The following is a 56,706-nucleotide window of genomic DNA, read 5'->3' as shown; positions in this document are numbered from 1 at the left end:
GGACGTGCGCCGCCGACATATTTGCCGCTGAGGATACCGCCTGCGAGCGGCGAATAGGCGAGCAGGCCGACATCTTCGTAGTGCGACAGCTCGGCGAGATCAAGGTCGAAGTGGCGATAGAGCAGATTGTATTCATTCTGCGTGGTGGCGACGCGCGGCAGGCCCCTCTGCTCGGCGATCGTCAGGTATTTCTGGATGCCCCAGGTCGTCTCGTTGGAAAGACCGATGGCGCGGATCTTGCCGGCCTTCACCAACTCGCCCATCGTCTCCAGGATTTCGGCAATGTTGGCGACCGCTTTTTCGCGGTCCTGAGTGAAGGGGTTATAGCGCCAGTTCTGACGGAAATGGAAATGGCCGCGGTTCGGCCAATGCACCTGATAAAGATCGATATAGTCGGTTTTCAACCGCTTCAGGCTGCTGTCGATTGCCGCGCGGATATTGGCAGCATCCGCGCCCTGGCCGCCGCGCAGATAGTCGCGTCCTGGGCCTGCCACCTTGGTGGCAAGCACGACATCCCGGCGCTTGCCGGTCTTTTCGAACCAGGTGCCGATATATTTCTCAGTAAGGCCTTGGGTCTCCGCACCGACCGGCGTCGTCGGATACATTTCAGCCGTGTCGAAGAAATTGACGCCCTTGTGAAGCGCATAATCCATCTGCTCGTGCGCCTCGGCCTCGCTGTTCTGCGTGCCCCAGGTCATCGTGCCCAGGCAAATCTGCGAAACGGAAATATCGGTGCGGCCTAAATTCTTATACTTCATGGGAAAACCTTGATGCTTGCGGAAAAGGTCGTGGGGAAGGATCGTGCAAATCTAGATCGGAAATGAGCAAGCGCAAGAAGAAAATCGAGACGTCTCGCAGACGCAAAAGGCAGTGACTGCAGGGGCTGCGCTATTGACTCCACCGCAAACAATGTCATTGGGAAGCGAAACGACCCCCGAAGGAAGCTTGATATAATGACTGTTGCTTTCACATTTCCCGGCCAAGGCAGCCAGACCGTCGGCATGGGCAAGGATCTCGCCGACAATTTCGCCGAAGCGCGCGCCGTCTTCGAGGAAGTCGACGAAGCGCTCGGTGAAAAGCTTTCTGACATCATCTTCAACGGCCCGGACGACAGGCTGACGCTGACGGCGAATGCACAGCCGGCGCTGATGGCGGTGTCGATCGCCGTTCTGCGCGTTCTCCAGGCGCGCGGCTTCGATCTGAAAAGCAAAGTTTCCTATGTGGCTGGTCATTCGCTCGGCGAATATTCGGCGCTTTGTGCCGCCGGCACCTTCTCGCTCGCCGATACGGCGCGGCTGCTGCGCATTCGCGGCAATGCCATGCAGGCGGCGGTTCCAGTCGGCGTCGGCGCGATGGCGGCGATCATCGGTCTGGACCATGCCGACGTCGTCGACGTCTGCACCGAAGCTTTGGCGATCGGCGCATGTCAGATCGCCAACGACAATGGCGGCGGTCAGATCGTTATTTCCGGTGAGAAGGCCCCGGTCGAAAAGGCTGCCGAGCTTGCAACCGCCAAGGGTGCCAAGCGCGCAATTCTGCTGCCCGTATCAGCCCCCTTCCATTCGTCGCTGATGGCGCCTGCCGCCGAGGCGATGCGCGCGGCTCTGGCGGAGGTCGCAAAGTCCGATCCCGTCGTGCCTGTCGTCGCCAACGTTCGCGCCGCGCCGGTGAAGGACGCCGGCGAAATCGCCGATCTGCTGGTCGCCCAGGTGACCGGCCAGGTCCGTTGGCGCGAGACGGTGGAATGGTTCGCCGCCAACAATGTGACAACATTGTATGAAATCGGCGCTGGCAAGGTGCTGACAGGCCTTGCCCGGCGCATCGACAAATCGGTGAACGGCATCGCCGTCAACACGACGACCGATATCGACACCGCTCTCGCCAGCCTGCTTGGCTAATACAGAAATTAACGAACGAGGGACACCATATGCTCGATTTGACCGGCCGCAAGGCCCTGGTAACCGGCTCTTCCGGTGGTATCGGCGAAGAGATCGCAAGGCTGCTGCATAAGCAGGGCGCCGTCGTCGGCCTGCACGGCACGCGCGTCGAGAAGCTCGAGGCTCTGGCCGCCGAACTTGGCGACCGCGTCAAGATCTTTCCGGCCAACCTTTCCGATCGCGATGAGGTCAAGGCGCTGGGCGCCAAGGCCGAGGAAGAACTCGGCGGCGTCGACATCCTGGTCAACAATGCCGGCATCACCAAGGACGGTCTGTTCGTGCGCATGAGCGACGAGGACTGGGACAGCGTGCTGGAAGTCAATCTCACCGCCGTTTTCCGCCTGACGCGGGAGCTGACCCATCCGATGATGCGCCGCCGCTATGGCCGCATCATCAACATCACCTCCGTCGTTGGCGTCACCGGTAATCCCGGCCAGGCCAACTACTGCGCCTCCAAGGCCGGCATGATCGGCTTCACCAAGTCGCTGGCGCAGGAGATCGCAACACGCAACGTCACGGTCAACTGCGTCGCTCCCGGCTTCATCGAGAGCGCCATGACCGGCAAGCTGAACGACAAGCAGAAAGAGGCCATCATGGGCGCCATTCCCATGAAGCGCATGGGCAACGGTGCCGAGGTCGCATCAGCCGTCGCCTATCTCGCTTCCTCCGAAGCAAGCTACGTCACCGGCCAGACGATCCACGTCAACGGTGGCATGGCGATGATCTGAAAAAGGAAAAGTCTCTTGGGGGGAACTTTCCCCTCCAATAGCATGTTGAGCAACCTGGAAGCGGCGATTTTCTGGCTTTGCGACAGACTTAAACCGTGTTAAGCGGGCCATGACTGTGATCAGTCGTCCCGAAAATGCAGACGGACCGGGCCGCGTGTACGGCGGCCGGACCGGATCTGAAAGCCGGGTTGAACGGGTTTGCCAGCGGCGCCATGTAGGCGTTGCAGGCTTGAACAGGGTAGGGATGTCACACGGCATTCTGATCAGGACATAAATAAGGTCGAGGAAACCGACATGAGCGATATCGCAGAACGCGTAAAGAAAATTGTTATTGATCATCTTGGCGTCGACGCCGACAAGGTTGTTGAAAGCGCAAGCTTCATCGACGACCTGGGCGCGGACTCGCTCGACACGGTCGAACTGGTCATGGCCTTCGAAGAAGAATTTGGCGTCGAAATTCCTGACGATGCTGCCGACTCGATCCTGACGGTCGGCGATGCGGTAAAGTTCATTGAAAAGGCTCAGGCCTAATCCTTTGCGCTTTGTAACGGGCGGGCTCTCTGAGTCCGCCCTATTTCGTCCGGCGGGGTCGGACGGATCATATTCATACGCATGGCATTATAAAAAGACGGGGGTCTGCGGGCGATGAGACGTGTCGTTATCACGGGTACCGGCATGGTATCTCCTTTGGGCTGTGGCACGGAAGTGTCCTGGTCGCGCTTGATTGCCGGGCACAACGGCGCGCGTCTTGTGACAGAATTCGAAGTCGAGGATCTCGCCGCGAAAATCGCGTGCCGTGTTCCGGTCGGTGATGGCAGCGACGGCACATTCAACGCCGACGACTGGATGGAGCCGAAGGAGCAGCGAAAGGTCGATCCTTTCATCATCTACGGCATGGCAGCGGCCGATATGGCGCTGAACGATGCCGGCTGGCATCCGACCTCCGATGAAGACCAGATCGCAACCGGCGTCATGATCGGCTCCGGTATTGGCGGTCTCGAAGGCATCGTCGAGGCCGGCTATACGTTGCGCGACAAGGGTCCGCGCCGCATCTCGCCTTTCTTCATTCCGGGACGTCTCATCAATCTCGTTTCCGGCCAGGTCTCGATCCGCCACAAGCTGCGCGGTCCGAACCATGCCGTCGTGACGGCGTGCTCCACCGGCGCACATGCCATCGGCGACGCGGCCCGCTTGATCATGCTCGGCGATGCCGACGTCATGGTGGCCGGCGGTGCAGAAGCTCCGGTCTGCCGTATCGCGCTTGCCGGCTTTGCGGCCTGCAAGGCGCTGTCGACACAGCACAACGATGATCCGCAAAAGGCGTCGCGTCCCTATGATCGCGACCGCGACGGCTTCGTCATGGGCGAGGGCGCAGGTATCGTCGTATTGGAAGAACTGGAGCACGCCAAGGCGCGCGGCGCCAAGATCTATGCAGAAGTGGTCGGCTATGGCCTCTCGGGCGACGCCTACCACATCACCGCGCCCTCCGAAGACGGCGAGGGCGCGTTTCGCTGCATGACGTCGGCTTTGAAGCGCGCCGGCCTGACGCCTGCGGACGTGGACTACATCAACGCGCATGGTACCTCGACCATGGCCGACACGATCGAGCTTGGCGCTGTCGAGCGGCTGGTCGGCAACGCAGCCTCCAAGATCTCGATGTCGTCGACCAAGTCGGCGACCGGACATCTCCTGGGAGCCGCCGGCGCGATCGAGGCGATCTTTGCAACGCTTGCCATTCGCGACAATATCGCCCCGCCGACGCTGAATCTCGACAATCCGGAGCGGGAGACAGCCATCGATCTCGTCCCGCATAAGGCCCGCAAGCGGGACATCAATGTTGCGCTGTCGAACTCCTTCGGATTCGGCGGTACCAACGCATCACTTGTCCTGCGTCGCTTTGAGGCATAAAAACAGCGCGTAGTTCCGGAAAGCAGAAGTGCTTTTCGGCAAAACTATGCGCCATCCTTGAATGTCGCTGTGCTCCTTGCGTGTCCACGGATGCGCCTGAGCAATGTCTGATCGGTCGAAAGCGGATCTTCACCAGGCTCCGCTTTATCTTCTGAACCTGTTTTTTGCCGCATTGCTTGGTCAAAGAGCAGGCAATGACAAATGAAGGGATTGCCGGTGAGCGATACGAACCAGAACAACGGAACTCCGAACGGGCAGAAGGGGCCGATCATCCCGAAATCGGCCAATGAAGCTCTGCGTCCGGAGCGTGTTCCGGATCCGCCGAAGCGCTCCCGCAAAGCCCGCAGTCAGATGGTGATCTTCCTGAACTTTCTGATGACGCTGGTCGTCTTCGTGATCGTTCTCGCGCTCGTCGGCACCTATTACGCCATCTCCGCCTATCAGAGCCCTGGGCCGCTGACGACGAACACCAACTTCATCGTGCGCAGCGGCGCGGGCCTTGCAGAGATTTCGAGCCGGCTCGAAGCCAGCAACATCATCTCCGATGCCCGCATCTTCCGCTATCTGACGGCAACCCATCTGCACAATGGCGAATCGTTGCGATCCGGCGAATATGAGATCAAAGCCGGCGCCTCCATGAAGGACATCATGGAGTTGCTGAAATCCGGCAAATCGATCCTCTATTCGGTGACCTTGCCGGAAGGCCTGACCGTGCGGCAAATATTCAACAAGCTGCAGGCCGACCCGGTGTTGGAGGGCGATCTGCCGTCGACCTTGCCGCCGGAGGGCAGCCTGGAGCCCAATACCTATAAATTCACGCGCGGCGCCAAGCGTACCGAAATCATCGATCAGATGAAGGCCGCGCAGGAAAAGCTGGTCGACGAGATATGGGACAAGCGCGATCCGTCGCTGCCGCTGACGAACAAGCAGGATCTGGTCACGCTGGCCTCGATCGTCGAAAAGGAAACGGGGCTTGCCGATGAGCGCGCTCACGTGGCGTCCGTCTTCCTCAACCGCCTCGGCAAGGGCATGCGCCTGCAATCCGACCCGACCGTCATCTATGGGCTCTTCGGCGGCGACGGCAAACCGGCCGATCGCACGATCTTCCAATCGGACCTCAAAAAAGAAACGTCCTACAATACCTACATCATCAAGGGCCTGCCGCCGACGCCGATCGCCAATCCCGGCAAGGATGCGCTCGATGCCGTTGCCAACCCCTGGAAGACGCAGGATCTCTATTTCGTTGCCGATGGCTCGGGCGGCCACGTCTTCGCCGCGACGCTGGAAGACCACAATGCCAACGTCAAGCGCTGGCGCAAGCTCGTCGCGGAAAAAGGCGAGGACCCCAGCGCGATTGCCGTCGATGGTCAGCCGGACGACGGCGGCGCTACGGCCGGTGCGACCACGCCGCAGAAAAAGAAGACGAACTAATCTCTGCTGCGCCGTGCTTTCGAACGGCCGCACGGCGTGGTCTCACCTTTGCATTGGTCCATGATCGCCTAGGGATCGCGGACGAAAATTATCGGAGGCTTGCATGGCATTGCAGTCCATGACCGGTTTTGCCCGGCGTGAGGGAACGAGTGGGCGCTCTCGTTGGGCATGGGAATTGCGATCGGTCAACGGCAAGGGCCTCGATTTGCGCCTGCGCCTGCCTCCAGGTTTGGAACGGCTGGAAACCGATATACGCAAGCTCATCACCGACAGGTTTTCGCGCGGCAATCTGCAGGTCGGCCTCTCCTTATCCGTCGATGAGAGCCGCGTCGAAGCGGTCGTCAATCAGGACGCGCTGGCGACCGTGCTGGCGCTCCGCGGTCAGCTCGTCGGCGTCATCGATCCTGCGCCGTTGCGGCTGGACACGCTGCTTGCCATCCGCGGCATTGTCGAGTTCAAGGAAGCTGAGGAGAGCGAAGAAGCGCTTGCCGCGCGTGATGACGAGATCATGGCGGGTCTCGAAGCCGCGCTTGGCGACCTCAGCGATATGCGCCGTCGGGAAGGGCAGGCACTCGGAAAAATTCTGCTCGGCCATGTCGGCGTCATCGAGACGCTGACGGCGATGGTGGAAAACGATCCGTCCCGCTCGCCGCAGGAAATCGCCGCGAGGCTGGCGGCGCAGGTTGCCATGCTTCTGGACGGCACTTCCGGTCTTGATCGCGATCGGCTGCATGCCGAGGCCGCTCTCATCGCCACCAGGGCCGATCTGCGCGAGGAGATCGACCGGCTGAAGGCGCATGTGACGGCGGCCCGCGACCTGATCGCCAAAGGCGGACCCATCGGACGCAAGCTTGATTTCCTTGCACAGGAATTTAACCGGGAATCGAATACTATCTGTTCGAAGTCGAATGCCGCAGCGGTCACCGCCGCCGGCATCGAGTTGAAGGTGGTCATCGACCAGTTCCGCGAACAGGTCCAGAATTTGGAGTAAGCCATGAAGCCGGCGACATCCACATCCATTTCGATTGCTCGCCGGGGGCTGATGCTCGCCATTTCCTCGCCGTCAGGCGCGGGGAAATCGACGATCGCGCGCACCTTGCTGGAAACAGACAAGCAGATCGGTCTTTCGGTCAGCGTCACGACGCGGCAACGGCGGCCGAGCGAGATTGCCGGCGTGCATTATCATTTTGTCTCGCCGCGGGAGTTCGAGCGGCTTCGTGATTCCGACTCCTTGCTCGAATGGGCGGAGGTACACGGCAATTTCTATGGCACGCCGCGCGAGCCGGTGGAGACGGCGATGGCCGACGGCCGCGATATGCTCTTCGATATCGACTGGCAGGGCGCGCAGCAACTGCAGGAAAAGATGCCCGCCGATGTGGTGTCGATCTTCGTGCTGCCGCCGACCATGACGGAGCTGCAATCGCGTCTGCACCGTCGCGCCGAGGATTCCGAAGAGGTGATCGCCACGCGGCTTGCCAATTCCAGAGCCGAGATCGCCCATTGGCGCGAATATGACTATGTCATCATCAACGATGATTTGAACGCCGCCTTCGACGCGGTTCAGTCGATCGTCAAGGCCGAGCGCCTGCGCCGCGACCGCCGGCACGGCATGTTCGACTTCGTTCGTGGCCTGCTGGAAGAAACGCCGAAGCTGTGAACAGCGATCAAAGAGAATTCGCCAGCCGGCAGAACTCTTCCACGGAAAGTGTTTCGGCGCGCCGCTGAGGGTCGATATCGGCTTTCCGCAATAGCGCCTCGCCGCCAAGGGGTTTCAAGCTTTGGCGCAGCATCTTGCGCCGTTGGCCGAAGGCAGCCTGCGTCACCTTTTCCAGATTGTCGACGGAGCAGGGGATCGGGTTTTCCTTCGGCGTCAGATGCACGACTGTCGATGTCACCTTGGGTGGCGGTGTAAATGCCTGCGGCGGCACGTCGAAGGCCATGTGCGCATTCGTGCGCCAGCCGCAGAGAACACCGAGGCGGCCATAGTGATCGTCATCTTCGTCGGCAACGATCCGCTGGCCGACTTCTTTTTGGAACATCAGCGCCAGGGATTGCCAAAAGGGTGGCCAATGGCCCGGCAACAGCCAGTTCACCAATAACTGTGTGCCGACATTATAGGGCAGGTTGGCAATGATCTTGACCGGCCCTTCCGGCGCCAGCGCCGCAAAATCCGTTTTCAGCGCATCGCCTTCGATGACGTCCAGCCGGCCGGGATAGTGATCGGCGATCTCGGCAAGCGCTGGCAGACAGCGCGCATCGCGCTCGACGGCGATAACCTTGGCGGCACCAAGCGCAAGGATGGCACGCGTCAGCCCGCCTGGTCCCGGGCCGACTTCGAAGACAGTGACGCCGTCCAGCGAGCCGGCAGTGCGGGCAACCTTTTGCGTCAGATTAAGATCGAGCAGGAAGTTTTGGCCAAGTGCCTTGCGTGCGTCGAGACCGTGACGCTGGATGACGTCGCGAAGCGGCGGCAGACCGTCGAGTGCAGCCATCAGCGATTGCTTCCCGCCGCGCGGCTGATCTCGCTCGCCAGCTTGAGCGCCGCCACGAGACTGTCCTCCTTGGCAATACCCTTGCCGGCGATGCCGAAGGCCGTGCCATGGTCCGGCGAGGTGCGGACAAAGGGTAGGCCAAGCGTGACATTGACGGACTCATCGAAGCCGAGGGCCTTGGCCGGGATCAAAGCCTGATCGTGATACATGCAGACGGCGACATCGTAGCGACGGCGCGCATCCTCATGGAACATTGTGTCGGCGGGCAGGGGGCCGAAGGCGTCGATGCCTTCGTTGCGCAGCACATCGATTGCCGGACGGATGATTTCTTCATCCTCCTTACCGATCGCGCCACTCTCGCCGGCATGCGGATTGAGGCCGGCGACCGCAAGCCGCGGCGCTGCAATGCCGAAACGAGCCCTGAGGTCGTGGTCGGTAATCCGGCAGGTCTCGACAATCAGATCCGAGGTCAGCGCCTGCGGTACATCCTTCAGCGGAATATGGATGGTGACGGGTATCGCCCGCAGCTTCGGCCCGGCAAGCAGCATCACGGGCATCACCGGCTTGCCCGTCGCGCGCGTCGCCAAATCGGCAAGAAACTCGGTATGGCCGGGAAAGCCGAAGCCGGCGTCGTAAAGGACCGACTTGGCGATCGGATTGGTCACGACCGCGGAGGTCTCTCCCTTCATGCTGAGCGACACCGCCATTTCGATAGCAGCAATCGTCGCCTTGGCCGTCACCACATGCGGTTCGCCGGCAACCACATCCATGCCGGCGGCGATAGGCATTATTGGCAAAGCATCGCGAAAGATGCCGAAAGCAGTCGACGCATCGGCTTCCCGAAGCGGCACGGTCAGATTCAACTGACGCGCTCGCGCCGAAAGGACGTGTGGGTCGCCGAAAAACAGGAACGGAGATAAGCCGAGCTCGCCGCGGCGAAGCCAAGCGGCGAGCGTGATGTCAGGTCCGATACCTGCTGGATCCCCCTGCGTGAGTGCAAGGGGGCGGGAAGGGCGCGAGGGCATCGGGAACGATCAGCGATAGAGGATCTGCGCCTTGGAGCGCAGTTCGTCCATGTACTTCTTGTCGTTGGCGCTAACGCCCTGCGCGTTTGCCTTGCCGAGGTCTTCGGCGCGGAACACGGCCGCGGCGGCGACGTCGTCATTCACCTGACGCTGCGAGCAGATGGCGACATATTCGACACCGCGATCGGTGACGATCGCATCCGTAGTATTGCCCTTCGCCTTCTCCAGCAGCGGCTTCCAGGCATCCGGAAGATCGGGAGCAAGCACGCGGCCGAGGTCTTGGACGGAGACGTCATGCATCGTCGCGGCAAAGACTTTCGCCTGGTCGCAACCGGGGAACTTGGCCCGCGATGCTTCCGCCTCGGCCTTGCGTTTGCCGAGAATTGAGTTGCGCTTCGCAGCCGGTACAACGAAGACCACCTGTTTCAGGAAATATTCCGTCGTGACCGGCTTCGTCTTGTTTTCCGTCATGCGCGTCACGAGGTCGTCATTCGACATGCGGTTGCCGCCGTTCGAGCCGAAGCGGGCGTTGACGACGCGCGGCCAGCTCATGGAAATGGCGATATAGGATTTGAAGTGATCGGTGGTGACGCCCATCTTGTCCAGGATCTGTCCAAGCTGCTGCGGCGACATTTTGTTGCTGGCGGCGAAGCGGGCAAATGCATTGTCGACGTCCGTCGTCGATACCGACATACGCACGCGGGCGATTTCCGCACGCTTCAGCGTCTCGTCGACGAGCTGCTGTTGCGCCAGCTTGTTGAGGTCGCCTTTCGCATGCTGCAATTTCAGGAAGTTGACGCGCTTGGCGATATCGCCCGATGTAATCACCGTGTTGTTGACGACGACCTTCACCTCACTCGCTGCGAAGGCAACATCGCTGCTTGGCAAAGCAAAAGAGGCCATAACCAACGCTACGGCGCCGAACAGCGCAGCGCGCATCGGTGTCTTTCCAGAGAACATCAACTACCCCTTCCCAAAGGTCTTTGTCCGCACTGCGTCACATTGGGACGCCATTGGCGCAATACGGCAATTTCGCGCCAATATCTACAACAAGCACGATGAATTGCAAAATCCTTGCGGCGAAACAATGACAAGGAGGGGAATGGCGGTCCCATACAAAGCAAAGGGCCGGTTTCAGAGCCGGCCCTTTTGCAGTTGAATGATCAGAACGTCGCGTCCTGAACGTTGCCGAGATTGACGTCTCCGAGCGTACGGAACGTTATGCGGGCGCCGATCGACCAGTCGCTTCCCGATTGGTTCGTCGAATCCTTCTTATCCAGGAAGGAGACGCTGAAGATCGTGCATTCGTCCTCATAGGACAGGCCGATGCCCTGGCGGGTGATCTCGCTGTCGTTGAGGTCGTAGCTGACCGTGCCGAAGACAGACCAATAGTTCTTGAATTTGATCTGTGCGCGGGTCTGGATTTCGTCCTGATCCGAGGTGAAGCCATATTGCGGCTGAGCGGCGATATGGGTGTAGGTCACCGAGGTCTGGAAGTCGTCGTTTGCAAAGCCGACCTGGGTATCGCCGCGACGGAACGCGAAATCCTTTTCGTCAAAGCGATAGGACTGCGAAAGCGAGATGCCCTGCGGCGTCGAGAGGCCAAACATCGTGACATAGTCGGAGCGGGTGGTTTCAAGCCCCGAATCCGAACCGGCACCTACCAGATCGTCGGTTGCAAACGAGTTCCGTCCGGCAAGCTGGTACGATTGGCCGAAGATATGCTGCAACTTATAGCCACTGTCGAAGCTGCCCGTATAGCGCCAGCCCACGTTGGCACGCGTGCCGCCTTCTATACGGTCGAAGCCGGAGAACTTGTCGCGATCGAACAGGTTGGTCGCATCGAAAACAAAGCTCTGGGCGTCTTCATTCGGCAGCCGTCCCGCAAGTTGCTCATCAGGGCGCACATAGACCTGCGCGATCGGCTCGAACACATGGGTGCTGTTGCTGGTGGTGATGAGGAACGGGTACTTGGCTTCAAGGCCGGCCGTCACCATGCCGCGCGTCGCGTAATCGCTGGTGTCGTAGTTGCCGGAATAATCGCCGACGGGCGAATCCATACCGAGGCCATAGACGTCGCCGCGAGCGGCCGCAAGCGGTGTCAGGACCAGACCCTGATCGGTGGTGAAGGTACGCTGCCACTGCAGTTCGGTGCTAAGACGCGTATAGCTTCCGGAAAGACCGAGGAAGCGGTCGTTCAGGCTGGAGTCGCCGAGATTGTTGACGTTGTCTAGTGTGGAAGCCTTGTCACGCGACAAATGCGTGAAGTTCATCGTCGCGGACAACTCGCCGCCATAGACAGAGTTCGGATCCACATAGTGATAGTCGACGCTCGGATAGACGACTGCTTGCTGCTTTTCGGCGGTGCTGTTGTCGTCGGCGTCCTGAATATCGTAATAGAAGGCGCGCATATCGAAATAATTGCGCTTGCCGAGACCCGTCAAATAGATGTCGTTCGTGTGCGTGCTTTGGCTGAGACCTTGCAAGCCATAGGTGCGCGAAAAGTTATTGTCGCTTTGCGCCATGACATCCCAGCCGAATGTCCAGCGAGGATTGATTCTGAAATCGGCCTTCGACGAAACGACGCCGCGAGTTTTATGTTCGGCGTCACTTGTATTGGCGGTGAACTGGTCCGGACTCATCTGATTGATACCGGCGACGCGCAGAATGTGCGTGCCGTTTTCAAAGCGCTGCCGGAATTCACCTTCGAGCAGCAAGCCTTGGCTTGTATAGCCGGTGGCGCTGATCGTTGCGTCCATGCTGGGCGAGATAACGTAGTAGTAGGGAACCTTCACGCCGAAGCCGAGGTTCTCCGCGTAGCTCATCGACGGAAACAGGAAGCCTGACTTGCGCTTCACCGTATTGTCCGGAACTTCGATCCATGGAACGTAAGCGATCGGCTGGCCGAACAGTTCGAAGCGGGCATGCTCGAGACGGACGGTATGCGTCACGCCGTTCTGCACCACGCGCTGAGCCTTGACCTGCCATAGCGGCGCGCGGCCCTGCTCGGAGCACGGCAAACAGGCGGTGTAGACGCCCTTCGTCAGGATCAACTGGTTTCCGCCGACACGTTCGCCCTTTTCGGCGGCCATGCGCGTATTGTCTGGCATTTCGATGCGCAGAGCGTTGACGAAACCGTCCGAGAAGCTGTCGGTGACATCCATTTTGTCACCATACATGCGGTTGCCGTCCGGGCTGATCAGCTCGACATTGCCGATCGCCGTCATCCGCCCGCTTTTCTGATTATATTCAACCTTCTGCGCGACCATCTTGTAGCCGCCATAGTTGATCTGCACGGCACCGCTGGCGGTGACGATTTGTGTATCCTTATTATAGACCAATTCGTTCGACGAAAGGATCAGCTTGGAGCCTTCCGGCACCTTGACCTTAACGGGAGAGGTCGCAGCGCCAGCGCCGCCGTTATTATTGTTGTCCTGGGCGTAAGCTACGACCGGGCTCATGACAAATGCATACGCGGCCGCGCCCATGACGAGGGCAGCGACAAATTTCCTGATACTCTTGCGGTTGCCTGCCGCCACTTAGCCGTCCTCCTGATGAAGCAGGATCGTTGCTCCGAATGCCAATGCGACGATCACGGGTATCCATGTCGCCACGAAAGGAGGAACCACTCCGCTGCTCCCGAATGCCTTTACCAGCACGGTGACAACATAAAGCACGAAGCCTGAGAGGATTCCACCCAGAATCACGGAGCGCGATTGGTTGAATCTACTGAATTTTAACGAGACGGTGGCTGCGATCAGAGTCATCGCCACCAACAGGAATGGCTGCGATAGCAGAGAGTGAAATTGGGTCTCAAGAGCTTTGGTCGAGATGCCAAAAGACTTTGCTATCTTAATTCGATTAGAAAGATCATAAAAAGCAATGGTTTCAGGCTGCGCCAAACGCTCTGACACGAAATCCTGTTTCAGATTCGTACGAACCTGTGTCGTGCCTTTATGAACGGGAATTTCGCCCGGGCTGCGCTCGACGACACTGTTAAGAAGCCAGTAACCATCTTCCAACTTTGCCGACTGCGCGTCCTGTCTGAGAACGATATTCCCCTGTGAATCGAAGTGGATAAACACAACGTTCATCAGCGTCGTGCCGTTGTCGAGAACAGCTTTTGCGCCAATGATCACGTCGTCCTTGCCGTTCGATTGGCGCAGCCACGGGATCGAAAGTGTGTTGTGATAGGACGGGTCGCCGCGCAGGTCGGCTTCCATCGTTTCCGCCTGCTTTTGTCCCCATGCCGCCACCGGATTGAGAGCGAACATCGTGAGCAGGCCGACGAAGAAGGCGCCGATCACGAAGGGCGTCATGAACTGCCAGACGGAGATGCCGGCCGCACGGGCAATCACGAGTTCGCGACGCCGGTTGAGCGCGATCAGCACCGTCATGCCGACGAAAAGTGCGATGAACGGTACCGTCTGCTGCAGGATGAACGGCAGTCTGACGGCCGTCATCAGCAAGCCGGTTCTGACCGTATATCCGGGAAGACCGGCGAGCCGGCCGGCGGTCTCGCTGAAATCGACGAGATAAACGATCGAGACCACGCCGAGGAAAAACCAAAAGGTCGTCACGACGTAACGGATGAAGAAGTAGCGGCCGAGCGTATTGAAGATCATGCTCCGCCCCCATTGGAGCTGCCGGGAGCCGGCATGCGATCCTGGATCTTCTGCCGCCAGTTGCTGAAGCGGTTGCGGATTGACGTCGGCACCGACATCTTGCGGTTCCTGAACAGCAGGGCAATCGCAATCAGGGCTGCGCCGATGTTGGCCGCATAGAGGACGCCGATGAAATAAGGGGCATTCTCGATCTGGTTTGCCGCATAGAAATCCGCCCAGCGCAAAGCGAAAGCAATGGTAAGCGCCGACACCATCGGATGCAGCCGCGCTTCGCGATGGGATCGTGCATCGCCGGCAATGACCAGGGATATTAGAGCAAAGATTGCCGGCAAGGCCCAGTCGGTGAGGCGCCGGTGTAGCTCCGAGCGGTAACCTCCTGGTTTTGCTTTATAATCCGCATCGTTCGGATCCGGGTGGAGTAGAAAGCCCAGATCGCGGTCGCCGGCGCGCAGCGTTGCCTGGCCACGGCTCTGCGTCATGTCGGAAAGGTCGAAGGAATAAGAATCGAATTTGATGACGGAGACGTTGCCGTCGGGGGTCTTGCGGTGAACTTCGCCGTCCTTCATCAGCAGCGATGTGCCGCTCGCATCGACCGCGCCTTCCTTGGCATAATAGATGAGATCGAAGCCGGGGTCGCGCGAATCCACCACGAACAGCCCCTTCAGGATTCGTCCCGACATGCGCTGGGAAATCTGCACATAGAGCCCGTCTTCGATACGCCGGAAATTCTTCTCTTCGATAACGGTCGAGAGCAGGTCGGCATAGGCTTCGGCAACCATCTCGCGGGCGGCGACACGCGCCTTCGGCTCGACCATATTGTCGACGACGAATGAGAAAACGCTGATAGCTATCGCGAGAATCATGATCGGGCGGATGATGATGCTGCGTCGTGCGCCTGCCGCCTCCATGACGGTCAGCTCCGAATCGCTATTCATCGCCGTCAGCGTCTGCGTGATGCCGATCACCAGCGCGAAGGGCAGCACCACGGGAATGATCGTCGGCAGGATGAGAGTCGCCAGCTTGGCAAATGAGCCAATCGACTGGCCGCTGTCGGTCACCAGATTGATGCGCTGCAGCACCTGGGTCGTCCAAATGATGGCGAGCACCGGCAGCAGCGCTACCAGGAACATCATGCCGACACGCCGTACGATATATGTTTCGAATAATTTCATGCCGGCCCTTAAACGCAACACTCCGCCGTGCGAGCCGGCAGAGATTCATCCTCCTCTACGCTGTTTGCGTTTTTTTGGCGACAACCCACTCGCAAAAAATTCGTTAATTTTCTGAATTTCTTCTGCTGTGTGTCGTTTGGGATAACGCCATGAGTGCCGACAATATGACAAGCGAGGAAAGCCAGCCCAGAACGGCGTCCGAGAGGTAGTGACCGCCGAAAGCCACCCTTAGGGCCGGAATGAGAATCGAAACGGCTGCGATCGGCAAGGCGAAAGCTGTCCGCGCCGGCTGCGGGATGATGAAGATCAGGCAGAACAACCAGCCGGCAGCCGCTGCTTCGCCTGAAATGAAGGAACAGTTGCTGGCGCATTTTCCGGCAAAGGAACCCGCATGAACGAAATCGAGCATGCCGCCGAAGAGATCGGTCTGCCGCGGCCGGGGGCGGCCCGAAAAGGTCTTGAGCCAGAGATTGACGATCAGCACTGGGCCGAGCAGCAGCGAGCCAAGCGCGATTTTCAGATTGCGGGCTCTCAACGTTTTGAAGGTTGCGCCGTGCTGCTGCCAGCACAGGAACAGCATGCAGCATAGAGCGATCGCGACGATATAGGGTATCTGAAAGAAAATCTCTCTGAGCAGGCGCATATGCGGATCGTCATTATAAGGGAAAATGCCGCAGATCTGGCCGGGCTTGACGGGAAGAACGCATTGCTCGGGCAGGAAAAACATATCGGCGACGGCAAGATCGACCTGTGGGAGAATCGAAAACAGCCCGAGCAATACCCACCAGAGACAAAAGAGAACGACGAAAGCATCGCCTGCCGTGCGCGGTCGCAGGATTTCGGGAAAACGATCCCGGCGATCGAAGCTGGTGGAGTCTATGATCAAGGCGGAGTTCCGATAGAAGATCGCGCCGCGCAAGCGGCGATACCCAATACATGCGCGCAAGCTAGTGGAGGTAGATGACAAGGATTTGAAGGTCCCGAAGGTGTTTCTTGGCGGAATGTTTCGCCCAAAGCTTGTATTTGATAGCAAAACCTTAAATGATCCGGCGTGTATAATTCTATTTTGCACGACGCGTTTACCGGAGCAGAAATGTCTGTGAAATTCGAGATTTCCTTTGCCAAATCGGCTCGGCTGAGCGGCGGCCTGGCCATTCTTCTGAAAGACACGGACAGCGAATTGCCGGCAGGCGCCGAAAGCGCCGATCCGGCCAATGTGTTCGCCAAGGCCGCCCGGATCGCCCGCTTCACCGCCAAGGGCCTGAGCAGTCTCGATATCGTCGCACCCGAAGGCTCGCCGGTCGACCGGATCATTGTCATCGGCACGGGTAAGGCGAAGGAGCTCAGTGCGCATGATTGGCTGAAGCTCGGCGGCGGCGCTGCTGCGAAAATCCGCAGCGTGGAAAAGGTTGCAATCTTCATCGATGTACTTGGCGGCGAGACCGAGGCCAAGGCGGCTGCCGATTTCGCCCTCGGCATGTTATTGCGTGCCTATAGCTTCGATACCTACAAGACCAAGAAGAGCGACGACGAGGACAAGAACGGCACGCAGAAGCTCGTCAAGGTGACGATCGTCACCGCGAATGCGGTTGCCGCCAAGAAGCTCTTTGCCTCATCAGAGGCGATTGCCGACGGCGTGATTCTGGCGCGCAATCTCGTCAACGAGCCTCCGAATGTTCTCGGCCCGGCCGAGTTTGCCGCCAAAGCCAAGGAACTGGAAAAGCTTGGCGTCGAAGTGGAGATCCTGACCGAACGGGAAATGCGCCGGCTCGGCATGGGCGCGCTGCTTGGCGTGGCGCAGGGTTCGGTGCGTCCGCCGCGTCTGGTGATCATGCAGTGGAAGGGCGGCAAGCCGAAGGACAAACCGGTTGCCTTCATCGGCAAAGGCGTGGTGTTCGACACAGGCGGCATTTCCATCAAGCCGGCTGCCGGCATGGAGGATATGAAGGGCGATATGGGCGGGGCCGCCGCCGTTACGGGCCTGATGCACGCGCTCGCCGCCCGCGGCGCCAAGGTCAACGCCATCGGCGTGATCGGTCTGGTCGAAAACATGCCTGACGGCAATGCCCAGCGTCCCGGCGATATCGTCACCTCCATGTCGGGCCAGACGATCGAAGTGATCAACACCGACGCAGAAGGCCGGCTCGTGCTCTGCGATGCGCTCTGGTACACCAACGACCGCTTCAAGCCGCAGTTCATGATCAATCTCGCGACGCTGACCGGCGCGATTCTCGTCGCGCTCGGCAATCTGCATGCCGGCCTGTTCAGCAACGACGATAAGTTGGCGAATGAACTGACCGCCGCCGGCCTTGCCACCAATGAGCGCCTATGGCGCATGCCGCTCGGCAAGGACTACGACAAGATGATCGACAGCAAGTTCGCCGACATGAAAAACACCGGCGGACGCCATGCCGGTTCGATCACGGCCGCACAGTTCCTCAAGCGTTTCGTCCAGGAAACGCCCTGGGCGCATCTCGACATTGCCGGCACCGCCATGGGCTCGATCCAGGACGAGATCAATCAATCCTGGGGCTCGGGTTTCGGCGTGCGCCTGCTCGATGAGCTGGTCCGTCAGAACTACGAATCGTGACCTTCGAAGGTGTTTGAGATAGAAGGAGCGGCATGACCGACGTTCTCTTCTATCACCTGACCGAATCCAAGCTGGAAGATGCCCTTCCGCCGCTGATCGACAAAAGTGTCGAGCGCGGCTGGCAGGTTGCCATCCAAACGCGCGAACCAGCGCGGCGGGATGCCCTCGACGCGCACCTGTGGACCTATCGCGAGGACAGTTTCCTGCCGCATGGCACGGATGATGGAGAAATGCCGGACAAACAGCCGGTGCTGCTCACTGTCTCGCCCGGCAACCCGAACAACGCTACGGTCCGCTTTTTCATCGATGGTGCCGAAGCCTCGGATGTCGGGAATTACCAGCGCGTGGTCTTCATGTTCGATGGTTACGATCAAGAGCAGTTGGAGGGTGCCCGGGCGCAGTGGAAGAAGCTGAAAGGCGAGGGGCACAACCTCACCTATTGGCAGCAGACTCAGGATGGGCGCTGGGAGAAGAAAGCGTGACGATTCTCGTTCTCCCCGTTGGGGAGAAGATAAGGATCAATCGCTTCGCGCAACGATCTCATCGATAAAGGCTCTCTTAGCCTCCGTATAGGCAGCGCGGTCGTCGGCATACTCCTCGGCAAGCCGGATCTTCAGTGATTCGTAGGCTCTGGCGAGAGGGGTGTTTGCTCGGAGCTTGTCGCGAAACCGGATAAACCGGGTCCAGTGGGCGCCGCCATATTCGATAATATGAACGAGATGCGTGCGCGTCTCGCCTTTGATTCCGCGCCCGAAAATATGATCGTTGGGAACGATGTCGTTGCCGGCATACTCATAACCGATCTGTTCCATCGGCTCGATGCAAAGAAAACCGTCGTCGAAACGCCTAACACCCACGGCGATATCGATGATCCGCTTGGCCCTGATCGCCGGTATCGACGTACTGCCGAAATGCTGGATATCGAGAGGGAGATCGCCGAGCGCCTTCCGGATGGCGGCTTCTTCCTGCGTATAGGCTTGCTGCCATCGGGCATTCGGCTCGGCGAGTGTGACGAGCTTGTGCCTCACACCCAGCCCGAAGCTTTCCTCGCTTCCCGACGCCATCGCAATCTCCCTGATCAATGAAGATGCGCCACTTTAGCATTCCGCGCGGCGCATCTCATCGGTCAATGGAGTTTAGTCGTGGAAAGCCTCAACAAACTTGCGTTTGCCGAGCATGAAGGCGTCGGCGACATGGCGAAGAGGGGCCAGGTCCACATCAGACGTGCCGGCTTTGACGATCTCGGCGAAGCGGCGATAGAGCGAAGGATATTCCGCCTCTGGAGCAGTGAACTTCAATTCGCCGTTCACCGAGAGCTTCGAGCCACCCTCGGAGAGCACCATCTGGCCGGCCTCGGTTTCGGCGACGATATCCCAGCTCTGCTTGCCGGTCTGGCGCCAGTCGAATTCCGCATGGACGGCAAGCCCTTGGCCGCTCTTGAACTGCAGATCGGCAGCAATCGGCGAATCGCGGTTTTCGGGGAATTCCAGCACTGCGCCGGTCAGGAACAGTGGCGGCAGGATGTGGGTGACGATCGACAGAGCATTGATGCCTGGATCGAAGACGCCGAGACCGCCGGCCTGCCAGATCCATTCCTGATTCGGATGCCAGTGGCGCACGTCCTCCTTCCAGATGACATGGACGCTCTTGATCGTCGTTCCCGCGAGAAAAGCCTTCGCGGCTTCGACTGCGGGTGCATAACGCGAATGCCAGCTTGCGAAGAGTGAAACGCCCTTTGCCTTGGCAAGCGCCTCGAGATCTGCGACTTCGCTCAGCGTGGCGCCCGGCGGCTTTTCCAGGAAAACATGCTTGCCAGCCTCGAGAGCCTTGTAGGCAGCCTCGTAGCGATATTGCGGCGGCATGCAAAGCGAGACGGCATCGATCCCGGGAACGGCGTCTAGCATGGTTTCGATGCTTGTGAAGGCCGGAATACCGTCAACCGTGCCGTGGCGACTTGCCGTGGCGATCAGTTTGAAATCCGGATTGTTCGCGATGGAAGGAAGGTGCTGGTCGCGGACGATCTTGCCGACGCCGACGATGGCGAGGTTGATGGGGGACATGGGTGTCTCTCGATTAGTATGATTATTTGCATGATCTTTTATCAGAATGCAGCGGGTGGGCAAGGCCGGCAAGCGTAATTGCAAGCAATCAGCCGGACGCCCTGCCTTTCCTGCGGCTATGCCGTCACATTTGGATAACCAGCTTACGCTCTTGATTCACAGCGTGAAATCGGCACTCTGCCTATGCGCGGCAAGAAGATCTTGGGGAAGACCGCTGCGGGGGAGAAAATGATGAGAGCATTGCTCGGCCTCAGCCGGCTCATAGATGCTGTGACGGAAATCATTGGCAAGTCGGTTTCCTGGCTCATTCTGGTCGCCGTGCTGGTCAGCGCCGGAAACGCCATCGTCCGCAAGGTATTCAACACCTCGTCCAACGCCTGGCTGGAAGCGCAATGGTATCTGTTCGGCGCCGCCTTCATGCTCGCGGCCGCCTATACTCTCAGGCAGAACGAGCACATCCGCATCGATATCGTCTACGGCGCCTTGCCGAGGCGCGTTCAGCACTGGATCGATCTGCTCGGTCATTGCCTGTTCCTCATGCCCTTCGTGCTTTTGATGGTCTATGACCTTGTGCCCTATGTGCGTATGTCCTTCATGTCCGGCGAGGTTTCGTCCAGTGCCGGGGGGCTGATCATCTGGCCGGGCAAGGCGTTGTTGCTGGCAGGCTTTTTTGTGCTGGCGGTGCAGGGTGTTTCCGAAATCATCAAGAAGATCGCCATCATGCGCGGGGATATGGAGGACCCGACGCCATATGTGCCGACGCATGCGCCCCTTGATGCCGAAACGCCGGCCGGGGAGGCGCGCTGATGATTGAATTCATTGCCGTGAACATGGCCCCGATCATGTTCGCTTCGCTGGTCATCTTCCTGCTGATTGGATATCCCGTTGCCTTTGCGCTGGCCGCTAACGGACTGCTGTTCTTCTGGATCGGCGTCGAACTGGCGCCTTATTCGGGCGGCTCCATTAACCTCTCCTGGCCTTTGCTCAATGCGCTGCCGGACCGGTTCTGGGGCGTGATGTCCAACGACACGCTGCTGGCGATCCCGTTTTTCACCTTCATGGGCATCGTGCTGGAACGCTCAGGCATGGCGGAGGATCTGCTCGACACCGTCGGCCAGCTCTTCGGCCCGATCCGCGGCGGCCTTGCCTATGCGGTGATCTTCGTCGGCGCGCTGCTCGCCGCCACCACCGGCGTCGTCGCGGCATCGGTCATCGCCATGGGGCTGATCTCGCTGCCGATCATGCTGCGCTATGGCTATGACCGCAGTCTGGCGTCCGGCGTTATCGCCGCGTCCGGCACGCTCGCGCAGATCATTCCACCGTCGCTGGTGCTGATCGTGCTGGCGGACCAGCTCGGCCGTTCGGTCGGCGACATGTATGCCGGCGCGCTGATTCCAGGACTGGTGCTGACCGGCATCTACATGCTCTATGTGCTGGTCATGTCGATCGTCCGGCCGAACTCGATGCCGGCGCTGCCGAAAGAGGCGCGCTCGCTCGGCTCCGGTGTGACCTCGCTTTTCATCGCGCTCCTGGTCTGTGCCGGCGTTGCCTATGCCGCCCACGTCTACCTGACGCCAAGCTACGGCGAAAATGCCGATATTCTCGGCGCAACCGTCGGCATCGCTTTCATCTATGTCGTCGCCGTCATCGACAAGACGATGAAGTTCAACCTGATGTCGCGGCTCGCCCAACAGGTGATCATCGTGCTGATCCCGCCGTTGGCGCTCATCTTTCTCGTGCTCGGCACCATCTTCCTCGGCATCGCAACACCGACGGAGGGCGGCGCGATGGGCGCGACCGGCGCGCTGGTGATGGCGGCGGCGAAGGGACGATTGAGCATGGATGTCGTGCGCTCAGCACTCGCGTCGACGACACGGCTCTCCTCTTTCGTGCTGTTCATCCTGATCGGCTCGCGCGTGTTTTCGCTGACCTTCTACGGCGTCAACGGCCATGTCTGGGTGGAGCATCTGCTGGTCTCGCTGCCAGGCGGGCAGGTCGGTTTCCTGATCGTCGTCAACCTTCTGGTTTTCGTGCTGGCCTTCTTCCTCGATTTCTTCGAGCTCGCCTTCATCATCGTGCCGCTGCTGGCGCCTGCTGCCGACAAGCTCGGTATCGACCTCATCTGGTTCGGCGTACTGCTCGGCGTCAACATGCAGACGAGCTTCATGCACCCGCCATTCGGCTTTGCATTGTTCTACCTGCGCTCGGTGGCTGCAAAGGTGCCTTACCTCGACAAGGTCACGGGTAAGAAGACGGCGCCGGTGACGACCGGCCAGATCTATTGGGGCGCGGTGCCTTTCGTCGGCATTCAGATCCTGATGGTGACACTGACGATCATGTTCCCGCAGATGGTGATGCACTACAAGGGAGCCGGCGCCGGCATCGATCCCAACACGATCAAGATCGAAGTGCCGGGCTTTGGTGCGCCCGGCCAGGATAATGGCGGCGGTCTCGGTTTGCCGGGCGGCCTGCAGTTTCCGGGCGCCAATCCGCTGGACAACAAGCCGGCGGATCAGGGCGGAGGAAAGAATAATCCGCCTGCGAACGATCTCAGTCAGCCGCCGTCATTCAATTGAGCAGGAGAGAGATCGCTGCGACATTCCAAAGAGAAACCCCGGAGCGGCGGCACCGCTCCGGGGTTTTCTCATTTCCAAATCCAAGGATCAAAGCTTCCCGGCGCGCTGCTGCGTCATCATGTACACGTCGTAGCTGTATTCTGCGACCTGGGCATAGAGATAGTGGCCGCCGCGGAACGCCTTGATCGATTCCCAGATCTTTTTGAAGGTCGGGTTCGATGCTTCCATTTCGGCATAGACTTCGTTCGACTTGTCGAAGCAGGCGTTCAGGATGTCGGTGCTGAACGGACGCAGCTTCGCGCCTTCGGCCACGACACGCTTGATGGCCGCCGGATTGAGGTAGTCGTATTTCTGCAGCATGTCGGCATCGGCTGCCTGGGCGGCGGTGCGCAACAGCGACTGATAGGCCTTCGGCAGGCCTTCATAGGCCGCCTTGTTGAACATGACGTGTACGGTCGGACCGCCCTCCCACCAGCCGGGATAGTAGTAATAGGGCGCGACCTTGTAGAAACCGAGCTTTTCGTCGTCATATGGGCCTACCCATTCGGCCGCATCGATCGTGCCTTTTTCGAGCGCCGGATAGATATCGCCGCCGGCGATCTGCTGCGGCACGACGCCGAGGCGCTCCACCACTTTGCCGGCAAAGCCGCCGATCCGCATCTTCAGACCCTTGAGGTCGGCTACCGTGTTGATTTCCTTGCGGAACCATCCACCCATCTGCACGCCGGTATTGCCGCTCGGAAAGCCGATCAGCCCCTGCGTCGCCAGGAATTCGTTGAACATGTCGATCCCGCCGCCATGATACTGCCAGGCGTTCATGCCGCGGGCATTGAGCGCGAAAGGAACGGCGGCACCCAGCGCCCACACCGGATCCTTGCCCCAATAATAATAGGAGACCGTGTGGCAGGCTTCGACCGTGCCCGCCGAGGTCGCGTCTGCAGCCTGGAGGCCCGGCACGATTTCGCCGGCGGCGAACACCTGGAGGGTGAAGTTGCCGTCGGTCGCTTCCGAGACGAATTTCGACAGCACCTCGGCGCCGCCATAGATCGTGTCGAGCGACTTCGGGAACGACGAGGTCAGCCGCCAGTTGATTTTCGGATTGCTCTGAGCAATAGCCGGAGCCGCAAGCGCCGCGGCGGCAACCGAGCCTGCGCCGGCAACGCCGGCTTTCCTCAGAAATGAACGACGATCCATCTATGTACTCCCCCCAGAGGTGAGCGGGCGGACTGGCCCGCTATTCGTGATCACGACGCAACTAATCATGTCATTAGACGCGTTTCAAGCGCGTCGAACAATCTTGCAACTGCTGATTTTTGTTTGACGTTTAAAGGGCTGATCTCAACTTTCACGTGGCTTCGCGATCGTCTCCCGAAGGAAACTGTAACCCAGCGCGATTCGCGCCGCGAGTTCCGTCGATGCGCCGTCGCCGCCGTGGCCGCCCGAATGGAATTCGTGGAACAGCGGCTGATGGCCGAGTTCCTCCATACGTGCTGCAAACCGGCGTGCATGCGAGGGATGGACGCGGTCGTCATTGCTGGAACTCTCGATATAGATCGGCGGATAGGTGATTTCCGAAGCCGGCTTGAGATTGTGCAGCGGCGAATAGGAAAGCAGATACTCCCGGTCAGCCTGGTGGTCTGGATTGCCATATTCGTTGATCCAGGCCTTGCCCGCCGGGAAGACATGGAAGCGGCTCATGTCGAGCACCGGCACCTGACACCAGATCGCGCCGAAGTCGCGCGGATAGCGCGTCAGCATCACGCCAGTCAGCAGTCCGCCATTGCTACCGCCATTGGCGGCTATGCGTGACGGTTTGGTATAGCCGCGAGCGACGAGATCACGGGCGACGGCGACAAAATCGGCAAAGGCTCTATGGCGGCCACGGCCCTTGGCCGAGCGATGCCAATTCGGACCGAGCTCGCCGCCGCCGCGGATATAGGCTTGCACATAGGCGCCACCCTGTTCCAGCCAGCGGCCGATGACGGCGGAATATTGCGGACGGACCGAGAAATCGAAGCCGCCATAGCCATACATCAGCACCGGCAGCTCGCCTTGCGTCCATGTCTTCGGCAATACCAGCCGGTAGGGCACCCTCGTGCCGTCTTCGGAAAAAGCTTCGAGCAATTCGGAGGTCATGCCGTCAGTATCGAAGTAGGCCGGGGAGCTTGCCGTGTGAATGAGCTCAAGCGGCTTCTTGCGGTTGGCAAGTTCCAGGCGATAGCAGGAGGGCGGCTGCAGGAAACCTTCGCCGTAGACCTGCAGCGTATCGTCGCCGAGGTGGAGGTCGGAATAGAGCGGCCAGACGGTTACCGTCTGGACATCTGCCGGCAGCGCGATTTCCTGGATCGCCGCGTCCGCCTTGGTTAGGTCGAAGACGAAAAGCCGAGGTTGCAGATTGTCGGAAACGACGAAGACGCACCATTCGCGCATCAGCAGGAATTGCGACACCGACTGCCGCTCGCCGGGCGAAAACAACACGCGCATCGCTTCGGCGCCGGGATCGGTGGCCTGCCGTGGCAAGGGTTGCACCGCCAGGCTGCCCGCCGGTATCCGCTCGTCGGTCTTGGCGAGCCAGAGACAATAGGAATAGTTGAGCTGGACGTCGATGTCCTTCGGCAGATCGATCCGCCGCAGCGAAAAATCCTGCTCCTTGATGAAAACACTGGAATTGCCGATTTCATGGCCGGTGATGAACAGCCGGATCGGCTTGGCCGTACCTTTCTTTGCAATGCCGGCAAGCACGGGATCGAAGACCAGGCAGGAGCCGTAGACGTCGGTATCGGCGGTGGCGTAGAGCAGGGGGGCCTTTGCTGGCGCCTGGCCACGTTTCAGTCGGCGGCCGACGCGTGGCCAGCCGGAGCGCGTCGAGGAGAGGCGGTCGATCGAGCCGAAATAGGCGATCTCGTCGCGGCTCAGCCAAGTGGCGTGACAACGCGTCGGCGGCGTGTCGAATCCGCCTTCGACGATGCTCTTGGTTTCGCAATCGAACTCCAAGAGACGTCCAAGATCCGAGCCGCCATCGGAGAGGCAAAGCAATACCCGCGTTGGCTCCCAAGGACAGGTGATTGCGCCGCGCCAGAGCCAAAGCTTGTTCTCCGAAGCGCAGAAAGCGTCGAGATCGAAGATCGGTTCCCACGGCGCGTCGGGCGATGGCGCAACATTGGCGGGCAATCGGAACCACATGCCGAGGGGGTGATCTGCGCTGCGGTGGAAGTCGAACAGCCACTTGCCGCGGCGCACCACCTGAATCAGCCGGTCTTTACGCTCGATCAGAGCCTTGATCGCCGCCCGGTCCGCCTCGAACTCAGGCGTCATCAGAGCCTGTTCAGACTGTGCATCCCTTTCAGCGACGAATTGCAGTGTCAGTGGATCGTCGTCATGCTCGAGATGGAGATTCATAAGGGACCTGATATGCGATTGATGCGGTGACTCATATATAATCAAATCAAAATACATGCGGGGAAGCAACAGTGCTTCCCCGAATCTGTCCCATCATGCAGTTTTCTGACGTTTATACCGTCCTCAGCGCAGAACCCTGACGCGGGCCTGTGCGATCAGGTTATTTGCAGGCGCAGGGGTGCCTTTGTACTTCAGAGTCACGACCTTGTAGCCCTCTCTTTCGAGGCGCGCCAGAAGGGTCGGCAGCATGATGGCAGTGCGCTGGTGGATATCGTGCATCAGGATGATGCCGCGGCCGCGCTGGTGCAACTGGTTCATGGTGCGGGTTACGACGACGGAAGGCGTCGAGTTGAAATAGTCCTTGCTGTCGATATCCACATCCATGACGACGAGATCACGCATGGCGACGGCAGTACGCAGGCGCTTGGAATCGGCGAGATAGGGGAAGCGGAAGAAGGAAACATCCGTCCCGATGACCTTGGCGACAGCGTGTTCGCCGCGGGCGATCTCGGCCATTGCCATGTCGAAGCTCATCTTGTCGAGATCGGGATGGCGGAAGGTGTGGCTGCCGATGGTGTCTCCGTCGGCAAAGACCCTGCGGGCGGTGGCCGGATGCGCTTCCGCCATTTCGCCAACCATCATGAAGGTCGCCTTGACGCCGAATTTGTCGAGCGTGGAGAGGATGCGCTCCGTCTTTCCTGGCGCCGGCCCGTCGTCGAAGCTGAGAATGACTTCCTTATCGTCCAGCTTGAGATCGTGCAGCGAGGACACTTCCAAGGTGCGCCCGACCAGGTGATGCGGACCGCCAGTATCGCCCGTTTCTCTGGTTTCAAGCTCCGCGCCAGCCCATTTGGTCGGCTCCATGTCGATTGGGTCGCTAGCCTTCAACGGCTTATGATGCGGCTCCTCCGCTGCAAAACTCGTCTTAAGCGAGGCATCATTGCCCGGTTTGGTTGCGCAGCCAGCAAGGGATAAGGACACGGCAAGGCCGGCCAGGAGAAGGCGGAAGGTCATCGAAATCGCTCAACAATACATTAATGAAATGTTGGGCGCATATTTTCCGATTATGGTTAATGATCGGTTAGTCCTGACGCACGAATGCCTCAGGAATTAACCATTTTTAGAGCGCTGCAAGTTCATCCAAACGAGCAAAGGTTGCTCTAAGGTTTTGAAATCGGGGCATGTTGCCGCTTTCAGGCAGTTCGATCTCAAAGCTGGATGCTTAACCGGCCATCCCGCTTTCATATTCGGACGAAAGCTCAAGCCATTGCTCTTCGGCCGCGGCAAGCTTTTCCGCAGCATCGGAGCGCTGTCTGGCCTTCTCGGCCGCCTTGGCGGGCGCCTTCTCATAGAGGGCGGGATCTGCAAGTTCCGCATCAAGCGTTTGAATCAGTTTCTCCAGCTTGCCGGTCAAGGATTCGATTTCGTTGATCTTTTTCTTGAGCGGTGCGAGCGAGGCGCGGCGGTCGGCGTTGAGCTTGCGCTGGTCCGCCTTCGAGACGGAATCGTCGGCGCCGTTTGTCTTGACCTTGTCATCCCTCGGCTTCGGGCTGGCGACGATGAGACTGCGATAGTCTTCCAGATCGCCGTCGAAAGTGGAAACCGTGCCGTCGCGCACCAGCCACAGCCGGTCGACCGTCGCCTCGATGAGATGGCGGTCGTGCGAGATCAGGATGACCGCGCCGGAATAGTCGTTCAGCGCCTGGATCAGCGCATTGCGGCTGTCGATGTCGAGATGGTTGGTCGGTTCGTCGAGGATCAGAAGATTCGGTGCATCGAAAGCAGCGAGCCCCATCAGCAGCCGCGCCTTTTCGCCGCCGGAGAGATCCTTGACCTGCGTATCCATCTTCTCCGTCGCAAGCCCCATCTGGGCGACGCGGGCGCGTACCTTCGCCTCCGGTGCGTCGGGCATACGGCGGCGTACATGCTCGACGGCGGTTTGGTTGGGCACGAGATCGTCGAGCTGATGCTGCGCAAAGAAGCCGATCTTCAGGTTCGGCGCCAGCTTCACATCGCCGCTTTCGGCATCGAGGCGGCCGGAGACGAATTTGGCAAAGGTGGATTTGCCGTTGCCGTTGGAGCCGAGCAGGGCGATGCGGTCATCGGCGTCGATGCGCAGGTTGAGGCGCTTCAGGATCGGCTTGCCGGGCTCATAGCCCACCGCGCCGCCGTTGACGGCGATGATCGGCGATGCCGCCTGCTTTTCCGGCTCGGGAAAGCTGAAACCCATCACATGATCTTCGATGACCGCGGCAACCGTGCCCATGCGCTCCAGGGCCTTGACGCGCGATTGCGCCTGCCGGGCCTTCGTCGCCTTCGCTTTGAAGCGATCGATGAAACTCTGCAGGTGCTTACGCGCTGCCTCGTTCTTGGCCTTCGCCTTCATCTGCAGCTCGTCGGCCTCCGCCTTCTGCCGCTCGAACTGGTCGTAGGAGCCGCGATAGAAGGTGAGCTTCTTCTGGTCGAGATGGACGATGGAATTGATGGCCGTGTTCAACAGGTCGCGGTCGTGCGAGATGATGATGACCGTGTGCGGGTAGCGGCGGATGTAATCTTCCAGCCAGAGCGTGCCTTCGAGGTCGAGATAGTTGGTCGGCTCGTCGAGCAGCAGCAGGTCGGGCTCGGAAAACAGCACAGCCGCGAGCGCCACGCGCATGCGCCAGCCGCCGGAAAAGGAGGAGGCGGGTCGGTGCTGTGCCTCGTGGTCGAAACCGAGGCCGGCAAGAATGCTGGCGGCGCGCGCTTCGGCCGAATGGGCGCCGATGTCGGCAAGTCGCGTCTGGATGTCGGCGATGCGATGCGGATCGGTCGCCGTTTCGGCTTCCGCAAGCAAGGCGGTGCGTTCCTTGTCCGCCTTCAGAACGATTTCGATCAGCGGCTCCTCGGTCCCCGGCGCTTCCTGCGCCACTTGGCCGATGCGGGCATTGCGCGGAATGGAGACCGAGCCGCTTTCGGCGGCGAGATCGCCGGTGATCACGCGGAACAATGTCGACTTGCCGGCGCCGTTTTTGCCGACAAGCCCCGCCTTCGTGCCCGCCGGAAGCGTCACGCTGGCGTGGTCGATGAGGAGGCGGCCGGCAATGCGGGCGGAAAGGTCGGAAATCGAAATCATGGCGCGGTTTTGGCCGAACTCCGCGCCGAAGGCAAGAGCTTGAGAGCTTAGAGGCGGCTGCCGCCCGCTCGCCGCGGCGGGCTGGCGCAGTCTCTCAGCCTCTCCGTCAGTTCGGTTTCATAGAGCAGCAGATTGCTCAGCGAGGCATTAAGACTGTCCATGGCGGCGGCGACATGGGGCGCCGTTTCGATCTCGCGGGCGAAGCTTTGTTTCTTCATCAATCCCTCGGCCAGTTGTTCGGCCACTTCGCGCAGCATCTCGGCCGCATCGGCCTCGGACTTGCGGGCGACAAGGCTGCAATGGCTGACGAGGCGATGCTTCAAGCCGATATCATCGAGGCTGGCTTGCGAAGGGGAAGGGCCGAGCGATGCGATCTCGCTGGCGATCCGGCGATCCGAGCCGTGGAGCGCTTCATGAAAGAGCTGGTAGTTGCGCGGCAAGGCCTTGACCTTCAGCTTGGCCATATAGCGACCGATCATCTCAAGGTCCGTGGTTGCATCGCTGTCGTCATTGCCGATGGGATACGCCGAAACACCTGCCTGCGAACTCTTCATGCCTACTCTCTGATCACCCGCCAACTGATATATTCTGCGAATTTGCAGGGGCGGAGGTTAAGGCAACATGAACGGAGCGTTCATAATGGCGCCATCTCGCAGCAAAATCGGACGGTCGAACAACGCCAAACTGTATCGGCGAATCCTGGCTCGCGCTGCGCTTCACATCCAGCGCTTTCCGTCCGTGCGCAGGAAATAAATCAGGTCGAGAGCAAGCGACGGTTTGCCCATCGCTGTGAGGATCATGTGGCATTGGCCGCGATGATGGGTCTGATGGTTGAAGAAATGCGCCAGCGCCGCCATCAAGGGATGGGTGATGCTTCCCGGTCGGGTCATTGGCGAATAGGTGATGTCGACGACGAGCGCGTCGTTGTCGAGCGTGTCTATCCAGTCGATGATGCGCCGGTCTTCAGCCTCGCGGGCGGCACGCAGATCTTTGAGAGTGTCGTGCAGTGTGACATCTAAGGCTGCCGGCATGTCTCCCGTGCCGGTAAAGCGATGCATCCAGGCGCGATCGCCGACCAGAATATGGTTGAGCGTGCCATGCAGCGAGCCGAAAAATGCGCCGCGGTTCTCGCGATACTCGGCGTCGCTGAGTTGAGCGGCAGCATCGTAAACCAGGGCGTTGGCCCAGCGGTTGTAATCGGCGAACATTCTGTAATGTCTCAGCATCCTGACGTTCCTCCAAGAGCAATGAAGCAAGCTTAGAATGGAAAGGAGTAAATGGGGCTGATGGCGCCCACGAAATTTGCTGATGGATGGTCAACCGGCCGTCAACCACCCTCCGAATCGGACATCCAGACTGTGACAGCAGCGTGAAATTGGCGCATACCCCTTGTTTTCAGGCTGTGGGGCGGGTAAACACCGCCCACTTTTTCTCTGACGACAAGGAATTGACCCATGGCGATTGAACGCACTTTTTCGATGATCAAGCCGGACGCAACCAAGCGTAACCTGACCGGTGCCATCACCAAGATTTTCGAGGACAATGGCCTGCGCGTCATCGCTTCCAAGCGCGTTTGGATGAGCAAGCGTGAAGCCGAAGGCTTCTACGCCGTTCACAAGGACCGTCCTTTCTTCGGCGAGCTTGTCGAAGGCATGACCTCCGGCCCGACCGTCGTTCAGGTCCTGGAAGGCGAAAACGCCATTCTGAAGAACCGCGAAATCATGGGCGCGACCAACCCGGCCAACGCTGCCGAAGGCACGATCCGTAAGATCCACGCCCTCTCGATTGGCGAAAACTCCGTTCACGGCTCGGACGCTCCGGAAACCGCCGCAATCGAAATCGCCTACTGGTTCTCCGAAACCGAAATCGTCGGCTGAATCAGTCACTCAGCCTTCGCGCGGAAGACATTGAATTGATAAATGAAAGCCGGGGTCTCGCGCCCTGGCTTTTTCATGCCGGGCAGGCCTCGTCGCGCCCATAGTCAACACTGCCATCGGTTTTGAAGATATCCGGGTTCTTCGTATAGCTCGGACCGACCACGAGCGGCCTTGTCGGCAACACGGTCTGGTCGAGATCGGATTTCACCTCGGTCTTGATGGTCTGGATCGTCTTGTCGCTGCCATCGACCAGCCTGATCGAAACGGAATAGGGGCGGTCCTTGCGCACGCAGCGCAGATCCGGGCTTTCGAGCGTGATCTTGTCCCAGAACGTATAGATCTTTTCCCGCACCACCAGGGGATCGCCGCCCATCGGGTTTTCGAATTCCGCGACCGCCGTCGTGCCTTCCGGGATCGGTGCGATCTTCTTCAGCGTAATCATGTAGGTCGCGCTTGCGACACGATAGTTGAAGACGAAGAGCCGGCCGCTGAGTTCGGTCGGACCGTTTTCGCTCTGCCGCTGGCAGCCGGCAAGCGCAAGGCTGGCAATTGCGGCCGTCAAAACGATCGCATGGGTTCTCATGGTGCACTCTCCTCCTTCTTGCGGCGATAGTGCCGGTTCGCCTTGGCGCGGTTGCCGCAGACCGCCATGTCGCACCAGGCCCGGCTTTTGTTCTTGCTGCGGTCGATGAACAGCCAGCCGCAGTTGCGGCAGATTTTCATGCGGTCCGGGTCGGGCATGGCAATGAGCCGCAGCGTCGAATGCACCGTTGCAGCATCGAGCCCATCGGGCGAGGCGGCCCGCCGCAGCACTTTCGACAATGCCTCCAACAGATCGGCCAGCAGCGCATCGGCACCACGGTCGAGAACGCGGGCGCGAAAATAGCGGTCGATCGCCTCGCGCAGATCGACAAAGCCGGATTTATTCTCCTGCCGCACCGGCAGGATATCGCGGAACAAAGCCCGCTCGGCACAGAAATTCACTGCTGCTTTCGGGAAACTTTCCATCTGTCCCTGCGCCTCGAAACGGTCGATGCGCCGCTCGTCGTCATGGCGCATGATGACGCTGTTGGCGACGTCCAGCGCCAGCGCGCCGCCGGAAAACCGATGTGGGGTCCACGAAAAGCTCATGGTCAAAATTATAACTGGTAAAATGGATTTTACTAGTTACTATTCGTCTACATTCGGAGGTTTCATGGCCTATCTCCTGCAGCAGTTGGCGAATGCCGTTCCGCTCGCCGCACTCTATGCGGCGCTGGCTTTCGGCTATGCCGTTGCCTTTGGCGTAATGAAGCGGGCCGATATCACCTATGGTGCACTTTTCGCCTTTTCCGGCCAGATGCTGGTGCTGTTCACCGATGTCGGCTACACACGGATGTTTCTCATTCTGCCGGCCGCACTCGCCTTCGGCGGCGCCATTGCGATCACCTATACGCTGGGGACAAGCTTTCTCATCGGCCGTTCGGTCATGCTGCCACTGTCGCGCAAATCGCCCAACACGATCATTGTCGCGGCGCTTGGGATGATGATCATCTTGATGGAAACGGCGCGCTTGGCCTCCAATACGCGCGGCATCTGGCTGCCGCCTTTCCTGAATGAAATGATCGTCTTCTGGGATAGCGGCGATTTCCGGGTCACATTGACCGAGATCCAGCTCCTCAATACGGCGCTGATGGTTCTGGTGATCCTCGGCGGGGCCTATGTGCTGAGATATACCGGATGGGGCCGTATCTGGCGGGCGGTGACGGATGATGCGCTGGCGGCAGAGCTTTGCGGCACAAGCGCCAATCGCGTCTTCCTCTTGGCCTATGTCGCCTCGGCATTGGTCGCAACCGCCTGTGGCCTGTTGGCGACCTGCTACTACGGCACGATGGATTTCGGCGCCGGGCTGATGTTTGGGCTGAAGGTGCTGATGATCGCCGCTGTCGGCGGCTATTCCGATCCGCTGAAATCGGCTGGTGGAGCGGCATTGCTCGGCCTGTTCGAAACCATGTGGGGCGCCTATGGGCCGTTCCTGTGGCGCGATTTCGTGATCTTCTCGCTGCTCGTCCTGCTGCTGGTGTTGAGCCGGCGAGAGCGTGTGGTTCCCTAGAGCAATACCAGGAAAAGTGCGAAGCGGTTTTCCGTCTGGAATTGCGCTCTCAAAGCCTAGCCGTTATCGGCCCATTTGCCCCGTGCGGCATCGTCCGCATCCTTGGCCGAAACCCAATCGCCTTCCTTGCCGTCTTTCGCATGTTCCTTCTTCCAGAAGGGCGCCGATGTCTTCAGGAAATCCATCAGGAAATTGGCGCCGTCGAAAGCGGGTTGCCGATGCGAGGCGGCGGCGATGACGAGGACGATGTTTTCTCCGGGTGCAATTTTGCCGTAGCGGTGAATGGCGGTCAGGCCCAGAAGCTCGAAGCGCTCGATGGCGAGCGTCGCGATGCGGGTGATCTCCGCTTCCGCCATTCCGGGATAATGTTCGAGTTCCAATGCGCCGAGCGCTCCGCCCTCGTCGCGGCAGAGGCCGGAAAAGGTGACCACCGCGCCGATATCATGACGACCTTCCGTCATGCGGTCGACCTCGGCCTGAAGGTCGAAATCGTCGCGCTGGACTTTGACGAATGGTGCAATCATTGGCAATTTCCTATCGCCCTCTGAAAGAGTTTGCGGAGACTCCCGGCCCTTCGCTAGGGCTCAGGGCGTTGGTCGCTGCAATCGATTCACTGGATCGATTGCTCGGGCTTCGCCCGACCGCTCCTCACCCACCCGTCATCGGCGGAAACAGTCCGATCTCGCGAGCTCCGGCGATCGGCTCGTCATGGTCGGCATGTTCCATATTGATGGCGACGCGGATCGCCTCGGGAAACTGAAGTGCCGTCTCGTATTCCTCGCCCAAGGTCTTCAAATGATTCAGGAGATCGCCCACGGTAATCACTTCGGCGGGAAGCGAAATCTCTTCCTCTCCCTTGCCGATCCGCTCACGTACCCAGGCGAAATAGACGAGTTTCGTCATCATTCCTCATCCACGACATGCTTCAAACCGGCGCGGAAATAGTCGTAGCCGGTGTAGATGGTCAGCAGCGCTGCGACCCAGAGCAGGACAATGCCGGTCTCCGTCGTATAGGGTAGCACCTTGTCGCCTGCCGGCCCAGCCAGCAGGAAAGCGATGGCGACGAGCTGCGCAGTCGTCTTCCATTTGGCAATGCGCGTCACGGGCACGCTGACCTTCAGCGCCGCCAGGTACTCACGCAGACCCGAGACGAGGATTTCGCGGCAAAGGATGATGATCGCGGCCCAGAGCGACCAGCCGGCAATCGTGCCGTCGGCGGCGACCAGCAGCAGGATCGCGGAGACCAGCAGCTTGTCGGCGATCGGATCGAGCATGCGGCCGATATTCGATGTCTGATTCCAGATGCGCGCAAGATAGCCATCCAGAAAGTCGGTGATCGAGGCGATGATGAAGATCCAGAGCGCGATCCAGCGCGCAAAGTCGGACCCTTCCAGTTTGCCTTCGATGAAGAAGCACAGGACGATCAATGGCACGCAGAGAATGCGGCCATAAGTGAGCAGATTGGGAATGCTATATGCGCGCGAAGCCATGGAAATCGTTTCGTTTCAGTTGTTTCACTGGACCAAAATAGCCTTCCCCAAGACGTCATCTCTTTCCAGCTATTTGATTTAGCATGATCTTATCCAAAAACCGTCCCGCGCCTCTTGGATCATGCCCTAGATGGCGGTTCGAGGAGCTTGCCGTCAATATTGTTTCTGTTTTTTCATCGTCATTGCGTGGAATTTGCGACCAGCTTCTTTTATTTCGCGGCGTCCTCGTGAAAATGGTTGTAGACCTGCCGCGCCACGGTTTCCGATATGCCTTCGACCGCCATCAGGTCGGATAGCGCCGCGCGCGACACGGCCTTGGCGGTGCCGAAGTGTTGCAGCAGCGCCCGTTTGCGCGAAGGGCCGATGCCGCCGATTTCGTCCAGCGGGTTTTTCACCATTTCCTTCTTGCGTCGTGCCCGGTGCGAGCCGATGGCGAAACGATGCGCCTCGTCGCGCAGGCGCTGGATGAAGTAGAGCACGGGATCGCGCGGCGGTAGGGTGAAGCTATCGCGGGCGGGCGCAAAGAAGCGCTCGCGCCCGGCATCGCGGTCGACACCCTTGGCAACGCCGATGGCAATGACGCTATCGGTAATTCCAAGCTCTTCGAGAATGGCGCGCACCGCCGTCATCTGCCCCTGGCCACCGTCGATGAGGATTACGTCCGGCCAGGCGGGGAAAGGCTGATCCGCCGCGTCGACGGCTGCAGCTTCCGCATCCGCGCTGCGGTCCGGCTTGCCCTCTTCCTTCAGCAGGCGAGAGAAGCGACGGGTCATGACTTCGCGCATCATGCCGAAGTCGTCGCCGGGCGTGATGTCGGTCGATTTGATGTTGAACTTACGGTATTGGCCTTTGACGAATCCTTCCGGTCCGGCCACGACCATGCCGCCGACCGCATTCGTGCCCATGATGTGCGAGTTGTCGTAGATCTCGATGCGCTGGGGCACGTAGGGAAGCTGGAATGTCTCCTTGAAGCCTTCGAGCAGCCGCGATTGCGAGGCGGTCTCGGCAAGCTTGCGGCCATGCGCCTCGCGGGCATTGGCGACGACATGATCGACGAGGTCGCGTTTTTCGCCGCGCTGCGGCACCAGGATCGTCACCTTGTGCCCTGCCTTTTCGCTGAGCGCGGCGGCCAGCAACTCGATCTCCTCGATCGTCTCCGACAGCAGGATCTGCCTCGGCACAGGCTTGTCGTCGTAGAATTGCGCGAGGAATGCATTCAGCACCTCGGCGCCAGAAAGCGAAGGGTCGGCTTTCGGGAAATAGGCGCGATTGCCCCAGTTCTGCCCGGTGCGGAAGAAAAAGACCTGGATGCAGGAGATGCCGCCTTCGTGATGAATGGCGAAGACATCGGCCTCTTCGACGCCGGCGGGATTGATGCCCTGATGGCTCTGCACATGCGACAGCGCCGCCAGCCGGTCGCGATAGACGGCGGCGCGCTCGAAATCGAGGTCCTCGGCGGCCGCATTCATCTCTTCCGCCATATGCGCCTTGACGTTCTGGCTCTTGCCGGAGAGGAAGTCCTTCGCCTCCCGCACCAGCTCCGCATAGCCTTCATCGCTGATCTCGCGGGTGCAAGGCCCCGAGCAGCGCTTGATTTGATAGAGCAAGCAGGGCCGGGTGCGGGTCTCGAAAACGCTGTCGGTGCAGGTGCGGATCAGGAAGGCGCGCTGCAGCGAGTTGATCGTGCGGCCAACGGCGCCAGCCGAAGCGAAGGGGCCGAAATACTCGCCCTTGCGGGCACGCGCGCCGCGGTGCTTGAAGATCGCCGGTGCCCGATGGTCGCCGGTGATGAGAATATAAGGAAAGGACTTGTCGTCCCGCAGTAACACGTTGAAGCGCGGCCGTAAGCGCTTGATCAGATTCGCTTCCAGCAGCAGCGCTTCGGTCTCGGTGCGGGTGGTGACGAACTCCATATTGGCGGTTTCGCGCACCATGCGGGCGATGCGATTGGAATGCACGCGGCCCATCGCATAGTTGGCGACGCGCTTCTTCAGGCTGCGCGCCTTACCGACATAGAGCACATCGCCGGCTTCGTTGAACATGCGATAAACACCGGGATTGTTCGGCAGCCGCTTGACGAATTCAGCGATCAGTTCCGCGCCCCGAAGGCCGGTCTCGTTCTTGCCGCCTTCGTTCCAGTCGACGGGCACGACAGGGGAGGCGCCGGCATCGCCTTCCACCTCGACATCGTCTTCAATGTCCTCTGATTCGTCATAGAGAATGCCGCCGTCGGGCAGCTTTCGTCCGTTCATTCCATGCTCTCCGACACATCGGGCGTTTCCCAGGCAAGATGCTGGCCACCATCGAGCGCTATCATTTGGCCCGTGATCGAAGGCGTGTCAAAAAGAAAGCGGACGGTGCGGCCGAATTCATCGAGCCCGGGCGCTGCCCTCAATATGAGACCATCAATCTGCGCCTGGAAGTCCTCTTCCGTCTGCCGAACGCTGCGTACCGTCGGGCCGGGACCGATGGCATTGACACGGATTCGCGGTGCAAAGCTCTGCGCCATCGTCTGGGTAGCCGTCCACAGGGCGGCCTTCGACAGCGTATAGGAATAGAAGCGCGGGTTCAGCGCCCAGACGCGCTGGTCGACGATGTTGACGATCAGTCCGGGAACATCCTTCGGAAGCTGCCGCACGAAATCCGCAGCGAGGATGGAGGGCGCGCGGACATGCACGGCAAAATGCGCGTCGAACGCTTCTGCGTCGAAACGGTCGGCAGAATCGCTTTGAAAAACGGAGGCGTTGTTGACCAGAAGATCCAGCGGTCCGAGCTGCGAAACAGCCCTTTCGATCAGGGTCGATGTCTCCGCCGAATTTTGCAGGTCAGCCTTGATCGCGACCGCCTTTCTGCCCTGTTGCCGCAATTTCGCCACGACTTCGGCTGCCTCGTCCAGCGACTGATTGGCATGCAGCGCCACCGCAAAGCCGTTAGCCGACAAATCCTCTGCAATCGCCCTGCCTATTCTTTTGGATGCACCTGATATCAGCGCGGTCCGTAGTTTTTCCTGGCTCAACCTTCTCGCCTTTTCGTCGCCATTACCCAACTGGCACTCATATAGGGCTTCGATACACCACATGAAAAGATGCTTCTGCATCGCGGTGGGCAGCAACAACTTATGTAAAGCTTCAGTTATATTTCGATTAAAATAAGTATACCTGCTTTAACCAATCATTATGGTTAACAATTCCTCTGTTGCGTTGAAGCAACATCGAAATTCAGCCACCTCTGTGCCACAATGATATCATATTTTAGCTCTTCGAATTCCTCAATTGCATTCCAATTTCAGTCCCGATCCGGGAGGGACATCTTGTAATTGCTCGTGGTGCTTCGAGGTCAACAGTAGACGAAGAACACGGGACTGAAAGGAGAAAAGTATGCGTACTCTCATCACGACCCTCATGGTCTCTGGTTTCGCTCTCGGCGGCTTCACCGCGGCTCATGCAGCCGATGCTGTGGAGCAGGTTCCGCAGCCGCCCGTCGCCCAGGAAGCTACGCCGGTGGTCAACAACTGGGCCGGTTTCTACATCGGTGGCGCTGGCGACTGGAATGCTGGTCACTTCAACCATAATGGCAATTCGTACGCCTTCGGCGGCGAAGCCTTCACCGGTTACAACTGGCAGCAGGGTCAGATCGTATACGGCGTTGAAGGTGACCTCGGCTACGCCGACTCCGACTCGACCCGCAACGGCCTCACCGCCAAGAACGGCGTAAACGGCTCGGTTCGTGGCCGTATCGGTTACGACTTCAACCCGTTCATGCTGTACGGCACGGCCGGTCTGGCAATCGGCCAGAACAAGCTCGAGGACGCCACTTCGTCCGAAAGCAAGACGGCTGTTGGCTACACGGTCGGTGCAGGTGCTGAAACCTTCATCACCAACAACATCACGGCTCGCCTCGAATACCGTTACACCGACTACGGCAAGAAGGACTTCAACCTCGACTCCGGCAGCTTCTCGCGCGGCTATGACGAGCAGAGCGTCAAGGTTGGTATCGGCGTCAAGTTCTAATAATTTGATGATATAATCTGACGAAAGCCGGGGTTCGCGCCCCGGCTTTTCCGTTTCATGGCCCCGAATATTCAAGCAACGCCCTTCGGGAAGTCCGTCGAGGCTGAAAGTTCACGCCAGTCGGCGAGTTCCGTGGCAACATACGCATTCTTCGTCTCGATCGCGCCGATCGTATCTGTGCCGAACGGCATGCGCAGCGGCGGGTTGGCCGAATGTGCAAGCGTGATCATCGACTTCGCAAGCCGTGCGGGATCGCCAGGCTGGCCGTGATTGTGACCGGCGGCAAAATCGCGCATTGCACCGACAGGCGTGTCCTTATAGTCGGCAATCGAACTCGGGCTGACGGCGAGGGAGCTTTCGTCGAGGAAGTCGGTCCGGAAGAAGCCGGGTTCGACGACGGTAACCTTGATGCCGAGCGGCTGCAGTTCCGCCGCCATCGCTTCGGAGAGTCCTTCGACTGCAAACTTCGTCGAGCAATAGACACCCCAACCGGCAAAGCTCTGGTAGCCACCGATGGAGGACATATTGATGACATGGCCGGAACGCTGCCGGCGCATATGCGGCAGCACGGCGCGCGTGACCTTCAGCAGGCCGAAGACGTTCGTGGCATAGAGCTTCTCGATTTCTTCAGGCGTTGCCTCTTCGACGGCACCCAACAGGCCGTAGCCGGCATTGTTGAGAAGGATGTCGATCCTGCCGAAGCGCTTGACGGCTTCCGCGGCGGCTTCATGGGCCTGCGCCTCGTTCGAAACGTCGAGCGTGACGGGCAGGAGGTTCGGATGATTGCCGAATTTTTCCGCCAGTCCGGCGGGATTGCGGGCCGTGACAACGACGGCGTCGCCGGCGGTGAGGGCTTCCTGGGCAATGAGGGCGCCGAAGCCACGGGATGCACCCGTAATGAACCAAACGCGCATGAACTTTCTCCTTGGTGGGTTTGCAATTCGTGGGTGGAATTCGCTTGCAGAAGAAAGGTAGCTTGATGGCACCGTTGAGATAATCTACTTTCCTCTCCATGAAGTGCTGAGAAAATCTCATCAATGCGACGCATCCGTTCAACCGATCTGGCGATCTTTTTGGCGATTGCAGAACACCGCAGTTTTCGCAAAGCTGCGGTAGAGCTCGGCGTGACGCCTTCCGCGCTCAGCCATTCGCTGCGGGCGATCGAGGAGAGGCTGGATGTGCGGCTGGTCAATCGAACCACCCGCGGCGTCGGATTGACGGAGGCCGGCGAGCGCCTGTTCGACCGCATTCGCCCGGCTTTCCTCGACATCGACGACGCGCTGGAGGATCTCGATAAATTCCGTGGCCAGCCTTACGGCAAGCTGCGCATCAATGCCCCGCGCCCCGCTGTCAAGATGGTGCTGCTGCCCATCGTGTCACGATTTCTGAGGGCTTACCCTGCCGTCGAAATGGAGATCGTGGTGGACGATGCGCTGGTGGACACTGTCTCGGGCGGTTTCGACGCTGGCATACGCTTCGGCGAAAGCATCGCCGCGGACATGATTGCCATCGCTATTGGCCCCCGCCAGCGGACGGCGATCGTCGGCTCGCCCGAACATTTTCAGCGTTTCCCCAAACCGGTCACGCCGCATGATCTGAAAGATCACCCCTGCATCCGCTACCGTTTTCCGAGCGGTGCGTATTATCGCTGGGAGTTCGAACGCGGCGGCATCGAGTTGGAGATCGAGGTACAGGGACCATTGACCCTCGGCGACCTCGACATGATGCTAGACGCGGCCGTCACGGGCTCCGGTCTGGCCTTCCTGTTTGAGGATCACGCGCTGCCGGCTTTGCAGGATGGCCGATTGATCCGCGTGCTGGAGGACTGGTGTCCGTACTACCCCGGCTTCTTCCTCTATTATCCAAGCCGCCGGCAGTTGCCGACGGCCTTGCGCGCCTTTGTCGATTTCGTGAAGGCCGACGTTGCCCGCAAGAGCTAAGCCTGCCTGGGTTTCATTGCCTGATAATCAGGAAAATGCTTCTCGAACTTGCGTGCCCAATCGATGAGGTCGGCGTGGTCCGCTTCCCACTGTGCCTCGAAGCGCAGTTGCAGATAGCCCAGCAAGGAGGCGAGTGCGAAATGCCCGCCATGGAGCTTCTTGCCGATCTTCGGCGGTTCGGCGTTGAGATGGGCAAGCGCGCGGCTCGCTTTCGTCCACTGCCGGTCGATCCAAGGTTGGTGCTGCTTCTCCTGATCGCGCAGGCGCCGCTCGTAGACAATCGACAGGAGGCATTCGTTGGTGCCATCGCAAAGCGCTTCCAGCACTTCGGCCTCGATGCGCTTGCTATCCCTGGCAGGATAAAGCGTCTTGCCCTTCAGCCGATGGAAATGATGCATGATCGCGCGGCTGTCGAAGATCGCGACCCCGTCTTCCGTCAGCAGCGTCGGGATCTTGCCGAGCGGATTGTTGTCGACCAGCACGGCCGGGCCGGCATTGGTCTCGACGTGGACTTCATCGAGTTCAATGCCGAGATGCCGGGCGGCCATCCGCACCTTGCTGGAGAAGGGGGAAGGGGGCGAGCAGAGAAGCTTCATGGGATCACCTGTGCGATGTGCAAAACAATTATCAGTGTTCGCCGCGGAGCCAGAAGGCGCGCTGCCAAGCGAAGCGGTCCTGCGCCAGCATATCCTTCAGGGCTGGCAGCAATGCATGCAGCTCGTCCTTCAGCGTAAATGGCGGATTGACGATAATCAGGCCGGAGCCGGTCAGTCCGGTGAAGCCGCGATCGCTTTTGACCGTCAGCTCGGCGCAGAGCATCTTAGGGATCTCCAACGCCTGCAAGGACTCATGAAACGCCTTGATCGGCGCATCCTTCTTCAGCGGGTACCAGAGGCAGTAGGTGCCGCCGGGAAAGCGGCGCCACGCCTTCGCAAGGCCGTCCGCCAGCCGCTCATATTCGCCGTCTTCCTCGAAAGGCGGATCGACCAGCACGATACCGCGCTTCTCCTTCGGCGGCAGATGCGCGCCGAGCGCAAGCCAGCCATCGAGTTCGGTGATGCGCGCATGGTGATCGCCCTCGAACAACCGATGCAGCCGCTGGAAGTCTTCTGGATGCAGCTCCATCGCCGATAGCCGATCCTGCGGGCGGAAAAGCATACGGGCAAGTTTGGGCGAGCCGGGGTAGAACCGCATGCCGCCCTCGGGATTGAGTTCCCGGACAGCGGTCAGATAGGGCTCAAGCAGGTCGGCCACTTGCGGCACAAGTTCGGCTTTCAGAATCCGGCCGATACCATCCTGCCATTCGCCGGTTTTCTGCGCCTCTTCCGAAGAAAGATCATAGAGGCCGATGCCGGCGTGAGTATCCAGAACACGGAAGGCCTTATCCTTGTTCTGCAGATAGCGGACGAGACGGGCAAGCACGGCGTGCTTCAGCACATCGGCGAAATTGCCCGCGTGGTAGATATGCCGATAGTTCATTGTCGGTGAAGTCCGCATGAATTGTTGCGATGGGCCAGATTATGCCTTTTGGCCGGACAAGGCATGAAATATACAAACGCTATGAACATTGCGACCCCTATTCACGCCAAATCGCGGATCGGTCACACCGCCTGTCCGCACGACTGTCCCTCCACCTGCGCGCTGGAGGTCGATCTGACCGAGGACGGAAAAATCGGCCGGGTTCGTGGCGCCAATGACCATTCCTATACGTCTGGTGTCATCTGCGCCAAGGTCGCGCGCTATGCCGAGCGGCTTTACCATCCGGACCGGCTGATGAAGCCTTTGCGCCGCGCCGGCGCCAAGGGAGAGGGCCGCTGGCGGGAGATCTCTTGGGACGATGCGCTGGACGAAATTGCCAACGCCTTCGTCAAGGCCGAGGCAAAAGACGGCAGCGAGGCGATCTGGCCCTATTACTACGCCGGCACCATGGGCTGGGTTCAGCGCGATTCCATCAACCGGCTGCGTCACGCCAAGCGCTATTCCGGTTTCTTTTCCTCGATCTGCACAAACCCCGCCTGGACAGGCTTCACCATGGCGACAGGTACGCTGCGCGGTCCCGACCCGCGCGAAATGGGGCGCACCGATTGCGTAGTCATCTGGGGCACCAACGCGGTCGCGACCCAGGTCAATGTGATGACCCATGCGGTGAAGTCGCGCAAGGAGCGCGGCGCCAAGATCGTCGTCATCGATATCTACGACAATCCGACAATGAAGCAGGCCGATATGGCGCTGATCGTCAAGCCGGGTACGGATGCAGCGCTCGCCTGCGCCGTCATGCACATCGCCTTCCGAGACGGCTATGCCGATCGTGCTTATATGGCGAAATATGCAGACGATCCGGCCGGTCTCGAAGCGCATCTCAAGACCAAGACGCCGGAATGGGCGGCAGCGATCACCGGCCTGTCCGTCGATGAAATCGAAGCCTTCGCCAAGCTCGTCGGCACGACGAAGAAGACCTATTTCCGCCTCGGCTACGGCTTCACCCGCCAGCGCAACGGTGCGGTCGCGATGCACGCGGCAGCTTCGATCGCCACCGTGCTCGGCTCCTGGCAATATGAGGGCGGCGGTGCTTTCCATTCCAACAGCGATATCTTCCGCATGGATGCGAGCGAGCTGACCGGCCGCTCTATGATGGACCCGGACATCCGCATGATCGACCAGTCGCAGATCGGCCGGGCGCTGACCGGCGATGCGGTCGCTTTGCGCCATCGTGGGCCCGTGACGGCCATGCTCATCCAGAACACCAATCCAGTGAACATCGCGCCGGAACAGCGGCTGGTGAAACGCGGCTTTGCCCGCAACGATCTCTTCGTGGCCGTGCACGAACAATTCATGACCGATACCGCCGAGATGGCCGATATCGTCATCCCCGCCACCATGTTCGTCGAGCATGATGACATCTACCGCGCCGGCGGGCAGAACCATATCCTGCTTGGCCCCAAGCTGGTCGAGCCGCCGCCGACGGTGCGCAGCAATCTCTTCGTCATCGAGGAACTGGCCAAGCGCCTCGGCGTCGCCGATCGTCCCGGTTTCGGGTTTTCAGCCCGCGAGATGATCGACCGCATTCTGGAGCGAAGCGGCCTGCCGGATTACGATCATTTCCTTGAGCATAAATGGTTCGATCGCCAGCCGGCCTTCGAGGACGCGCATTTCCTCAACGGTTTTGCCCATCCCGACGGCAAATTCCGCTTCCGTCCGGATTGGGTCAACCAGCCGGCTCCGAACCGGCCGCCGGAAGCTGTCGGTCTGCTCGGCCCCCATGTCGAGCTGCCACAGTTTCCCGATCAGGTCGACGTCATCGAAGTTGCCGATACCGATCATCCGTTCCGGCTTGCCACATCGCCGTCGCGCAATTTCTTGAATTCGAGCTTTTCGGAAACGAAGACCTCTCGCCAGAAGGAAGGCCGCCCGGAAGTGATGGTCAATCCGGCGGATGCTGCAGCCTTTGGCATATCTGATGGCGACCTCGTTCAGCTCGGCAACCTCAGAGGCGATATCCGCATCCATGCCCGCATCACGACCGAGGTGAAGCCGGGTGTGCTGATCGCCGAAGGTCTGTGGCCGAACAAGGCGCATGTGGACGGCGAGGGGATCAATGTTCTGACCGGCGCCGATCCTGTTGCTCCCTATGGCGGCGCGGCCGTCCACGACAACAAAGTCTGGCTGCGTAAGGGTGGAGCATGAACAAGTTCGAGATGGCAAAGGTCGAGATCGTCAGCGAGAAGACGCTTTCCGATCAATGGACGCGGCTCAGCACCTTCGACATCGACTACACGGATTCGACCGGCGAGACGCATCGGGTGAAGCGGGAAATCTATCACCGCACGCCGGCCGCCTGCATCCTGCTCTATGATCCCAAGCGCGAACAAGTGATCCTCGTGCGGCAGTTCCGTCTGCCGGCCCATCTCACCGGCTTTCCCGCCTGGATGATCGAAGTACCCGCCGGCTTGCTCGACGGCGATCACCCGGAAGAGGCGATCCGCCGCGAGGCGATAGAAGAAACCGGCTTTCGCGTCCGCGATGTCCGCTTTCTGTTCAAGGCGTTCACCTCGCCGGGCGCCATCACCGAAATCATCCATTTCTTTGCCGCCATGGTCGATACGGCCGACCGCATCGGCGATGGCGGCGGCCTCGCCCAGGAACATGAGGATATCGAGGTGCTAGAGGTGCCGCTCGCCAAAGCGATGGCGATGATCGAAGCCGGTGAGATCTACGATGCCAAGACGATCATGCTGCTGCAGTGGGCAATGTTGAACGAGGCCAGCCTGAAATATTGATCACTCCCACGAACGCTGATCTTTCGGTAGGCGGCCCGTCGGATCGATCACCACCACGCAATGAGGTGGTTTGTCTGACCACGTCCATAACCCCAGATTGCTGATCGCCGGCTCGGCGCGGTGGGCAAACGATGGCACGAGCACGCCGGCATGCTTTGCGTGCAGCCTGTCGTAGATGCCCCAGGATTCTGGGCGCTGGCCTTCCGACAAGGTGGTGGCCCAGGCTGAACTCATGCTCTCGAGGGAAATACCCAATGCCTCGCGATCCGTGGGGTTGGTCAGGTCGGCAACCCCTTCGCAATCTATTTCATATGAGCAGATTGTCAGCGGATGGATTTTGTGGCCAAAACCTTGGCTCGCCTCCGTGATTGCGCCTTCGATGGAGGTAGAGAGATAAAGTGCTGCGACGCCCTTGGGGTTGAAGCGTGCTCCGCGGAGCGCCGCTCCGTCACCGGAACTCGGGCTCATCGCCCATCGCGGATCGTGGGCGCGATAACAGACGCCGGTAAACCTCAAGCAAAGCCGCCGAGCGCAAGATGATCAAGATAGTCGCGCAGCGCAGCCGCCTTTCCGTTCTTAACGATGCTTTCTGCGGTCCGGCCACCAAAGGCGGGAATGGGTTCGGCACGATACCAGGCAAGGGCTTGCCGCTCGCTGCCGGCCCATTCGGAAACACGATGAATGATCTCCGCCATCTCGCCGATACGGGCCGTGACGGCAGGGCCTTGCGCCCGCGTCTTGCGGTGCAGAGTCGATGTCGCCAGTCCTGCGGTTTCGGCCAATTCACGCTTGGAAATTCCAAGCCGTTCCGAAACTGCATCGATTCCTAACGCCGGCCATGCCGCCATGCTCTTCTGCCTTTGCATTCGTCAGCTTTCTGTACAGAGAGTATGTGCAGTATATATGACTTCGGCTTTGTATTGTCCATGCGCGGAGCAGATCGCAGGTCGCCAATATCTGCGCGAAACAATTTAGTCATGGTCATACCCATGTCACGAATCGCGACTACCGAGGGGCGCTCGCCGGACAGGTCCGGCCACCACCTTCTCTTCAAAATGATCGATGCTATTTCAGGAGAAAGCCGATGTGGCTCAGCAATTTCACGCTTGTTCTTCCCGATGAAGTCGTCGATCAGGGGTCTGTCCGCATCGAGGATGGTGTGATCGCGGAGATCCGGCCCGAGTTGGTGGAGGCTGCGACATTCGATGGTGGCGGGCGGCTGCTGATGCCGGGCTTCGTCGATCTGCACGGCGACATGATCGAGCGCGAAATCGCGCCGCGGCCGAATGCGACGATGCCGATTGATTTCGGTATCCATGAACTCGACAAGAAACTCGCCGCAGCCGGTGTCACCACCGCCTATGCCGCGGTCTCCTTCGCCACCGAAAGCGTCTACGGCCACGTGCGTTCGCTGGAGACCACCTCCGCAGTGATCAAGGGCATCAACAGCCTGCGAGACCATCTGCTGATCGACCATCGCGTCCACGCCCGCTACGAGATCACCAATGTCGGCGCGGCGCCGACGCTGGAGCGGCTGCTGGAAGATGGTTTCGTCGATATGGTGTCCCTGACGGACCATACGCCGGGGCAGGGGCAATACAACAATATCGAAGCCTACCTTCTCAGCATGTCGGAGCGCCGCGGCATCACCCGCGAAGCTGCCGAGGAGGTGCTGGCCCGGCGTATCGCCTTGCGGCACGACCCGGATATCGAACACAAGCTCCGCCATATCATTGGCCTATCCTTGAAGCACAAGCTGTCGCTCGCCTCGCATGACGATGACAGCCCTGAAAAGGTGGCCGAGATGTTCGATCTCGGTGTGACGATCAGCGAATTCCCGGTAACGCTGCCGGCCGCCGAAGAGGCGCGTCGCCGTGGTCTCTGGACGCTGATGGGCGCGCCGAATGCCTTGCGCGGCCAGTCCATGTCCGGGAATCTGAGCGCGCTCGATGCCGCCGGCGCCGGCCTGCTCGGCATCATTGCCGCCGATTATCACCCGGCCGCCTTCGTGCCGGCGATTTTCAAGATTGCTGAGGTTGCCAAGGGTGGTCTCCCGGCAGCCGTGGCCATGGCGACGGCTGGTGCCGCGCGCGCGGCGGGGCTCACGGATCGCGGCGAGATCGCCGTCGGTCAGCAGGCCGATCTGGTGGCCGTCGAGCATGGCGCTGTTCACCGCATCCGCGCAACCTTCCGCAACGGTCGCGTTGTCTACAGCGACGGCACGCTGCATCCGTTGATGGCAATGGCGGCTTGAGGAAAGACAATTGAAAGGGGCAAATTGAGGCAATCCGCGGCCCCCTCATCCGCCCTTTCGGGCACCTTCTCCCCGAGGGGAGAAGGGGTTTTGCTAGACGCGCAATCCCGACAAAATGCCTCACAGAGAGGATGAAGTTTCCGCCTTTGAACGATATGGGACTCTCGTCGAAACGGGAGCATCGGAAGCGCTCCCTCCTTCTCCCCTCGGGGAGAAGGTGCCCGAAGGGCGGATGAGGGGGGTGCCGTCGAGCGACGTAATTGCCCTACTTAACCCACATCGCCAAGCAGTGACAAAATCTGCCGTCCATGCGTGGCGGGCGCGCTGCCAAAGCTTATGGCTTTGCCGTCCTCCATCCTGACTTTGCCCTCTGCCAGCAACCGCAGCGACTGCGGATAAAGCTGATGTTCGATCGTCAGCACGCGGGCAGCAAGGCTTTCGGCCGTGTCGTCCGTCAGCACCGGCACGGCAGCCTGGCCGATCGCCGGTCCTTCGTCCATGCCTTCAGTCACGAAATGCACTGTGCAGCCGGCAATCCGCTGGCCGGCGTCGATGGCGCGCTGATGCGTGTGCAGGCCGGGGAAAAGCGGCAGCAGCGACGGATGGATATTGATGATCCGGCCTTCATAGCGCTGGATGAAACGGCCGGAGAGCAGACGCATATAGCCGGCAAGGCAGATGATGTCGGGTGACAGTGCATCGAGTTGCGCGAGGATCGCCTCCTCATGCGCGTCCTTGCTAACAAAATCCTTGCGAACGAAGGCGAAGGTAGCGATGCCCTCGGCAGCCGCTTTCGCCAGACCGCCGGCATCCGCTTTGTCGGAGATCACACCGACGATCTCGGCCGGATAATCCGAAGCTGCCGCAGCCTTGACCAGCGCCATCATGTTGGAACCGCTGCCCGAGATGAAAACGACGACGCGTTTGCGGGGCGAACTCATATCGCCAGCGTGCCCTTATAGACGGTGCCGGCCGCGCCTTCATCGCGGGCGATCATGCGGCCCAGCGTGACGATGCTCTCGCCTTCGGCCTCAAGCGCTGCCTTGACAGTTCCGACATTCTCGGCCGCGACGACGGCGATCATGCCGACGCCGCAGTTGAAGGTGCGCAGCATTTCCTTGGCTTCGACGCCGCCCGTCTTGGCAAGCCAGGAGAAGACCGGCGGCACCTTGACGGCGGCAAGATCTATCTCGGCGGCAAGATGCTTCGGCAGCACCCGCGGTATATTCTCCGGGAAGCCGCCGCCGGTGATATGGGCGAGCGCCTTGACGGCATGCGTCTCGCGGATCGCCTTCAAAAGCGGCTTCACATAAATACGCGTCGGCGTCAGCAGGGCTTCGCCGAGCGCCTTGCCATCGGCAAAGGGAGCCGGCGCGTCCCAATCAAGGCCGGAGAGGGCGACGATCTTGCGAACCAGCGAGAAACCGTTGGAATGCACGCCGGAGGAGGCGAGACCTAAAATGACGTCGCCTTCGGCAATGTCGCCGGAGGGCAGAAGTTGTCCGCGCTCGGCCGCACCCACGGCAAAGCCCGCCAGATCGTAGTCGCCATCGGAATACATGCCCGGCATTTCCGCCGTCTCGCCGCCGATCAGCGCGCAACCCGCCTCGCGGCACCCGGCCGCAATGCCGCCGACGATGGCGGCACCCTGGTCGGGATCGAGCTTGCCGGTGGCAAAATAGTCGAGGAAGAACAGCGGCTCGGCGCCTTGAACGACGAGATCGTTGACGCACATGGCGACAAGGTCGATGCCGACGGTGTCGTGATAATTCGCGTCGATGGCGATCTTCAGCTTGGTGCCGACACCGTCATTGGCGGCAACCAGCACCGGATCGGTGAAGCCGGCGGCCTTCAGGTCGAAGAGGCCGCCGAAGCCGCCGATTTCGCCGTCGGCGCCGGGGCGGCGGGTCGACCGAACCGCCGGCTTGATCTTTTCGACCAGCAGATTGCCGGCATCGATATCGACGCCCGCGTCGCTATAGGTCAGACCGTTTTTTCCAGACTGGCTCATGCTTTCGCCTCCGGTGGCCATCGTTCCAGTTGGAACAATTTTAATCGGGTCGCCATTGCATGACAGCAGCCTTTATGCAAGGCGCCAGCGCAGGCAAACCCTCGATTTTCCCCGCTTCACAGCGCTCCAAACCCGATTTCCGGCCGCAGGCTTGACCATAATTGCGGCGTCATCCTATGTCCTAAGCGAGCGGCAGTAGGCGGCGAAGAGTGGGAAAGTCGATGGAGCAGCAAGTCAGCGGGGCGAGCCTCAAGCGCCAGGTCATCTTCTGGGTGATCGTGCTCGTCGTCTTCATTGTTTTTCTCTATCTCTTCAGCTCGATCCTCTTGCCCTTTATCGCCGGCATGTCGGTCGCCTATTTCCTCGATCCGGTCGCCGACCGGCTGGAAAGGATCGGTCTCAGCCGCTTCATGGCGACGGTGGTGATCCTTGTTGCCTTCGTGCTGGTCTTTGCGCTGGCACTGACGATCTTCATTCCGATCATCATCAATCAGTTCAATGATTTTATTCAACATATACCGGGCTATGTGCAGCAATTCCAGAAGTTCATCGCCCATACGCAGACGACGATGCTGCCGGCTTGGATTCGCGATCAGCTCGGTGCCATCAAGGATAATTTCTCCAACATACTGTCTGAGGGCCTGAGTTTCGTCGGCGGTCTGTTCGCGCAGATCTGGAGTTCCGGCAAAGCATTGGTCAACATCATTTCGCTGATGATCGTCACTCCGGTCGTCGCTTTCTATATATTGCTCGACTGGGATCGCATGATCGCCAAGGTCGATGCCTGGATACCGCGCGATCATGTCTCGACCGTGCGCCAGATCGCCCGGGAAGTGGACCAGGCGATCGCCGGCTTCATCCGCGGCCAGGGCTCGCTCTGCATCATCCTCGGTGTCTATTACGGCGTCGGCCTGTCGCTGGTGGGTTTGAACTTCGGCCTGTTGATCGGCCTCTTCGCCGGCATGATCAGCTTCATTCCTTATGTCGGATCGCTCGTCGGCCTGTTTCTGGCGCTGAGCGTCGCCCTGGTGCAGTTCTGGCCGGACTATCTCTGGGTCGGCCTCACGCTCGCCGTCTTCTTCACTGGCCAGTTCCTGGAGGGCAATGTGCTGCAGCCGAAGCTGGTCGGCGAAAGCGTCGGCCTGCATCCGGTCTGGCTGATGTTCGCCCTTTTTGCCTTCGGCGCGCTCTTCGGTTTTGTCGGCCTGCTGATCGCCGTTCCGGCTGCAGCCGCCTGCGGCGTCCTTGTCCGGTTCGCCCTTTCGCGCTACCTTCAAAGCGACCTCTATTATGGACGCTCGGAAGCCGGCAAGGCGCGCAGAACCAAGGCCGGCAATCCTGAGAACAAATAGCATGACCGATGCAAAGAATGCTGATTTGAGGTGGAAGCCCGCCGAACAGCTACCCCTGGCTTTTACTCACGATGCCGCGAGCGGCCGCGACGACCTGCTGGTCGCCGATCCCCTCAGCGCGGCGGTGAAGATCGTCGATTCATGGCCGCACTGGCCATCGCCGGTAGTCATTCTCGCCGGTCCCGTCGGTTCGGGAAAATCGCATCTCGCCAGTATCTGGCGCGAGAGGAGCGGCGCGATTGCCGTTCATCCGAAAGCGGGCTCCGGAGCAGCGGTAGCGGCCGCGAACGGCCCGGTCATCTTCGAGGATGTCGACCGCCTGGGCTTTGACGATACCGAGCTTTTCCACGTCATCAACAGTGTCAGGGAAAACGGCACGGGCTTGCTGATGACCAGCCGGCTGTGGCCGATGTCCTGGCCGGTGACGCTCCCCGATCTGCGTTCACGCTTGAAGGCGGCGACGGTGGTCGAGATCGGCGAACCGGACGAGGAATTGTTGTCGCAGGTCATCGTCAAGCTTTTTGCCGACCGCCAGCTTTATATCGATGACAAACTTGTTCTCTATATCGTCAATCGCATGGAACGTTCGTTGAATGCTGCCCAGTTGATCGTCGACCGGCTGGACCGTCTCGCGCTCGGCCGCGGCACCAGGATCACCCGCATCTTGGCCGCTGAAGTATTGAATGAATTGGGTAATTCCGCCCCGGCTGATTGACCGACGGGTGAACTGTCACAGTTCCGTCGTCAAACTGATATACGTGGCGCAAGGTTCTAAGATGAGGCAGGTGGAACATGGACTCGGCATTAACGGAACATCAGGACGCCAATCAGCAGGCCCCGGAGATCGCGCCGCCGATCAATGAGTTGCTGACCAGCCCCGAACGCTTCATCAACCGCGAATTCTCCTGGCTGCAGTTCAATCGCCGCGTTCTCGAGGAGACTCTGAACACGGCGCATCCGCTTCTGGAGCGCATCCGTTTCCTCTCCATTTCCGCCGCCAACCTCGATGAGTTCTTCATGGTGCGCGTCGCCGGCCTCGAGGGCCAGGTCCGCCAGAAGATTCTGATGCGTACGCCGGATGGCAAGACACCGGCCGAGCAGCTCGACGACATCCTGCGCGAAATCGACAATCTGCAGATGGAACAGCAGGCCTCGCTTGCCGTCCTGCAGCAGTATCTCGCCAAGGAAGATATTCTGATCGTCCGCCCGCCGGCACTTTCCGAGCCCGACCGGCATTGGCTTGCCAACGAATTCGATCAGGCGATCTTTCCGGTCCTGACGCCACTGTCCATCGATCCGGCGCATCCGTTCCCGTTCATCCCGAATCTCGGCTTCTCGATCGCGCTGCAACTGAACAGCATGAACGGCCGCGAGCCGATGACTGCGCTGCTGCGTCTGCCGCCGGCGCTCGACCGCTTCGTCCGCTTGCCGGATGCGAGCAACGTCATTCGCTACATCACCCTGGAAGATGTGGTGAACATCTTTATTCACCGCCTCTATCCCGGCTATGAGGTGCAGGGTTCGGGTACCTTCCGCATCATCCGAGACAGCGATATCGAAGTCGAGGAAGAAGCCGAAGATCTGGTGCGCTTCTTCGAAACAGCGCTGAAGCGCCGCCGCCGTGGATCGGTGATCCGCATCGAGACGGACTCCGAAATGCCGCTGGAGCTGCGCCAGTTCGTCGTGGAATCGCTGAACGTGCCGGAAAACCGCATCGCCGTTCTGCCGGGCCTTTTGGCGCTTAACACGCTATCCGAAATCGCCAAGGCGCCGCGCGATGACCTGCGCTTCGAGCCGTACAATGCCCGATTTCCTGAGCGCGTCCGCGAACATGCCGGCGATTGCTTCGCCGCGATCCGCGAAAAGGACATGGTGGTCCACCACCCCTACGAATCCTTCGACGTGGTCGTCCAATTTCTTCTCCAGGCTGCGCGCGATCCTGATGTTCTGGCGATAAAGCAGACGCTTTACCGCACCTCTAACGACAGCCCGATCGTGCGGGCGCTGATCGACGCCGCCGACACGGGTAAATCGGTCACGGCGCTGGTCGAACTCAAGGCTCGCTTCGATGAAGAGGCCAATATCCGCTGGGCGCGCGATCTGGAACGCGCCGGCGTGCAGGTCGTCTTCGGCTTCATCGAGCTGAAGACCCATGCAAAGATGTCGATGGTCGTGCGCCGTGAAGACGGCAAGCTGCGCACCTATTGCCATCTCGGCACCGGCAACTACCACCCGATCACCGCCAAGATCTATACCGACCTGTCCTATTTCACCTGCGACCCGAAGATCGCCCACGACATGGCGAATATCTTCAACTTCATCACCGGTTACGGTGAACCGGAAGAGGGCATGAAGATCGCGGTGTCGCCCTATACGCTGCGTTCGCGCATCCTCCAGCATATCGAGGAGGAGATCGAGCACGCCAGGAATGGCCGGCCGGCGGCGATCTGGATGAAGATGAATTCGCTGGTGGATCCCGACATCATCGATGCGCTCTACCGCGCCAGCAACGCCGGCGTCGAGATCGACCTCGTCGTGCGCGGCATTTGCTGCCTGCGTCCGCAGGTGCCGGGGCTCTCCGAGAATATCCGCGTCAAGTCCATCGTCGGCCGTTTCCTCGAACACAGCCGCATCTTCTGCTTCGGCAATGGCCAGGGCCTGCCGTCGGAGAAGGCACTGGTTTATATCGGCTCCGCCGACATGATGCCGAGAAACCTTGACCGCCGCGTCGAAACCCTCGTTCCGCTGACCAACAAGACCGTGCATGAGCAGGTGCTTTCACAGATCATGCTGGGCAATATCATTGACAATCAGCAGAGCTACGAGATATTGCCGGACGGTACTTCGCGGCGCATGGAGGTGCGCAAGGGTGAGGAGCCATTCAACGCGCAGCAGTATTTCATGACCAATCCGAGCCTCTCGGGCCGCGGTGAAGCCTTGAAATCCAGTGCGCCGAAACTGATCGCCGGGCTGTTGTCAGGCCGCAAGAAATAAACTGGACCTGCATGGTTGAATCAGAAGCCCAGGGGCGCCTTCCCGGTATAGCCCCTGTCTCCGTCGTCGATATCGGATCGAACTCGGTTCGTCTTGTCGTCTATGAAGGCCATTCGCGGTCGCCAACCATTCTTTTCAACGAGAAAGTGCTTTGCGGCCTCGGCAAGGGCATAGCGCTGACCGGAAAGATGGATGAGGAGAGCGTCGCGCGCGCACTCGCGGCTTTGCATCGGTTCAAGGCGCTATCCGATCAGGCGCGCGCATCGACCATCTATGTCCTGGCGACGGCTGCTGCCCGCGAGGCAAGCAACGGTCCGGAATTCATCCATCAGGCCGAATCGATCCTGCAGCGCAAGGTGCGTGTGCTTTCGGGCGAGGAAGAGGCGCGTTTTTCTGCGCTCGGCATCATCAGCGGCTTTTTCAGTCCGGACGGCATTGCCGGCGACCTCGGCGGCGGCTCGCTCGAACTGATCGACATCAAGGGCAAGGAAATCGGCAAGGGCATCACCCTGCCGCTGGGCGGCCTGAGGCTTTCGGAATATGCGGACGGCTCGCTCGCGAGGGCACGCAGCTTTGCCCGCAAGCATGTGAAAACAGCGAAATTGCTAGGCAAAGGCGAGGGACGCACCTTTTATGCGGTCGGCGGCACGTGGCGAAACATCGCCAAGCTGCACATGGAAATCCGCAAATATGCGCTGCATATGATGCAGGGCTACGAGGTGCCGCTGGACGAGATGATTCGTTTCCTCGATCAGATCAGCGAAGCAAAGGAATCGAAGGAGCCGGCGCTGCTAGCCATCTCAAAGCATCGCCGTTCGCTGCTGCCTTTTGGCGCGGTGGCGATGCGCGAGGTGCTGGCGGAAATGAAGCCCTCCATCATCTCCTTCTCGGCCCAGGGCGTGCGTGAAGGTTACCTCTATTCACTGCTGACCGAGGCGGAACGCCATAGCGACCCGCTGCTGGTCGCCGCCGGCGAACTTGCCATCCTGCGCGCCCGCTCTCCGGAACATGCTCGCGAGCTTGCCGAATGGACCGGTCGCATGATGCCCTTCTTCGGCGTGACCGAGACGGAGGAGGAGAGCCGCTATCGTCAGGCCGCTTGCCTGCTTGCGGACATCAGTTGGCGCGCCCACCCGGATTATCGCGGTCTGCAGGCTTTGAACATCATCGCCCACACGTCATTCGTCGGCATCACCCATGCTGGCCGCGCCTTTATTGCGCTCGCCAACTACTATCGTTTCGAGGGCCTCCACGACGACGGCGCCACCGAACCGTTGGCAGCGATCGCCACGCCGCTCTTCGTCGAACGCGCCAAACTGCTCGGTGGCCTGTTGCGCGTCGTCTATCTCTTTTCGGCTTCCATGCCGGGCGTCGTTCGCGCCCTGACATTTCGACGCTCGTCGAACCCCGATCTCGATCTCGAATTCGTCGTGCCCGCCGAATACCATGATTTCGCCGGCGAACGGCTGGAAGGTCGGCTGCAGCAACTGGGTCGGCTGACGAATAGACGGCTGGCATTTCGGTTCGAGTAGAAAACCTTCTCCCCGGATGGGGAGAAGGTTTACTGCCTAAATTACTTAGCGTTCAGAAAATCGCCGACTTCGAGAATGCTGAACTCGTTATCGTCTGCCTTGTCGACAGCGCGACCAGCCGAGAAGGGCAGGTTGTTGTCGTTGCCGATAATGATGTGGGTGGCATCGACGCGGTCGACGTTTTCGATAGTGACGAAGGGCATGTCGTAAAAGCCTTCACCGCCGCCCTGACGACGCTTGTGGTCGGGATCTTCGATATGCAGCAGATCGATGTAGCCGATCTTGCGGACGGCTTTGCCAGCATTGGCGTCGTTGAATTCGATCTTATAGACCCGCTTCAGTTCGGCAGGGGCTTCGAAGCAATCCGGCTTCGGCTGCTTTGGATCGGCGCAGGCCTTGTCCTTCGTGCCGGCGCCGTTGTCACGCTCGATCACCAGGGCGGTGCTGTCGTCCAGCATGTTGAAGTCCCCGATGGACGTACCCTTGTCTGCAAAAGGATAAAGCCAACTGCGGCCGGTCCAGCTCTTCGAAGCGACGTCGAATTCGATGATGCGGATCGCCGTATGACCGTCGACGCTCTCCATCTGACCGTCATCCTGATAGATCGCGCCTTCCAGCAGACCGTAGAGCTTGCTGCCGTCCTTGGACATGGCAAGACCTTCGAAGCCGCCGGAGCGCCTCAGGTTGAAGGCTGGCATTTTCTGCGTCGGATTGCCGGGCAGTTGCAGCAGCGGATTGTCGGGAGACATGACCGGCTTGCCGTTGAGCGCGGTCGGGAAAACGTCGGCGAGATGGCCGTTGGTCTCGAACTTCAGGAGATAAGGGCCGAATTCATCACCGATCCAGAAGCCGTCGCCGACCGGCTGAATCGACTCGATGTCGAAGTCGGCGCCGGTGAGATAGCGCGTATCGGTACCTTCGAGGACGATCGGGAAGGGGGCCTTCTTGTTCGGGTCGGACAGGAACAGGTTGTTGACGACATTGACCTTGCCATTGTCCCAGTCGAATTTGAGCTGGTGCAGGAACAGCATGGCGTCACTGGAATTCTGCTTGGAGCCGAAGCCGTTGTCCGTCAGCGTCCAGAAGGTGCCGTCCGGCATGGTCTTGATGCCGGAAAAGCCCTGGATCGCCTGGCCGTTGAAAGGCAGCTTCAGATCGGTCACGCGTGCGCCGTCCTTGCCCGGAACAGTGCCGAGGGCTTCCGTGCGCTTGCGATCCGGCGTCGTGAACTTGCCGGAAGTCTTCAGGAAATCCGGCGCATCGGCGGGTGCTGCGACGATGGTGTTGGCCGGCAGAATGGCCTGCGAGGTCAGCTTTGCGGGAAATTGCGTTTCATCGGCCCGGGCCGAGGCGGCAATCAGAACAAAAAGTGCCGTGGAAGCGAAAAGAATTCGGGTCATCGTGTCACCGTGTTGGGGGGATTGGCAAACGACCCCCGCTTAGCAGGCAAGCTATGGCGGTGAATTAACGTTTAGGTGAAGCTTTGGTGACTGTGGACAACTCATAGGGTGTGCGTCTTGGGCAATAGACATTAGGCAGGCGTTTGGAGTGTCCTTTCCATGAAAATCGTGATGGGCTCCAGGCTTTGGGGAACGGCTCGGAAATGGCTGCTGCGCTTGAAACCAAAGCCTTCGTACAGAGCTATGGCATCACTCATAAATGTAACGGTTTCCAACCTCACACTTGCGTATCCATCTTCGCGCATTCCGTTCAGGCAGGCCGTCATCAGGCTCTTCGCAACGCCTTTGCCCCTTGCCTCGGGGCGAACGTACATTTTCTGCAATTCGGCAATACCGTCATCTGACTTCGAATAGCCAGCGCA

The 56,706-nt window shown here is 59.8% G+C and carries 54 protein-coding genes (2 of these 54 cut by a window edge); 22 read left to right on the top strand and 32 right to left on the bottom strand.

The window, feature by feature from the left end:
• On the bottom strand, nt 1-758 hold the 5' portion of the coding sequence (locus QDY28_RS03865; RefSeq protein WP_331380346.1) for an aldo/keto reductase. It extends 286 nt beyond the left edge of the window; the window shows 758 of its 1,044 coding nt (coding positions 1-758); it begins with the start codon at nt 756-758; its stop codon lies off the left edge, out of view.
• Nucleotides 759-953: 195 nt separating this feature from the next.
• Between QDY28_RS03865 and fabD the strand changes: the two genes are divergently transcribed.
• From fabD to gmk, 7 genes are all read left to right on the top strand, one after another.
• On the top strand, nt 954-1,898 hold the full coding sequence (gene fabD / locus QDY28_RS03860; protein ID WP_331380345.1) for an ACP S-malonyltransferase: 945 nt from the start codon (nt 954-956) through the stop codon (nt 1,896-1,898).
• Between the two features lie 29 nt (nt 1,899-1,927).
• On the top strand, nt 1,928-2,665 hold the full coding sequence (fabG, locus tag QDY28_RS03855) for a 3-oxoacyl-[acyl-carrier-protein] reductase (protein ID WP_331380344.1): 738 nt from the start codon (nt 1,928-1,930) through the stop codon (nt 2,663-2,665).
• A gap of 294 nt (nt 2,666-2,959) precedes the next feature.
• Complete coding sequence (locus tag QDY28_RS03850) at nt 2,960-3,196, top strand: acyl carrier protein (protein ID WP_003547058.1); 237 nt, start codon at nt 2,960-2,962, stop codon at nt 3,194-3,196.
• Nucleotides 3,197-3,310: 114 nt separating this feature from the next.
• Nucleotides 3,311-4,573 carry a beta-ketoacyl-ACP synthase II gene (fabF, locus tag QDY28_RS03845; protein ID WP_331380343.1) on the top strand — a complete coding sequence of 421 codons (1,263 nt, stop codon included), beginning with the start codon at nt 3,311-3,313 and terminating at the stop codon, nt 4,571-4,573.
• A 201-nt stretch (nt 4,574-4,774) separates the two neighbouring features.
• Entirely contained in the window at nt 4,775-6,004 is a 1,230-nt protein-coding gene (gene mltG, locus QDY28_RS03840) for an endolytic transglycosylase MltG (protein ID WP_331380342.1), read from the top strand.
• Nucleotides 6,005-6,107: 103 nt separating this feature from the next.
• The gene (locus tag QDY28_RS03835; protein ID WP_331380341.1) at nt 6,108-6,995 is read left to right on the top strand and encodes a YicC/YloC family endoribonuclease; all 888 of its coding nucleotides are present in this window, start codon (nt 6,108-6,110) and stop codon (nt 6,993-6,995) included.
• 3 nt (nt 6,996-6,998) lie between these two features.
• On the top strand, nt 6,999-7,661 hold the full coding sequence (gene gmk / locus QDY28_RS03830; protein ID WP_331380340.1) for a guanylate kinase: 663 nt from the start codon (nt 6,999-7,001) through the stop codon (nt 7,659-7,661).
• 7 nt (nt 7,662-7,668) lie between these two features.
• Here the strand turns inward: gmk and rsmA are convergent, their stop codons facing one another.
• The 7 genes from rsmA to QDY28_RS03795 form a co-directional block, all read right to left on the bottom strand.
• Entirely contained in the window at nt 7,669-8,496 is an 828-nt protein-coding gene (gene rsmA / locus QDY28_RS03825; RefSeq protein ID WP_331380339.1) for a 16S rRNA (adenine(1518)-N(6)/adenine(1519)-N(6))-dimethyltransferase RsmA, read from the bottom strand.
• The gene (pdxA, locus tag QDY28_RS03820; RefSeq protein ID WP_331380338.1) at nt 8,496-9,521 is read right to left on the bottom strand and encodes a 4-hydroxythreonine-4-phosphate dehydrogenase PdxA; all 1,026 of its coding nucleotides are present in this window, start codon (nt 9,519-9,521) and stop codon (nt 8,496-8,498) included. Before pdxA ends, rsmA begins: the two co-directional genes overlap by 1 nt.
• A 9-nt stretch (nt 9,522-9,530) precedes the next feature.
• Nucleotides 9,531-10,424 (bottom strand): peptidylprolyl isomerase, encoded by an 894-nt coding sequence (locus QDY28_RS03815; RefSeq protein WP_331380441.1) that lies wholly within the window; start codon nt 10,422-10,424, stop codon nt 9,531-9,533.
• Between the two features lie 260 nt (nt 10,425-10,684).
• Complete coding sequence (locus QDY28_RS03810; protein WP_331380337.1) at nt 10,685-13,060, bottom strand: LPS-assembly protein LptD; 2,376 nt, start codon at nt 13,058-13,060, stop codon at nt 10,685-10,687.
• Nucleotides 13,061-14,146 (bottom strand): LPS export ABC transporter permease LptG, encoded by a 1,086-nt coding sequence (lptG, locus tag QDY28_RS03805; protein ID WP_331380336.1) that lies wholly within the window; start codon nt 14,144-14,146, stop codon nt 13,061-13,063. It abuts the gene before it with no gap.
• Nucleotides 14,143-15,318, bottom strand: coding sequence for an LptF/LptG family permease (locus QDY28_RS03800; protein WP_331380335.1), 1,176 nt, complete (start codon nt 15,316-15,318; stop codon nt 14,143-14,145). Before QDY28_RS03800 ends, lptG begins: the two co-directional genes overlap by 4 nt.
• Nucleotides 15,319-15,421: 103 nt before the next feature.
• Entirely contained in the window at nt 15,422-16,204 is a 783-nt protein-coding gene (locus tag QDY28_RS03795) for a phosphatase PAP2 family protein (RefSeq protein WP_331380334.1), read from the bottom strand.
• A 207-nt stretch (nt 16,205-16,411) separates the two neighbouring features.
• Between QDY28_RS03795 and QDY28_RS03790 the strand changes: the two genes are divergently transcribed.
• Together QDY28_RS03790 and QDY28_RS03785 are read left to right on the top strand one after the other, a co-directional pair.
• Nucleotides 16,412-17,908 carry a leucyl aminopeptidase gene (locus QDY28_RS03790; protein WP_331380333.1) on the top strand — a complete coding sequence of 499 codons (1,497 nt, stop codon included), beginning with the start codon at nt 16,412-16,414 and terminating at the stop codon, nt 17,906-17,908.
• A gap of 32 nt (nt 17,909-17,940) precedes the next feature.
• On the top strand, nt 17,941-18,390 hold the full coding sequence (locus QDY28_RS03785) for a DNA polymerase III subunit chi (RefSeq protein WP_331380332.1): 450 nt from the start codon (nt 17,941-17,943) through the stop codon (nt 18,388-18,390).
• 36 nt (nt 18,391-18,426) lie between these two features.
• Here the strand turns inward: QDY28_RS03785 and QDY28_RS03780 are convergent, their stop codons facing one another.
• Nucleotides 18,427-18,972: a GrpB family protein gene (locus QDY28_RS03780; RefSeq protein ID WP_331380331.1), complete on the bottom strand. Its 546-nt coding sequence runs from the start codon at nt 18,970-18,972 to the stop codon at nt 18,427-18,429.
• A gap of 72 nt (nt 18,973-19,044) precedes the next feature.
• On the bottom strand, nt 19,045-19,968 hold the full coding sequence (locus QDY28_RS03775) for a Gfo/Idh/MocA family protein (protein ID WP_331380330.1): 924 nt from the start codon (nt 19,966-19,968) through the stop codon (nt 19,045-19,047).
• A gap of 231 nt (nt 19,969-20,199) precedes the next feature.
• Between QDY28_RS03775 and QDY28_RS03770 the strand changes: the two genes are divergently transcribed.
• Entirely contained in the window at nt 20,200-20,775 is a 576-nt protein-coding gene (locus QDY28_RS03770; RefSeq protein WP_331380329.1) for a TRAP transporter small permease subunit, read from the top strand.
• Nucleotides 20,775-22,544 (top strand): TRAP transporter large permease, encoded by a 1,770-nt coding sequence (locus tag QDY28_RS03765; protein ID WP_331380328.1) that lies wholly within the window; start codon nt 20,775-20,777, stop codon nt 22,542-22,544. Before QDY28_RS03770 ends, QDY28_RS03765 begins: the two co-directional genes overlap by 1 nt.
• Nucleotides 22,545-22,631: 87 nt before the next feature.
• Here QDY28_RS03765 and QDY28_RS03760 read toward each other — a convergent pair whose 3' ends face one another.
• The 6 genes from QDY28_RS03760 to QDY28_RS03735 form a co-directional block, all read right to left on the bottom strand.
• The gene (locus QDY28_RS03760; protein WP_028753357.1) at nt 22,632-23,738 is read right to left on the bottom strand and encodes a TRAP transporter substrate-binding protein; all 1,107 of its coding nucleotides are present in this window, start codon (nt 23,736-23,738) and stop codon (nt 22,632-22,634) included.
• A gap of 144 nt (nt 23,739-23,882) precedes the next feature.
• A complete protein-coding gene (locus tag QDY28_RS03755) occupies nt 23,883-25,943 on the bottom strand; it encodes a prolyl oligopeptidase family serine peptidase (protein WP_331380327.1) in 2,061 nt (686 codons plus the stop codon).
• 123 nt (nt 25,944-26,066) lie between these two features.
• On the bottom strand, nt 26,067-26,957 hold the full coding sequence (locus QDY28_RS03750) for a polysaccharide deacetylase family protein (RefSeq protein ID WP_331380326.1): 891 nt from the start codon (nt 26,955-26,957) through the stop codon (nt 26,067-26,069).
• Nucleotides 26,958-27,165: 208 nt separating this feature from the next.
• A complete protein-coding gene (locus QDY28_RS03745; protein WP_331380325.1) occupies nt 27,166-29,055 on the bottom strand; it encodes an ABC-F family ATP-binding cassette domain-containing protein in 1,890 nt (629 codons plus the stop codon).
• Between the two features lie 47 nt (nt 29,056-29,102).
• Nucleotides 29,103-29,609, bottom strand: a complete 507-nt coding sequence (locus QDY28_RS03740) for a hypothetical protein (RefSeq protein ID WP_331380324.1) — start codon at nt 29,607-29,609, stop codon at nt 29,103-29,105.
• A 162-nt stretch (nt 29,610-29,771) separates the two neighbouring features.
• A complete protein-coding gene (locus QDY28_RS03735) occupies nt 29,772-30,281 on the bottom strand; it encodes a DinB family protein (RefSeq protein WP_331380323.1) in 510 nt (169 codons plus the stop codon).
• A 228-nt stretch (nt 30,282-30,509) separates the two neighbouring features.
• On the opposite strand from QDY28_RS03735, the gene ndk reads away from it, so the two are divergent.
• Entirely contained in the window at nt 30,510-30,932 is a 423-nt protein-coding gene (gene ndk / locus QDY28_RS03730) for a nucleoside-diphosphate kinase (protein WP_331380322.1), read from the top strand.
• A gap of 73 nt (nt 30,933-31,005) precedes the next feature.
• On the opposite strand, the gene QDY28_RS03725 is transcribed toward ndk, so the two are convergent.
• Together QDY28_RS03725 and QDY28_RS03720 are read right to left on the bottom strand one after the other, a co-directional pair.
• The gene (locus QDY28_RS03725; protein WP_331380321.1) at nt 31,006-31,515 is read right to left on the bottom strand and encodes a hypothetical protein; all 510 of its coding nucleotides are present in this window, start codon (nt 31,513-31,515) and stop codon (nt 31,006-31,008) included.
• Nucleotides 31,512-32,063 (bottom strand): CGNR zinc finger domain-containing protein, encoded by a 552-nt coding sequence (locus QDY28_RS03720; protein ID WP_331380320.1) that lies wholly within the window; start codon nt 32,061-32,063, stop codon nt 31,512-31,514. Before QDY28_RS03720 ends, QDY28_RS03725 begins: the two co-directional genes overlap by 4 nt.
• A 64-nt stretch (nt 32,064-32,127) precedes the next feature.
• On the opposite strand from QDY28_RS03720, the gene QDY28_RS03715 reads away from it, so the two are divergent.
• Nucleotides 32,128-33,024 carry a branched-chain amino acid ABC transporter permease gene (locus QDY28_RS03715; protein ID WP_331380319.1) on the top strand — a complete coding sequence of 299 codons (897 nt, stop codon included), beginning with the start codon at nt 32,128-32,130 and terminating at the stop codon, nt 33,022-33,024.
• A gap of 56 nt (nt 33,025-33,080) precedes the next feature.
• Here QDY28_RS03715 and QDY28_RS03710 read toward each other — a convergent pair whose 3' ends face one another.
• The 5 genes from QDY28_RS03710 to QDY28_RS03690 form a co-directional block, all read right to left on the bottom strand.
• Nucleotides 33,081-33,548 carry a molybdenum cofactor biosynthesis protein MoaE gene (locus QDY28_RS03710; RefSeq protein WP_331380318.1) on the bottom strand — a complete coding sequence of 156 codons (468 nt, stop codon included), beginning with the start codon at nt 33,546-33,548 and terminating at the stop codon, nt 33,081-33,083.
• Between the two features lie 124 nt (nt 33,549-33,672).
• On the bottom strand, nt 33,673-33,927 hold the full coding sequence (gene moaD / locus QDY28_RS03705; RefSeq protein WP_028753346.1) for a molybdopterin converting factor subunit 1: 255 nt from the start codon (nt 33,925-33,927) through the stop codon (nt 33,673-33,675).
• A complete protein-coding gene (pgsA, locus tag QDY28_RS03700) occupies nt 33,927-34,514 on the bottom strand; it encodes a CDP-diacylglycerol--glycerol-3-phosphate 3-phosphatidyltransferase (protein ID WP_331380317.1) in 588 nt (195 codons plus the stop codon). The genes moaD and pgsA overlap by 1 nt, the downstream gene beginning before the upstream one ends.
• 209 nt (nt 34,515-34,723) lie before the next feature.
• The gene (uvrC, locus tag QDY28_RS03695) at nt 34,724-36,766 is read right to left on the bottom strand and encodes an excinuclease ABC subunit UvrC (protein WP_331380316.1); all 2,043 of its coding nucleotides are present in this window, start codon (nt 36,764-36,766) and stop codon (nt 34,724-34,726) included.
• Complete coding sequence (locus tag QDY28_RS03690) at nt 36,763-37,530, bottom strand: SDR family oxidoreductase (protein ID WP_331380315.1); 768 nt, start codon at nt 37,528-37,530, stop codon at nt 36,763-36,765. The genes uvrC and QDY28_RS03690 overlap by 4 nt, the downstream gene beginning before the upstream one ends.
• Before the next feature lie 361 nt (nt 37,531-37,891).
• On the opposite strand from QDY28_RS03690, the gene QDY28_RS03685 reads away from it, so the two are divergent.
• Nucleotides 37,892-38,524, top strand: a complete 633-nt coding sequence (locus QDY28_RS03685) for an outer membrane protein (RefSeq protein WP_331380314.1) — start codon at nt 37,892-37,894, stop codon at nt 38,522-38,524.
• Nucleotides 38,525-38,595: 71 nt separating this feature from the next.
• On the opposite strand, the gene QDY28_RS03680 is transcribed toward QDY28_RS03685, so the two are convergent.
• Nucleotides 38,596-39,438 (bottom strand): oxidoreductase, encoded by an 843-nt coding sequence (locus tag QDY28_RS03680; protein ID WP_331380313.1) that lies wholly within the window; start codon nt 39,436-39,438, stop codon nt 38,596-38,598.
• A 123-nt stretch (nt 39,439-39,561) separates the two neighbouring features.
• On the opposite strand from QDY28_RS03680, the gene QDY28_RS03675 reads away from it, so the two are divergent.
• Complete coding sequence (locus QDY28_RS03675; RefSeq protein WP_331380312.1) at nt 39,562-40,464, top strand: LysR family transcriptional regulator; 903 nt, start codon at nt 39,562-39,564, stop codon at nt 40,462-40,464.
• On the opposite strand, the gene QDY28_RS03670 is transcribed toward QDY28_RS03675, so the two are convergent.
• Together QDY28_RS03670 and QDY28_RS03665 are read right to left on the bottom strand one after the other, a co-directional pair.
• The gene (locus QDY28_RS03670) at nt 40,461-41,060 is read right to left on the bottom strand and encodes a glutathione S-transferase (RefSeq protein ID WP_331380311.1); all 600 of its coding nucleotides are present in this window, start codon (nt 41,058-41,060) and stop codon (nt 40,461-40,463) included. The two genes, QDY28_RS03675 and QDY28_RS03670, sit on opposite strands and share 4 nt — an antisense overlap.
• Before the next feature lie 31 nt (nt 41,061-41,091).
• Nucleotides 41,092-41,943 carry a 23S rRNA (adenine(2030)-N(6))-methyltransferase RlmJ gene (locus QDY28_RS03665; RefSeq protein ID WP_331380310.1) on the bottom strand — a complete coding sequence of 284 codons (852 nt, stop codon included), beginning with the start codon at nt 41,941-41,943 and terminating at the stop codon, nt 41,092-41,094.
• Between the two features lie 63 nt (nt 41,944-42,006).
• Between QDY28_RS03665 and QDY28_RS03660 the strand changes: the two genes are divergently transcribed.
• Both QDY28_RS03660 and QDY28_RS03655 read left to right on the top strand, forming a co-directional pair.
• Nucleotides 42,007-44,148, top strand: coding sequence for a molybdopterin-containing oxidoreductase family protein (locus QDY28_RS03660; RefSeq protein ID WP_331380309.1), 2,142 nt, complete (start codon nt 42,007-42,009; stop codon nt 44,146-44,148).
• Entirely contained in the window at nt 44,145-44,741 is a 597-nt protein-coding gene (locus QDY28_RS03655; RefSeq protein ID WP_331380308.1) for an NUDIX domain-containing protein, read from the top strand. The genes QDY28_RS03660 and QDY28_RS03655 overlap by 4 nt, the downstream gene beginning before the upstream one ends.
• Here QDY28_RS03655 and QDY28_RS03650 read toward each other — a convergent pair whose 3' ends face one another.
• Nucleotides 44,742-45,257, bottom strand: a complete 516-nt coding sequence (locus QDY28_RS03650; RefSeq protein ID WP_331380307.1) for an RES family NAD+ phosphorylase — start codon at nt 45,255-45,257, stop codon at nt 44,742-44,744.
• Nucleotides 45,254-45,607, bottom strand: a complete 354-nt coding sequence (locus QDY28_RS03645) for an antitoxin Xre/MbcA/ParS toxin-binding domain-containing protein (protein WP_331380306.1) — start codon at nt 45,605-45,607, stop codon at nt 45,254-45,256. Before QDY28_RS03645 ends, QDY28_RS03650 begins: the two co-directional genes overlap by 4 nt.
• A gap of 218 nt (nt 45,608-45,825) precedes the next feature.
• Between QDY28_RS03645 and QDY28_RS03640 the strand changes: the two genes are divergently transcribed.
• The gene (locus tag QDY28_RS03640; RefSeq protein WP_331380305.1) at nt 45,826-46,995 is read left to right on the top strand and encodes an alpha-D-ribose 1-methylphosphonate 5-triphosphate diphosphatase; all 1,170 of its coding nucleotides are present in this window, start codon (nt 45,826-45,828) and stop codon (nt 46,993-46,995) included.
• A gap of 269 nt (nt 46,996-47,264) precedes the next feature.
• Here the strand turns inward: QDY28_RS03640 and purN are convergent, their stop codons facing one another.
• Complete coding sequence (gene purN / locus QDY28_RS03635; RefSeq protein WP_331380304.1) at nt 47,265-47,936, bottom strand: phosphoribosylglycinamide formyltransferase; 672 nt, start codon at nt 47,934-47,936, stop codon at nt 47,265-47,267.
• Nucleotides 47,933-49,006 carry a phosphoribosylformylglycinamidine cyclo-ligase gene (purM, locus tag QDY28_RS03630; RefSeq protein ID WP_331380303.1) on the bottom strand — a complete coding sequence of 358 codons (1,074 nt, stop codon included), beginning with the start codon at nt 49,004-49,006 and terminating at the stop codon, nt 47,933-47,935. Before purM ends, purN begins: the two co-directional genes overlap by 4 nt.
• 221 nt (nt 49,007-49,227) lie before the next feature.
• Here purM and QDY28_RS03625 point away from each other — a divergent pair, with 221 nt between their 5' ends.
• From QDY28_RS03625 to ppx, 4 genes are all read left to right on the top strand, one after another.
• On the top strand, nt 49,228-50,358 hold the full coding sequence (locus QDY28_RS03625; RefSeq protein WP_331380302.1) for an AI-2E family transporter: 1,131 nt from the start codon (nt 49,228-49,230) through the stop codon (nt 50,356-50,358).
• 1 nt (nt 50,359) lies between these two features.
• Nucleotides 50,360-51,073, top strand: a complete 714-nt coding sequence (gene hdaA / locus QDY28_RS03620; RefSeq protein WP_331380300.1) for a DnaA regulatory inactivator HdaA — start codon at nt 50,360-50,362, stop codon at nt 51,071-51,073.
• Nucleotides 51,074-51,150: 77 nt separating this feature from the next.
• Nucleotides 51,151-53,352, top strand: a complete 2,202-nt coding sequence (locus QDY28_RS03615) for an RNA degradosome polyphosphate kinase (protein ID WP_331380299.1) — start codon at nt 51,151-51,153, stop codon at nt 53,350-53,352.
• Between the two features lie 11 nt (nt 53,353-53,363).
• Nucleotides 53,364-54,884, top strand: coding sequence for an exopolyphosphatase (gene ppx / locus QDY28_RS03610; RefSeq protein WP_331380298.1), 1,521 nt, complete (start codon nt 53,364-53,366; stop codon nt 54,882-54,884).
• Nucleotides 54,885-54,925: 41 nt separating this feature from the next.
• Here the strand turns inward: ppx and QDY28_RS03605 are convergent, their stop codons facing one another.
• Nucleotides 54,926-56,284 carry an esterase-like activity of phytase family protein gene (locus tag QDY28_RS03605; RefSeq protein ID WP_331380297.1) on the bottom strand — a complete coding sequence of 453 codons (1,359 nt, stop codon included), beginning with the start codon at nt 56,282-56,284 and terminating at the stop codon, nt 54,926-54,928.
• 131 nt (nt 56,285-56,415) lie between these two features.
• Nucleotides 56,416-56,706, bottom strand: the 3' portion of a protein-coding gene (locus QDY28_RS03600; protein ID WP_331380296.1) for a GNAT family N-acetyltransferase. 222 nt of this gene lie beyond the right edge of the window; the window shows 291 of its 513 coding nt (coding positions 223-513); its start codon lies off the right edge, out of view — the gene reads right to left on this strand; it ends in the stop codon at nt 56,416-56,418.

Origin of the sequence: Rhizobium sp. BR 362 (assembly GCF_036528765.1) — a bacterium.
Taxonomy (GTDB): Bacteria; Pseudomonadota; Alphaproteobacteria; order Rhizobiales; family Rhizobiaceae; genus Rhizobium.
The sequence above is the reverse complement of the archived record's forward strand: the minus strand, read 5'-3'. Positions and strand labels throughout refer to the sequence as shown.

Coding starts and splice junctions, on each gene's coding strand:
- fabD (WP_331380345.1), top strand. CDS start 954: ATGACTGTTGCTTTCACATTTCCCGGCCAAGGCAGCCAGACCGTCGGC.
- fabG (WP_331380344.1), top strand. CDS start 1,928: ATGCTCGATTTGACCGGCCGCAAGGCCCTGGTAACCGGCTCTTCCGGT.
- QDY28_RS03850 (WP_003547058.1), top strand. CDS start 2,960: ATGAGCGATATCGCAGAACGCGTAAAGAAAATTGTTATTGATCATCTT.
- fabF (WP_331380343.1), top strand. CDS start 3,311: ATGAGACGTGTCGTTATCACGGGTACCGGCATGGTATCTCCTTTGGGC.
- mltG (WP_331380342.1), top strand. CDS start 4,775: ATGAAGGGATTGCCGGTGAGCGATACGAACCAGAACAACGGAACTCCG.
- QDY28_RS03835 (WP_331380341.1), top strand. CDS start 6,108: ATGGCATTGCAGTCCATGACCGGTTTTGCCCGGCGTGAGGGAACGAGT.
- gmk (WP_331380340.1), top strand. CDS start 6,999: ATGAAGCCGGCGACATCCACATCCATTTCGATTGCTCGCCGGGGGCTG.
- rsmA (WP_331380339.1), bottom strand. CDS start 8,496: ATGGCTGCACTCGACGGTCTGCCGCCGCTTCGCGACGTCATCCAGCGT.
- pdxA (WP_331380338.1), bottom strand. CDS start 9,521: ATGCCCTCGCGCCCTTCCCGCCCCCTTGCACTCACGCAGGGGGATCCA.
- QDY28_RS03815 (WP_331380441.1), bottom strand. CDS start 10,424: ATGGCCTCTTTTGCTTTGCCAAGCAGCGATGTTGCCTTCGCAGCGAGT.
- lptG (WP_331380336.1), bottom strand. CDS start 14,146: ATGATCTTCAATACGCTCGGCCGCTACTTCTTCATCCGTTACGTCGTG.
- QDY28_RS03800 (WP_331380335.1), bottom strand. CDS start 15,318: ATGAAATTATTCGAAACATATATCGTACGGCGTGTCGGCATGATGTTC.
- QDY28_RS03790 (WP_331380333.1), top strand. CDS start 16,412: ATGTCTGTGAAATTCGAGATTTCCTTTGCCAAATCGGCTCGGCTGAGC.
- QDY28_RS03785 (WP_331380332.1), top strand. CDS start 17,941: ATGACCGACGTTCTCTTCTATCACCTGACCGAATCCAAGCTGGAAGAT.
- QDY28_RS03780 (WP_331380331.1), bottom strand. CDS start 18,972: ATGGCGTCGGGAAGCGAGGAAAGCTTCGGGCTGGGTGTGAGGCACAAG.
- QDY28_RS03775 (WP_331380330.1), bottom strand. CDS start 19,968: ATGTCCCCCATCAACCTCGCCATCGTCGGCGTCGGCAAGATCGTCCGC.
- QDY28_RS03770 (WP_331380329.1), top strand. CDS start 20,200: ATGAGAGCATTGCTCGGCCTCAGCCGGCTCATAGATGCTGTGACGGAA.
- QDY28_RS03765 (WP_331380328.1), top strand. CDS start 20,775: ATGATTGAATTCATTGCCGTGAACATGGCCCCGATCATGTTCGCTTCG.
- QDY28_RS03760 (WP_028753357.1), bottom strand. CDS start 23,738: ATGGATCGTCGTTCATTTCTGAGGAAAGCCGGCGTTGCCGGCGCAGGC.
- QDY28_RS03755 (WP_331380327.1), bottom strand. CDS start 25,943: ATGAATCTCCATCTCGAGCATGACGACGATCCACTGACACTGCAATTC.
- QDY28_RS03750 (WP_331380326.1), bottom strand. CDS start 26,957: ATGACCTTCCGCCTTCTCCTGGCCGGCCTTGCCGTGTCCTTATCCCTT.
- QDY28_RS03745 (WP_331380325.1), bottom strand. CDS start 29,055: ATGATTTCGATTTCCGACCTTTCCGCCCGCATTGCCGGCCGCCTCCTC.
- QDY28_RS03740 (WP_331380324.1), bottom strand. CDS start 29,609: ATGAAGAGTTCGCAGGCAGGTGTTTCGGCGTATCCCATCGGCAATGAC.
- QDY28_RS03735 (WP_331380323.1), bottom strand. CDS start 30,281: ATGCTGAGACATTACAGAATGTTCGCCGATTACAACCGCTGGGCCAAC.
- ndk (WP_331380322.1), top strand. CDS start 30,510: ATGGCGATTGAACGCACTTTTTCGATGATCAAGCCGGACGCAACCAAG.
- QDY28_RS03725 (WP_331380321.1), bottom strand. CDS start 31,515: ATGAGAACCCATGCGATCGTTTTGACGGCCGCAATTGCCAGCCTTGCG.
- QDY28_RS03720 (WP_331380320.1), bottom strand. CDS start 32,063: ATGAGCTTTTCGTGGACCCCACATCGGTTTTCCGGCGGCGCGCTGGCG.
- QDY28_RS03715 (WP_331380319.1), top strand. CDS start 32,128: ATGGCCTATCTCCTGCAGCAGTTGGCGAATGCCGTTCCGCTCGCCGCA.
- QDY28_RS03710 (WP_331380318.1), bottom strand. CDS start 33,548: ATGATTGCACCATTCGTCAAAGTCCAGCGCGACGATTTCGACCTTCAG.
- moaD (WP_028753346.1), bottom strand. CDS start 33,927: ATGACGAAACTCGTCTATTTCGCCTGGGTACGTGAGCGGATCGGCAAG.
- pgsA (WP_331380317.1), bottom strand. CDS start 34,514: ATGGCTTCGCGCGCATATAGCATTCCCAATCTGCTCACTTATGGCCGC.
- uvrC (WP_331380316.1), bottom strand. CDS start 36,766: ATGAACGGACGAAAGCTGCCCGACGGCGGCATTCTCTATGACGAATCA.
- QDY28_RS03685 (WP_331380314.1), top strand. CDS start 37,892: ATGCGTACTCTCATCACGACCCTCATGGTCTCTGGTTTCGCTCTCGGC.
- QDY28_RS03680 (WP_331380313.1), bottom strand. CDS start 39,438: ATGCGCGTTTGGTTCATTACGGGTGCATCCCGTGGCTTCGGCGCCCTC.
- QDY28_RS03675 (WP_331380312.1), top strand. CDS start 39,562: ATGCGACGCATCCGTTCAACCGATCTGGCGATCTTTTTGGCGATTGCA.
- QDY28_RS03670 (WP_331380311.1), bottom strand. CDS start 41,060: ATGAAGCTTCTCTGCTCGCCCCCTTCCCCCTTCTCCAGCAAGGTGCGG.
- QDY28_RS03665 (WP_331380310.1), bottom strand. CDS start 41,943: ATGAACTATCGGCATATCTACCACGCGGGCAATTTCGCCGATGTGCTG.
- QDY28_RS03660 (WP_331380309.1), top strand. CDS start 42,007: ATGAAATATACAAACGCTATGAACATTGCGACCCCTATTCACGCCAAA.
- QDY28_RS03655 (WP_331380308.1), top strand. CDS start 44,145: ATGAACAAGTTCGAGATGGCAAAGGTCGAGATCGTCAGCGAGAAGACG.
- QDY28_RS03645 (WP_331380306.1), bottom strand. CDS start 45,607: ATGCAAAGGCAGAAGAGCATGGCGGCATGGCCGGCGTTAGGAATCGAT.
- QDY28_RS03640 (WP_331380305.1), top strand. CDS start 45,826: ATGTGGCTCAGCAATTTCACGCTTGTTCTTCCCGATGAAGTCGTCGAT.
- purN (WP_331380304.1), bottom strand. CDS start 47,936: ATGAGTTCGCCCCGCAAACGCGTCGTCGTTTTCATCTCGGGCAGCGGT.
- purM (WP_331380303.1), bottom strand. CDS start 49,006: ATGAGCCAGTCTGGAAAAAACGGTCTGACCTATAGCGACGCGGGCGTC.
- QDY28_RS03625 (WP_331380302.1), top strand. CDS start 49,228: ATGGAGCAGCAAGTCAGCGGGGCGAGCCTCAAGCGCCAGGTCATCTTC.
- hdaA (WP_331380300.1), top strand. CDS start 50,360: ATGACCGATGCAAAGAATGCTGATTTGAGGTGGAAGCCCGCCGAACAG.
- QDY28_RS03615 (WP_331380299.1), top strand. CDS start 51,151: ATGGACTCGGCATTAACGGAACATCAGGACGCCAATCAGCAGGCCCCG.
- ppx (WP_331380298.1), top strand. CDS start 53,364: ATGGTTGAATCAGAAGCCCAGGGGCGCCTTCCCGGTATAGCCCCTGTC.
- QDY28_RS03605 (WP_331380297.1), bottom strand. CDS start 56,284: ATGACCCGAATTCTTTTCGCTTCCACGGCACTTTTTGTTCTGATTGCC.